This is a genomic window from Microbulbifer guangxiensis (assembly GCF_021729075.1).
GTDB classification, from domain to species: Bacteria; Pseudomonadota; Gammaproteobacteria; order Pseudomonadales; family Cellvibrionaceae; genus Microbulbifer; species Microbulbifer guangxiensis.
This window is the reverse complement of sequence record NZ_JAJSAQ010000007.1, coordinates 1-57,671: the sequence shown is the minus strand read 5'-3', so window position 1 is coordinate 57,671 and position 57,671 is coordinate 1. Positions and strand designations below refer to the sequence as shown.

47 protein-coding genes (1 of these 47 running past the window's edge) are annotated in these 57,671 nt (G+C 61.9%); 19 read left to right on the top strand and 28 right to left on the bottom strand.

The features are described 5' to 3' along the window. The 4 genes from mutL to LVD12_RS14690 form a co-directional block, all read right to left on the bottom strand. Positions 1-1,112: the 5' portion of a DNA mismatch repair endonuclease MutL gene (gene mutL / locus LVD12_RS14705; protein ID WP_237068483.1), read on the bottom strand. Its footprint begins 760 nt before the window's first position; the window shows 1,112 of its 1,872 coding nt (coding positions 1-1,112); it begins with the start codon at positions 1,110-1,112; its stop codon lies off the left edge, out of view. Positions 1,113-1,169: 57 nt separating this feature from the next. Next, a complete protein-coding gene (locus tag LVD12_RS14700) occupies positions 1,170-2,486 on the bottom strand; it encodes an N-acetylmuramoyl-L-alanine amidase (RefSeq protein WP_237068482.1) in 1,317 nt (438 codons plus the stop codon). A gap of 71 nt (positions 2,487-2,557) precedes the next feature. After that, positions 2,558-3,043, bottom strand: coding sequence for a tRNA (adenosine(37)-N6)-threonylcarbamoyltransferase complex ATPase subunit type 1 TsaE (gene tsaE, locus LVD12_RS14695; protein WP_237068481.1), 486 nt, complete (start codon positions 3,041-3,043; stop codon positions 2,558-2,560). 83 nt (positions 3,044-3,126) lie between these two features. After that, positions 3,127-4,608 (bottom strand): NAD(P)H-hydrate dehydratase, encoded by a 1,482-nt coding sequence (locus LVD12_RS14690; RefSeq protein WP_237068480.1) that lies wholly within the window; start codon positions 4,606-4,608, stop codon positions 3,127-3,129. 128 nt (positions 4,609-4,736) lie between these two features. Here LVD12_RS14690 and queG point away from each other — a divergent pair, with 128 nt between their 5' ends. Next, positions 4,737-5,849 (top strand): tRNA epoxyqueuosine(34) reductase QueG, encoded by a 1,113-nt coding sequence (gene queG, locus LVD12_RS14685; RefSeq protein ID WP_237068479.1) that lies wholly within the window; start codon positions 4,737-4,739, stop codon positions 5,847-5,849. A 4-nt stretch (positions 5,850-5,853) separates the two neighbouring features. On the opposite strand, the gene orn is transcribed toward queG, so the two are convergent. Continuing rightward, entirely contained in the window at positions 5,854-6,393 is a 540-nt protein-coding gene (gene orn / locus LVD12_RS14680) for an oligoribonuclease (protein WP_369413395.1), read from the bottom strand. Between the two features lie 178 nt (positions 6,394-6,571). On the opposite strand from orn, the gene rsgA reads away from it, so the two are divergent. The 3 genes from rsgA to asd are packed head-to-tail and all read left to right on the top strand — an operon-like array spanning position 6,572 to position 9,359. Then, positions 6,572-7,639: a small ribosomal subunit biogenesis GTPase RsgA gene (rsgA, locus tag LVD12_RS14675; protein WP_237068478.1), complete on the top strand. Its 1,068-nt coding sequence runs from the start codon at positions 6,572-6,574 to the stop codon at positions 7,637-7,639. Positions 7,640-7,672: 33 nt separating this feature from the next. Further along, the gene (locus LVD12_RS14670; RefSeq protein WP_439651349.1) at positions 7,673-8,479 is read left to right on the top strand and encodes a sulfurtransferase; all 807 of its coding nucleotides are present in this window, start codon (positions 7,673-7,675) and stop codon (positions 8,477-8,479) included. A 16-nt stretch (positions 8,480-8,495) separates the two neighbouring features. After that, complete coding sequence (gene asd, locus LVD12_RS14665) at positions 8,496-9,359, top strand: archaetidylserine decarboxylase (protein WP_237068477.1); 864 nt, start codon at positions 8,496-8,498, stop codon at positions 9,357-9,359. A 54-nt stretch (positions 9,360-9,413) separates the two neighbouring features. On the opposite strand, the gene LVD12_RS16305 is transcribed toward asd, so the two are convergent. Beyond that, positions 9,414-10,784 (bottom strand): HD-GYP domain-containing protein, encoded by a 1,371-nt coding sequence (locus LVD12_RS16305; RefSeq protein ID WP_237068476.1) that lies wholly within the window; start codon positions 10,782-10,784, stop codon positions 9,414-9,416. Between the two features lie 192 nt (positions 10,785-10,976). Further along, complete coding sequence (hemE, locus tag LVD12_RS14655; RefSeq protein ID WP_237068475.1) at positions 10,977-12,056, bottom strand: uroporphyrinogen decarboxylase; 1,080 nt, start codon at positions 12,054-12,056, stop codon at positions 10,977-10,979. 108 nt (positions 12,057-12,164) lie between these two features. Here hemE and LVD12_RS14650 point away from each other — a divergent pair, with 108 nt between their 5' ends. The 3 genes from LVD12_RS14650 to LVD12_RS14640 all read left to right on the top strand — a co-directional run bounded on the left by LVD12_RS14650 (position 12,165) and on the right by LVD12_RS14640 (position 14,175). After that, positions 12,165-12,458: a hypothetical protein gene (locus LVD12_RS14650; RefSeq protein WP_237068474.1), complete on the top strand. Its 294-nt coding sequence runs from the start codon at positions 12,165-12,167 to the stop codon at positions 12,456-12,458. A gap of 60 nt (positions 12,459-12,518) precedes the next feature. Continuing rightward, complete coding sequence (locus LVD12_RS14645) at positions 12,519-12,665, top strand: hypothetical protein (RefSeq protein WP_237068473.1); 147 nt, start codon at positions 12,519-12,521, stop codon at positions 12,663-12,665. A 154-nt stretch (positions 12,666-12,819) separates the two neighbouring features. Further along, positions 12,820-14,175 (top strand): Na+/H+ antiporter NhaC family protein, encoded by a 1,356-nt coding sequence (locus tag LVD12_RS14640; RefSeq protein ID WP_237068472.1) that lies wholly within the window; start codon positions 12,820-12,822, stop codon positions 14,173-14,175. Positions 14,176-14,451: 276 nt separating this feature from the next. Here LVD12_RS14640 and LVD12_RS14635 read toward each other — a convergent pair whose 3' ends face one another. The 9 genes from LVD12_RS14635 to LVD12_RS14595 form a co-directional block, all read right to left on the bottom strand. Next, positions 14,452-15,870 (bottom strand): FAD-dependent oxidoreductase, encoded by a 1,419-nt coding sequence (locus tag LVD12_RS14635; protein WP_237068471.1) that lies wholly within the window; start codon positions 15,868-15,870, stop codon positions 14,452-14,454. 12 nt (positions 15,871-15,882) lie between these two features. Continuing rightward, positions 15,883-20,331, bottom strand: a complete 4,449-nt coding sequence (gene gltB / locus LVD12_RS14630; protein WP_237068470.1) for a glutamate synthase large subunit — start codon at positions 20,329-20,331, stop codon at positions 15,883-15,885. A 370-nt stretch (positions 20,332-20,701) separates the two neighbouring features. After that, complete coding sequence (gene aroB / locus LVD12_RS14625; protein WP_237068469.1) at positions 20,702-21,793, bottom strand: 3-dehydroquinate synthase; 1,092 nt, start codon at positions 21,791-21,793, stop codon at positions 20,702-20,704. Positions 21,794-21,883: 90 nt separating this feature from the next. Further along, entirely contained in the window at positions 21,884-22,408 is a 525-nt protein-coding gene (aroK, locus tag LVD12_RS14620) for a shikimate kinase AroK (RefSeq protein ID WP_237068624.1), read from the bottom strand. Further along, the gene (locus LVD12_RS14615) at positions 22,408-24,621 is read right to left on the bottom strand and encodes a type IV pilus secretin PilQ (protein ID WP_305080547.1); all 2,214 of its coding nucleotides are present in this window, start codon (positions 24,619-24,621) and stop codon (positions 22,408-22,410) included. The genes aroK and LVD12_RS14615 overlap by 1 nt, the downstream gene beginning before the upstream one ends. Further along, complete coding sequence (locus LVD12_RS14610; RefSeq protein WP_237068468.1) at positions 24,621-25,151, bottom strand: pilus assembly protein PilP; 531 nt, start codon at positions 25,149-25,151, stop codon at positions 24,621-24,623. The genes LVD12_RS14615 and LVD12_RS14610 overlap by 1 nt, the downstream gene beginning before the upstream one ends. After that, positions 25,148-25,768 (bottom strand): type IV pilus inner membrane component PilO, encoded by a 621-nt coding sequence (locus LVD12_RS14605; protein WP_237068467.1) that lies wholly within the window; start codon positions 25,766-25,768, stop codon positions 25,148-25,150. Before LVD12_RS14605 ends, LVD12_RS14610 begins: the two co-directional genes overlap by 4 nt. Positions 25,769-25,780: 12 nt before the next feature. After that, complete coding sequence (locus LVD12_RS14600) at positions 25,781-26,371, bottom strand: PilN domain-containing protein (protein ID WP_237068466.1); 591 nt, start codon at positions 26,369-26,371, stop codon at positions 25,781-25,783. Between the two features lie 3 nt (positions 26,372-26,374). Beyond that, on the bottom strand, positions 26,375-27,451 hold the full coding sequence (locus LVD12_RS14595; protein ID WP_237068465.1) for a pilus assembly protein PilM: 1,077 nt from the start codon (positions 27,449-27,451) through the stop codon (positions 26,375-26,377). 149 nt (positions 27,452-27,600) lie between these two features. On the opposite strand from LVD12_RS14595, the gene LVD12_RS14590 reads away from it, so the two are divergent. Next, the gene (locus tag LVD12_RS14590) at positions 27,601-30,258 is read left to right on the top strand and encodes a penicillin-binding protein 1A (protein WP_237068464.1); all 2,658 of its coding nucleotides are present in this window, start codon (positions 27,601-27,603) and stop codon (positions 30,256-30,258) included. A 134-nt stretch (positions 30,259-30,392) separates the two neighbouring features. Here the strand turns inward: LVD12_RS14590 and LVD12_RS14585 are convergent, their stop codons facing one another. From LVD12_RS14585 to pilG, 6 genes are all read right to left on the bottom strand, one after another. Beyond that, positions 30,393-30,875 (bottom strand): chemotaxis protein CheW, encoded by a 483-nt coding sequence (locus tag LVD12_RS14585; RefSeq protein WP_237068463.1) that lies wholly within the window; start codon positions 30,873-30,875, stop codon positions 30,393-30,395. A gap of 25 nt (positions 30,876-30,900) precedes the next feature. Continuing rightward, entirely contained in the window at positions 30,901-37,203 is a 6,303-nt protein-coding gene (locus tag LVD12_RS14580) for a hybrid sensor histidine kinase/response regulator (RefSeq protein WP_237068462.1), read from the bottom strand. Between the two features lie 125 nt (positions 37,204-37,328). Beyond that, positions 37,329-39,473 (bottom strand): methyl-accepting chemotaxis protein, encoded by a 2,145-nt coding sequence (locus LVD12_RS14575; RefSeq protein WP_237068461.1) that lies wholly within the window; start codon positions 39,471-39,473, stop codon positions 37,329-37,331. Positions 39,474-39,641: 168 nt separating this feature from the next. After that, a complete protein-coding gene (locus LVD12_RS14570) occupies positions 39,642-40,184 on the bottom strand; it encodes a chemotaxis protein CheW (RefSeq protein ID WP_237068460.1) in 543 nt (180 codons plus the stop codon). Positions 40,185-40,201: 17 nt separating this feature from the next. After that, positions 40,202-40,564, bottom strand: a complete 363-nt coding sequence (gene pilH / locus LVD12_RS14565; RefSeq protein WP_237068459.1) for a twitching motility response regulator PilH — start codon at positions 40,562-40,564, stop codon at positions 40,202-40,204. A gap of 254 nt (positions 40,565-40,818) precedes the next feature. Continuing rightward, on the bottom strand, positions 40,819-41,214 hold the full coding sequence (gene pilG, locus LVD12_RS14560; protein WP_067084389.1) for a twitching motility response regulator PilG: 396 nt from the start codon (positions 41,212-41,214) through the stop codon (positions 40,819-40,821). Between the two features lie 352 nt (positions 41,215-41,566). Between pilG and gshB the strand changes: the two genes are divergently transcribed. The 11 genes from gshB to LVD12_RS14505 all read left to right on the top strand — a co-directional run bounded on the left by gshB (position 41,567) and on the right by LVD12_RS14505 (position 54,381). Beyond that, positions 41,567-42,523 carry a glutathione synthase gene (gene gshB / locus LVD12_RS14555; RefSeq protein WP_237068458.1) on the top strand — a complete coding sequence of 319 codons (957 nt, stop codon included), beginning with the start codon at positions 41,567-41,569 and terminating at the stop codon, positions 42,521-42,523. 65 nt (positions 42,524-42,588) lie between these two features. Then, positions 42,589-43,497, top strand: a complete 909-nt coding sequence (locus tag LVD12_RS14550; RefSeq protein WP_237068457.1) for an energy transducer TonB — start codon at positions 42,589-42,591, stop codon at positions 43,495-43,497. 34 nt (positions 43,498-43,531) lie between these two features. Then, complete coding sequence (locus LVD12_RS14545; RefSeq protein ID WP_237068456.1) at positions 43,532-44,116, top strand: YqgE/AlgH family protein; 585 nt, start codon at positions 43,532-43,534, stop codon at positions 44,114-44,116. 72 nt (positions 44,117-44,188) lie between these two features. Then, positions 44,189-44,611 (top strand): Holliday junction resolvase RuvX, encoded by a 423-nt coding sequence (gene ruvX, locus LVD12_RS14540; RefSeq protein ID WP_237068455.1) that lies wholly within the window; start codon positions 44,189-44,191, stop codon positions 44,609-44,611. Positions 44,612-44,686: 75 nt separating this feature from the next. Beyond that, positions 44,687-45,604 (top strand): hydroxymethylbilane synthase, encoded by a 918-nt coding sequence (gene hemC / locus LVD12_RS14535; protein WP_237068454.1) that lies wholly within the window; start codon positions 44,687-44,689, stop codon positions 45,602-45,604. Positions 45,605-45,609: 5 nt separating this feature from the next. Further along, entirely contained in the window at positions 45,610-46,386 is a 777-nt protein-coding gene (locus tag LVD12_RS14530; RefSeq protein WP_237068453.1) for a uroporphyrinogen-III synthase, read from the top strand. A gap of 114 nt (positions 46,387-46,500) precedes the next feature. Then, positions 46,501-47,886, top strand: coding sequence for a uroporphyrinogen-III C-methyltransferase (locus tag LVD12_RS14525; protein WP_237068452.1), 1,386 nt, complete (start codon positions 46,501-46,503; stop codon positions 47,884-47,886). Beyond that, positions 47,883-49,124, top strand: coding sequence for a heme biosynthesis HemY N-terminal domain-containing protein (locus LVD12_RS14520; RefSeq protein ID WP_237068451.1), 1,242 nt, complete (start codon positions 47,883-47,885; stop codon positions 49,122-49,124). Before LVD12_RS14525 ends, LVD12_RS14520 begins: the two co-directional genes overlap by 4 nt. A 576-nt stretch (positions 49,125-49,700) precedes the next feature. Further along, complete coding sequence (locus LVD12_RS14515; RefSeq protein WP_237068450.1) at positions 49,701-51,953, top strand: TonB-dependent receptor; 2,253 nt, start codon at positions 49,701-49,703, stop codon at positions 51,951-51,953. Between the two features lie 120 nt (positions 51,954-52,073). After that, positions 52,074-53,654 carry a tetratricopeptide repeat-containing sulfotransferase family protein gene (locus LVD12_RS14510; protein ID WP_237068449.1) on the top strand — a complete coding sequence of 527 codons (1,581 nt, stop codon included), beginning with the start codon at positions 52,074-52,076 and terminating at the stop codon, positions 53,652-53,654. A 139-nt stretch (positions 53,655-53,793) separates the two neighbouring features. Then, a complete protein-coding gene (locus LVD12_RS14505) occupies positions 53,794-54,381 on the top strand; it encodes a DUF3833 domain-containing protein (RefSeq protein ID WP_237068448.1) in 588 nt (195 codons plus the stop codon). A gap of 46 nt (positions 54,382-54,427) precedes the next feature. On the opposite strand, the gene LVD12_RS14500 is transcribed toward LVD12_RS14505, so the two are convergent. The 6 genes from LVD12_RS14500 to LVD12_RS14475 all read right to left on the bottom strand — a co-directional run bounded on the left by LVD12_RS14500 (position 54,428) and on the right by LVD12_RS14475 (position 57,578). Then, a complete protein-coding gene (locus LVD12_RS14500) occupies positions 54,428-54,757 on the bottom strand; it encodes a hypothetical protein (protein ID WP_237068447.1) in 330 nt (109 codons plus the stop codon). Between the two features lie 79 nt (positions 54,758-54,836). Next, complete coding sequence (locus LVD12_RS14495; RefSeq protein WP_237068446.1) at positions 54,837-55,340, bottom strand: arsinothricin resistance N-acetyltransferase ArsN1 family B; 504 nt, start codon at positions 55,338-55,340, stop codon at positions 54,837-54,839. 180 nt (positions 55,341-55,520) lie between these two features. Continuing rightward, complete coding sequence (locus LVD12_RS14490; RefSeq protein WP_237068445.1) at positions 55,521-55,865, bottom strand: ribonuclease E inhibitor RraB; 345 nt, start codon at positions 55,863-55,865, stop codon at positions 55,521-55,523. Between the two features lie 86 nt (positions 55,866-55,951). Next, positions 55,952-56,482 (bottom strand): hypothetical protein, encoded by a 531-nt coding sequence (locus LVD12_RS14485; protein ID WP_237068444.1) that lies wholly within the window; start codon positions 56,480-56,482, stop codon positions 55,952-55,954. Positions 56,483-56,686: 204 nt separating this feature from the next. After that, a complete protein-coding gene (locus LVD12_RS14480) occupies positions 56,687-57,040 on the bottom strand; it encodes a HEAT repeat domain-containing protein (RefSeq protein WP_237068443.1) in 354 nt (117 codons plus the stop codon). 145 nt (positions 57,041-57,185) lie between these two features. Continuing rightward, positions 57,186-57,578, bottom strand: a complete 393-nt coding sequence (locus LVD12_RS14475) for an SMI1/KNR4 family protein (RefSeq protein WP_237068442.1) — start codon at positions 57,576-57,578, stop codon at positions 57,186-57,188. Between the last annotated feature and the right edge of the window lie 93 nt (positions 57,579-57,671).

Sequence of the window (57,671 nt, the reverse complement as noted above, 5' to 3'; positions counted from 1 at the left end):
GGCATGCGCTGCTGGCCGGCGAACTCCCCCGCCGCCAGCCCCGCCACCGGCGCCGGTCGCGATTGCTCGGGCTCGGCAGCGCTCTCCTCTGACCCGCGATCCCCGGGGCGCACGGACGCCAGCGCCCGGTGCAGGCTGCCGAAGAGGAAATCGTGCACCAGGCGACTGTCGCGGAAGCGGACCTCGTGCTTGGTGGGGTGCACATTGACGTCTACGGAGGCCGGATCCAGCTCCAGGTAGAGTACGAAGGCGGGATGACGGCCGTGGTAGAGCACATCGGCAAAGGCGCGGCGCACCGCGTGGCTGACCACCTTGTCGCGAATCGCGCGACCATTCACGTAGAAGAACTGCAGGTCCGCCTGGGAGCGGGAAAAGGCCGGCTCTGCCACCCAGCCCCAGAGCCGCAGGCCACTGCGCTCCACATCGATATGCAGCGCGTTCTGCATGAAGGCCGGGCCACAGACCTGGGAAACCCGCCGCTCCATCTCCACCCGGCCACTACCGGCGCGCAGGTTGTGCACGCCCTTGCCGTTGTGGCGCAGGGTAATGGACACGTCGAAGCGCGACAGCGCCAGGCGCTTGATGGTGTCATCGACGCGGTTGAACTCGGTCTTCTCGGTGCGCAGGAACTTGCGCCGCGCGGGCGTATTGAAAAAGAGATCCCGTACATCGACGGTGGTACCGCGCGGGTGGGCAGCCGGCACCAGTTGTGCCTGCATGTCCCGCCCCTCGGCGCTCACCTGCCAGCCCTTGCCTGAATCGTCGCGGCTGCTGGTCATGGTGAGACGGGCGACGGAGGAGATACTGGCCAGGGCTTCGCCGCGGAAACCGAGGGTGGCCACCGCCTCCAGATCTTCGAGCGCGTGGATCTTGGAGGTGGCGTGGCGAGCCAACGCCATCGGCAGATCCTCCTGGCCGATGCCGCGGCCGTTGTCGCGCACCTTGATGCGCTTCGTTCCGCCGTTGTCGATCTCGACATCGAGCCGGCTGGCGCCGGCGTCGAGACTGTTTTCCAGCAGCTCCTTGATCACCGACGCCGGGCGTTCAACCACTTCACCAGCGGCAATCTGGTTGGCGAGGCGCGGGGACAGCTGCGCTATTTTGTCATGCATAAAACAACATCGGCCCGCCACACGGGCTCCTGCAGAAATTTGGGGTCCGGGCGACGCTCAGCTGGACGGGATATTCAGGGTCTGACCGACCCGGATCACTGTCGAGTCGATCCCGTTGAGTTTTTTCAGCGAGGCCACCGAGACGTTGTAACGCGCGGCAATACCGGACAGGGTATCGCCGCGGGCGATGGTATGGCGCCGGTCCAGTCGGTCCCGGTTGACTGCCAGCCAGCTGCCCGCCGGTGGGCGCGTCGTAAAGTGGGCCACTATACCGTCGCTGAGTTTTTGTGCCAGCCGCCGCTGGAACGACGGGTCCCGCAGGCGCCTGGCCTCCTGCGGGTTGGTGATGAAGCCGGTCTCCACCAGGATCGAGGGCACGTCCGGGGAACGCAGCACGGCAAAGTTGGCCTGCTCGACCCGCTTCTTGTGCAGGTGCGTGACGCCACCCAGTTGCTGGAGAACGCTGGCGCCAATATCCAGGCTGGCATTCATGGTGGCCGTCATGGACAGGTCGAGCAGCACACCGGCGAGGGTGTCGTCCTTATCGCCCAGGTTCAGGCTACCGGCACCGCCGATCAGGTCCGACTCGTTTTCCCGCTGGGCGAGGAATCGAGCCGTCTCACTGGTCGCGCCACGTGAAGACACCGCGTACACACCGGCACCGCGGGCATCCTTGCGGGTAAAGGCATCGGCATGGATGGAGACGAACAGGTCGGCGCGTAACTCGCGCCCTTTGTTCACCCGCTCCCGCAGCGGAATGTAGTAGTCACCGGTACGCACGAGTTTCGCCTTGAAGCCCGGCCGGGCATCGATGGCCCTCTGCAACTGGCGGCTGATGGCGAGCACCACATCCTTCTCGCGCAACCCGCCGGGCCCCAGTGCGCCGGGATCCTCACCGCCGTGACCAGCGTCGATGGCGATCACCACGTCCCGCTCCCGGCTGACCTGCAGCAGCGTTTTCTCCTCCTGTACCACCTTGTCATGCAAGTCGATCACCAGCCGGTCCGGCAGGTCACCATGCCGGCGCAGGGCAAAGCTGCGGGGATTGGTCTGCTGCTTGAGATCGAGCACAACCCGCAGGTCACGCTGGTTCTGGCGCGCATGCCGCACGGCGGCGATGGGGGTATTCTCGAGTTCCAGACCGGCGAGCGCCGATGCCAGCTCGGCGTCGGCATCGCTGATATCGATAACGACCCGATGGGGGCCCGCCAGCGTAAATAACTTGTGCTCGGCCGGCTCACTGAGATCGAACACCAGACGAGTGTGATCGGGTGCGCGCCAGAGCCGCACACCTTCGATTTCTGCCGCCAGCACCGGCGCCGTCAGCACCAGGGCTACCACGAGGGCGAACATTCTCTGCAGGGTTCGCTTCATCCTTCCCGTCCCGTTGGTTATTGGCTGTTATCGGGCCAACCCATCAAAGTACATCTGTCTTTGTACTGTATTTACAGCAATTTTTCCGTGGCTGCGAGCACCCTTTCACCGCGCGGACTGTGGGCAGTCATGCGCAGTCGCCGGCCGGCGCCGGCAACCTCCAGGGCGACCTCCAGGTCGGGCTCCGGCAGGATGCCGTGACCGCGCTGGGGCCACTCCACCAGGCTCAGGCTGCCGGGGGCAAAGTAATCCCGCACCCCCATGAATTCGAGCTCTTCCGGATCTCCCAGGCGGTACAGGTCGAAGTGGTAGACCCGCCACTCGCCCATATCATAGGGCTCCACCAGGGTATAGGTCGGGCTCTTCACCGCACCCTCGTGACCAAACGCCCGCAACACCCCGCGGGAGAACGTGGTCTTGCCCGCGCCCAGCTCACCGAACAAATACAGCGTGATACCGGCGGACAGGCCGCTGGCGAGACAAGCCCGGCCCACAGCCATTCCCGCGGCCACGGTCGCCGTCTCGTCGGACAGGGTCCACTGCAACCTCGGCTCCATCGTCTTCACCTTACACTGCCATATCGCCCGCTTTTGACTATTACCCCCCCCCGGTCTTATCGACTACCGCGAGGCTGGGCCGTTCAATCCACCAGCTTCCGCACCCAGGGCAGCAGGTCCGTCGCCAACAATCCCCGCTGGCCATCGGCGGCGGCGCGGTCGCCGGCAGCACCGTGGAGCCAAACTGCCAGCCTCACCGCATCGACCAGCGGCATGTGCTGGCCGATCAGTGCCGCGATGATTCCCGTCAGCAGATCACCCATGCCACCGGATGCCATGCCGGGGTTGCCACTGTTGATCAGGTCGACGCCACCGTCGTGCGCGATCAGGGTGCCCGCCCCCTTGAGTACAACCACGCCACTGAATTTTTCCTGAACGGCACGCACGGCCGAGAACGGGTCCGCCAGTACCTCGGCAGTATTCCAGCCGATCAGGCGCGCGGCCTCACCCACATGGGGCGTCAGCACCCAGTCATCCCGGCGCACACCGGCGAGCACGCGCCCGCCGGCGAGGATGTTCAGGGCATCGGCGTCCACCACCAGCGGCACCTCGGCGCGACCCGCCCGCGCTAACAGCTGTTCGCTCCACGGTGACCGCCCCAGCCCGGGACCCACGGCGATGACATCGGGCAGCTCCAGCAGCGGTTCCAGTTCCTGGCCGGAAATCACCGGATGCACCATGACTTCGGGGCACCGGGTCAGCGCTGCCGGCAAGTGCTCCGGCCGGGTCGCCAGTGAAATCAGGCCAGCACCGGCGCGGGCGGTCGACTCCGCGGCCATCAGTGCCGCGCCGCCAAAACCGGTATCCCCCCCGACCACCAGCACATGACCGAACTGGTTCTTGTAGGCATCTGCACTGCGCGGGGCCAGGCGCGGCACACTCTCGCCGGTATAGCGCCTTGCCAGCGGTTCCAGCCCGCGGTAGACCTCCGGCGGCGCACCGAGATCCTCGAAGACCACCTCGCCGCACAGGGCCGGACCGCGGCCGCAGTAGAGTCCCGGCTTGCGCCCGATAAAGGTGACGGTGACATCGGCGTGCACAGCCCTGTCACCGAAGCCGGTATCGGCATGCAGGCCGGAGGGAAGGTCCACCGCCAGCACCGGGGCGACGCTGCGGTTAATGCGCTCCACCGCATGGCCGACGGGCTCGCGCAGCTCGCCGGTGAAGCCGGTGCCAAGGAGGGCGTCGACGATCACCGTGTCGCCATCCTCAGCGTTCAGCTCCGTCAGCGACCCGACTACATGTACACCTTCCCGCATCGCGTATTCATAGGCCGCCAGGGCATCGCCGGTGAGTTTTTCAGGCGGCACACAGGCGTAGGCAGTCACGGGAATCTGTTTCTGCGCAGCCAGGGCGGCAACCACATAGCCATCACCACCGTTATTACCTCCACCGCAGTACACCTGCAGGCGGTGCAGGTCCGGCCAGCGGCGCATCAGCTGGGCAAAAGCACGGCGTCCTGCCCGCTTCATCAGGGCGATGGAGGGGATCTCCAGTGCGGAGATCACTCGACGATCCAGTTCCCGGACCGTTTCAGCGCTGTACAGGGGTTGAGGCGTGTCCATGCGGCTCCCGCGGTGTGGTCAATTTTTAATCTGTGGCAAAATAGCCGACTGTGTCCGCTTCCGGGCCACAATGCGCGGCAAAGTATACCGTTACGGCGCGCGAATTGTTTCACACTGCGAGAGAGTCCATGAACCGGGCAGCCCTCGCCGAGCTGGCCGATCTCATCAGGCAGTGGGGTCGCGAGCTCGGCTTTCAACAGATCGGCATCACCGACTGCGAGCTGACGGAGGACGCCGCGCGCCTGCGCGCCTGGCTGGACGCCGGGCACCACGGGGACATGGACTGGATGGCGGCCCACGGTGACAAGCGCTGGCGACCGGAGAACCTCGAACCGGGCACCCTGAGGGTCATCAGCGCCCGCCTCGACTACCTGCCGCCGGATACCGAGCCGGTGCGCATCCTCAAGGATCCCGCCAAAGCCTACGTATCCCGCTATGCCACCGGTCGCGACTACCACAAGCTGATTCGCAAGCGGCTGGCGCAACTGGGTGAGCGGATCCAGGGCTTCTGCGCGGAGCGCGGCATCGAGGTCTCCGGGCGGGCATTCACCGACAGCGCTCCGGTCATGGAGCGTGCGCTGGCCCAGAAGGCCGGTCTCGGCTGGATCGGCAAGAACTGCATGGTGATCAACAGTGGTGCCGGCTCGTGGTTTTTCCTCGGCGAGCTGTTTACTTCCCTGCCCCTGCCTGTGGACGAAAGCGACGAACCCAACCAGTGCGGCGACTGCACGGCCTGCCTCAAGGTCTGCCCGACGGATGCCTTCGTCGGCCCCTATCAGCTCGATGCCCGGCGCTGCATCTCCTACCTCACCATCGAGAACCCGGGGCCAATACCGGAAGAGTTCCGCGAGCCCATGGGCAACCGGGTGTTCGGCTGTGACGACTGCCAGATCATCTGCCCGTGGAACCGTTTTGCACGGCCCACGGCAGAAAAGGACTTCCACCCGCGTCACGGCCTCGCCGACGGCGACCTGCTGGCGCTGTTCCGCTGGACTGAGGAGGAGTACCTCGAGCGCACAGCCGGGTCGGCGATCCGCCGTATCGGCTTCGAGCGCTGGCAGCGCAACCTGGCGGTGGCCATTGGCAATGGCGAGGCGACGGCGGCGGCGATCGAAACGCTGGAATCCGCCTTGCCGGGAGCCTCACCGCTGGTGGCGGAGCACATTCAATGGGCACTGGCGCGCCTGCGCAGCGGACGCCGGCGCCGGCGCAAGATCCGCAGGACGCAGGCAGAGCGCTGATCGCCTAAAGGCGAAAAAAGTATTCGCGGTAATGCTTGAGCTCTTCGATGCTGTCGCGGATATCATCCATGGCCAGATGGTTGCTGTGCTTCTTGACGCCCTCCAGCACATCCGGCCGCCAGCGGCGGGCCAGCTCCTTGACAGAGCTCACATCCAGGTTGCGGTAGTGGAAATAGCTTTCCAGCTGCGGCATGTACTTGACCAGGAAACGGCGATCCTGGCCGATGGAGTTACCACACATGGGGGAGGCCCCTTCAGGCACCCACTGGCGCAGGAACTCCAGCGTCTCCCGCTCCGCCTCGCGCTCGGTAACCCGGGACTCCCGTACCCGCTTCACCAGCCCCGAGCCACCGTGTTGCTCGGTGTTCCAGTCGTCCATGGCCGCCAGCAGCGCGTCACTCTGGTGAATCGCGATCGCGGGCCCCTCAGCGAGGAGATTGAGGCGGGAATCGGTAATGATGGTGGCGATCTCGATGATGCGCTCCCTCTCCGGGTCCAGCCCGGTCATCTCCAGATCGATCCAGATAAGGTTGTTCTGATCCACGCGCGGCCTCCTGTTTCCTGCGGGGAACGGTAGCGCAAAGCCCCGGCGAAGCAAAGCGCAGCCGACCGCACGGCGAACCGGAAGCGGCAAAGCGTGAAAAACGACGCCTGCGGCCGCCCCCCAAGCTATAATCCGCGCGAACTTAACCGGGAGCCGGCACGGTGCAACAGACCCGCCGATGAGCAAGCGCAAACTCAGCCGCCGCCAGCAGTGGCGAATCGCCAAGATCCAGGAAGAGCGAGAGGCCCGCGCGCGCAAACGGGCGGAGAGCGCGGAAGAGGCTCTGGATGAGACGGACCTTGGGCCCGAACAGACCGGGTTGGTGATCGCCAACTACGGCACCCAGGTGCTGGTGGAAAGCATTGCGGCAAGCTCTGGAGAGAGCAGCGGGGAAAGCACCGGGGACACAGCGCTGCGCCAGCGCTGCCACGTGCGGGCCAATATCGAGACCCTGGTGACCGGCGACCGCGTCGCCTGGCGCCCTGCGGTCAGCGAGCGCACCGGCGGCCTCGGCGTGGTGGGTGCGCGCCTGGCACGCCATTCGGAGTTACAGCGGCCGGACCGCTACGGCGACCTGAAAACTGTCGCAGCCAACATCGACCGCATCGTGATCGTCATCGCCCCCAGGCCTGAGCCCTTCGCCAACGCCATCGATCGCTACCTGGTCGCCGCCGAGACCACCGGTATCGCCCCCCTGCTCCTGCTCAACAAGATTGACCTGATCGATGATGGCAACCGGGAACACCTGGAGGACCTGCTTGCCCCCTACCCGGACCTCGGCTATCCGGTGCTGCGACTGTCGACCAAGACGGGTGAGGGTCTCGAGGGACTGCTGGCCACCCTCGCCGAAGGTACCAGCGTATTCGTCGGCCAGTCCGGCGTCGGCAAGTCCTCACTGGTCAATGCCCTCCTGCCCGAGGCCGGCGCTCGTACCGGCGCGCTGTCGGAGGCAACCCAGAAGGGCACCCACACCACTACCGCCGCGGAACTCTTCCACCTGCCCACCGGCGGCGATCTGATAGACTCGCCCGGCATCCGCGAGTTCGGGCTCTGGCATATGAGCGAGCAGGCACTGCTGGAGGGCTTCGTCGAGTTTCGCCCGTTTATTGGCCACTGCCGCTTCCGCGACTGCCGCCACCAGGGTGAGCCCGGCTGTGCCATCAACGAAGCGCTGGCCCGCGGCGACATCAGCGAGCGGCGCATGAACAGCTTCCTCCACCTGCGCAACAGCCTGCAGGAAGAGTGAGCAATTACCGACCACGGGAACAGGGAGAGCCTCTTGTCACCATCACTGCCCTTGATCGTTGAACCAGAACAACTGGCCACGCAACTCGAACGCGAGGACCTGCTGCTGGTGGATCTCAGCACGCCCGCCAACTACCAGAGCGGGCATATTCCCGGCGCGATCCACCTGCCCTTCCAGGCCCTGATGGCGGGCACGCCCCCGGCACCTGGCAAGCTGCCCAACAGGGACCGACTGACCGAGGTTTTCCGCAGCATCGGCCTGCGGCCGGAGCATCACGTAGTAGCCTTTGATGACGAGGGCGGCGGCTGGGCTGGGCGTTTTCTGTGGACACTTGAGGTCATCGGTCACCACAATTACAGCTACCTGAACGGCGGCATGCATGCCTGGCGCGCCGCCGCCCTGCCGCTGACCACTGAGCTGCCGGTCATACGCCCCAGCGAGATCGACATCGAGATTGATCAAGCCCCGCTGATGGAGGCGGAAGAAATCCAGCAACAGCTTGGCGACAGCCGGTTCCGGGTCTGGGATGCCCGCTCGCCACAGGAATACCGCGGCGAAAAAGTGCTGGCGATGAAGGGCGGCCATATACCGGGTGCCATCAATTGCGAGTGGACCCAATTGATGGACCCGCAGCGGGACCTGCGCATTCGTGAGGACGCAGGCGAATTCCTCGCGCGTCTCGGCCTCGAAAAGGGCCAGCGTATCGTCACCCATTGCCAGAGCCACCATCGGTCCGGCTTTACCTGGCTGGTGGGCAGGTCCCTGGGCTTCGATATCTGCGCCTACCCCGGCTCCTGGAGCGAATGGGGCAACCTGCCCGACACCCCTACCGAACAGTAATTTTTTTGAGCTTTTTATGAATCCAAAGTTATTTGCCACACTGCAGTACCTGACCCCGCAACACACGCTGTCCCGTGCGGCCGGGTGGCTGGCAGAGACCCGTGCCCCCTGGATCAAGGACCGCTTCACCGGATGGTTCGTGAACAAGTACGGCGTCGACATGAGCGAAGCGCAGGAATCGGACTACACCGCCTACGCCAACTTCAACGATTTCTTCACCCGCGCGCTGGTGGACGGTGCCCGCCCCATCACCGAGGGGACCACTGCGCTCGCATGCCCCGCGGACGGGCATGTCAGCCAGCTGGGAGAGATCCACAACGGCCGCATCTTCCAGGCCAAGGGCCAGGACTACAGCCTGCTGGAACTGGTGGGCGGGGACCCGCAACTGGCTGCCCAGTTCACCGGCGGTGAGTTTGCCACCGTGTACCTGTCGCCGAAGGATTACCACCGCGTCCACATGCCGGTGGACGGTGTATTGCGCAGCATGGTGCACGTCCCGGGCCAGCTGTTCTCGGTGAACCAGGTCACCACCGAGCAGGTCCCCCGCTTATTCGCCCGCAATGAGCGCGTGGTTTGCCTGTTCGACACCCCCGCCGGCCCCATGGCCATGGTCCTTGTAGGCGCAATGATTGTTGCCAGCATCGAGACGGTCTGGGCAGGCCTGGTAACGCCGCACAAGCGCCGCATCCGCACCACCCACTACGGTGACAGCAAGCCAATCACACTGAAAAAGGGTGAGGAAATGGGCCGCTTCAAGCTCGGCTCCACGGTGATCCTGCTGTTCGGCGCCGACCGGGTGAAATGGCTGGAGTCACTGGCTGCGGAGAGCCCGGTCAGGATGGGTGAACACTTCGGGGACATCGCCCAGGCGGACGCCTGACAGGGTGGAATGGCGGCTCTGCAGTAGAGCCGCCCATCGGAACCGGGCGATCGCCTAGCGGCCGATCACCCTGGAGAGGAAACTCGGCAGGCGCTTGCGGCTGAACAGATAGGCGTCGCGCACGGCAGCCACGTCCACCTCGGGGAACCGGCTCGGCTCGAGGTCCTTCACGATCGCAATCTTGTCGCCGCGCCCCAGCTTGCCGCGCTCGATCAACCGCTCCTTGCGGTCGTCGTCGGCAGCCAGATCCAGCAGGCGCGGCTCCGGCAGGCGCTTTTTGTCGCGATCCAGCACCACCATCACCTTTGGTTTGAGCCGGCGCTGATAGGTCTGCTCCAGCACCACTGCCACTTCACCGGTGGAGAGCTCCACCTGGGTTCCGGTGGGATAGAGACCGATGGCCTGGATAAACTCCACCACCAGCTGCTCCTGATAACAGATACCGCGAAGATCGTAGAGATCGGCCACCGCCCGGGATGGCGCCACCGGGAAACTGGCCCCACGGGGGTTAGTGGCTTCGTCATAGAAAGTGACAATGCCACATATCCGCGCCAGCACCGGGATCTTTTCTCCGCGCAAGCCGGCAGGATAGCCGCTGCCATCGTGTCGCTCACGATGACACTGCACGATCCTCACCACTTCCGGGTCCAGCTGCGGTTCCCTGGCCAGTAACTCGACGCTGTAACCGACAAACTTTCGGTACTCCAGCTCCTGCCGCGGGCTGCGATTGACGGCCTGCAGGACCTCATCTTCCAGTTGCAGCTTGCCCACATCTTTCAGCAGCGTTGCCAGGCCCAGGCGGATCAGGTCCAGGCGCCGCAGACCGATATGGCGACCGAACAGCACCGCCCAGATGCTCGCACGAATCGAATGCCGGTAGGTGTGCTCATCCTTCTCCTGGATGCGTGCCAGCCAGGCAGAGGCGTCGGGGCTGCGTAGCATGCTGTCCACCAGCTGCTCCATTGCCCCCTGCACCTTGCGCAGTGGGAGCTCCGCCTGCTCACCCACATGGGACATGACACCCGCCATGCCCTCGGCAATCTCGCGGTAGAGCTTTTCAGCTTTGGGGGACTCCCTGCGAACGGGCACCGGCTCGGGGTACGCATCGCGGCGTACCTGCACCGGGCGACAGGGAATCAGTGCCGGGGTAGCAGGACCACGGGAGACCCGCACAGTCCGGGGATTTTCCACAGCAGCAGCGGAGCGGGTCATGCGACGCAGTTTGACACCGACATCACCGACCGTCTTGATGACATCCACGTAGACGTAGCGGCAGTACTTCTGCAGCTGGCGGATCTCCTCGAGATCGCGGATGTAGAAGCCCTGCAAAGCAAAGGGCGTGCGCGTCCATGGGCGATCGAGACGCGACACAAACATGCCGCGCTGCAGGTCTTCTACATAGACTTTCGCTTGTTCAATCGCCACGCTGGAAACTGCTTTGTTGTTGATTATCGATCAGTGGGCACAGGCTGGCGGCGGGGAAGCCGCAAGCCAACGCGCATTTATACCACGGCTGGCAGGGCATTAGACACAAAGTCTAACGCCTGGCGCACACTGTATTTGTGACGAGCATCACATTGCTGTCAACTCAATCCTCGCGGAAGGATGGATAGTCTCTCAAAGGTGGTACTTCGGAGAGAGTTCGTGCACTGCCTCGATCATGGCGCCGGCATGCTCCGGGTCGACTTTTGGCGTGATGCCGTGCCCCAGGTTGAATACATGTCCGCTACCCTGGCCGAAGCCGGCCAGGATGGCAGCCACCTCCTCACGGATGCGCTCGGGAGTGGCATAGAGAATGGCGGGGTCCAGGTTGCCCTGCAGCGCCACCCGGTCGCCCACCCGCGCGCGGGCCGCGCCGATATCCGTGGTCCAGTCCAGCCCCAGCGCCGAGGCGCCACTCTCTGCCATGGCCTCCAGCCACTGGCCACCGCCTTTCGTGAAGAGAATGCTCGGCACCGGCCGCCCGTCCCGCTCCTTGATCAGCCCGGCCACGATGCGCTCCATATAGTGCAGGGAGAACTCGCGATAGGCACTGTGGCTCAGGGCACCGCCCCAGGTATCGAAGATCTGCACCGCCTGGGCACCGGCACGGATCTGCGCATTCAGGTAGTCCACGACCGAATCTGCCAGGACCGACAGCAGCTGGTGCATCAGTTCGGGGCGGCTGTAGAGCATCTCCTTACAGCGGGCGAAGTCGCGGCTCGAACCGCCTTCCACCATATAGGTCGCCAGCGTCCACGGACTGCCGGAGAAACCGATCAGCGGCACCCGCCCATTCAATTCACGGCGTATGGTACGAACCGCGTTCATGACGTAGTCCAGGTCGGACTCGCTGTTCACCACCTCAAGGCGACGGATATCCGCTTCGGTGCGCACGGGTTTGCGGAATTTCGGTCCCTCGCCCTCCTCGAAGTAGAGACCCAGCCCCATGGCGTCGGGGATGGTGAGGATGTCGGAAAACAGAATGGCAGCATCGAGGGGATAACGCTCCAGCGGCTGCAGGGTCACCTCGCAGGCCAGCTCGGTGTTGCGGCACAGGTCCATAAAGCTTCCGGCCTGGGATCTGGCCGCGCGATATTCCGGCAGATAGCGCCCGGCCTGGCGCATCATCCACACCGGGGTCCGGTCGACGGGCTGGCGCAGCAGGGCGCGCAGGAAACGATCATTCTTCAGTTCGGAGGGCTTGGCTTCGGACATGACTACCACGGGGCTGGTTAAAAAGGCGGCTATTGTAGCGGGGAGCTGCGGGGGAAAACAGGACTGGACAGGAGATCGCTGTAGCGCGGCAAAAGTGCGGCAAAATCGATGATTGACGCGCCGGCTGCCCGGCCTTACCGCTTGTCACCTAATGAAAAACAATCTCAAACGCAGTGGGTGCACCCCCGCGCTCGCCGCCTGGCATCGATCGATGGCGGTCATTATCTCCAATCTGGGCCGCAGCGATTTCTGCTGTTCTCACCAAAACTGAGCACTGCCTTCATTGCCAGCTATCGCCACCCGCTGCAGTCCGGTGAACTGCTGCTCAGCCTCGAGCAGATTGGCCAGGCGAAGCAGTACAGCGATATTGACAACATCGAGAAGGTGGCGCAAAAAGCCTGACAGGAAAGCTACCTCCGCCTGGGCTACCTCTCCAACTCGGACTGGACCGCCACCCTGTGGGTGGAAAACCTGCTCGACGAACAGCATTTCGAGCGAGGCTGGGCCAACGCTGACATCAACAACCAGTGGCGCTATAGCCTGGTGAATGCCCAGGTGTGGCCGGCGAAGCCCCGTACCGTCGGGCTGGACTTCACCATGCAGTTCTGACGGGTCGCGCCCGGCCTCAGGCCGGGCGCAGCAGTGCGAGGGAGGGCACCCACTCCGTGCCAAACGCGCAGCGGACCGATGCCACCCGGGGGCTCGGTTTCGTGTTGTCAATAAAACCTGGCGGTACTGTCCCGCCGAGAAACCGAGTATTCCGATGGAGACTTACGGATCCCTGAGCCTTTTTCCCACTGCCGTGGTCGTCGCCACCGCGGTCGTGACCCGACGCCCGATCATCGCACTCTTCACCGGGGTCATCGTGGCACTCGCCATGCTCAATCCCCGCAACATCATGGGGCCACTGGCCGATACGGCCCTGTCAGTGATGATGGACGAGACAATCGGCTGGATCATCTTGGTGTGCGGTCTGTTTGGCAGCCTGATCGCATTGTTGATCCGCGCCGGCGGCGCCACCGCCTTTGCCGAGGCACTCGCGGCGAAAGCGAACACCCGCTCGAAGGCCCTGCTCAGCACCTGGTTCCTGGGGCTGGTCATTTTCATCGATGACTACCTGAACGCGCTTGCCGTCAGTTCGTCGATGAAAAAGGTCACGGACAAGTTCAGGGTTTCGCGACAGATGCTCGCCTATGTGGCGGACTCCACTGCCGCACCGGCCTGTTTCCTGGTACCGATCTCCACCTGGGCAGTGTATTTCTCCGGCATCCTGGAGAGCTCTGACATTGCCGAGGCCGGCGCCGGCATGAGCCTCTATATCAGCGCCATTCCCTTCATGCTCTATTCCTGGCTGGCGCTGCTGCTGGTGCCGCTGGTCGCGACCGGACGGGTGCCGCTGATCGGCCCGATGAAAAAGGCCGAGGCCCAGGCCGCGACGGCGCCGCCACCGAAAGAGCCTGCGGAACTGGTGCCGGTGTCCGTGGGTGCGGCGGCGGTCAGACGCAAGCACCATGTATGGAACTTCGTCATTCCCATTGTCAGCTTGCTGGTGTTCAGCTGGATTTACGATATCGATGTGCTGAAAGGGGTGATCGCCGCCCTCGCCATCACCATCCCGCTGCTGGGCCTGCAAGGGGTCATTGCCTGGGGGGATATGTTCGACACCATCCTGGAGGGCTTCAAAACCATGATCGCGCCGCTGTCGATCGTGGTGGCGGCATTCATGTTCAAGGCAGTGAACGACAGCCTCGGCATGCCGCAATACGTGATTGCCACAGTCGAACCCCTGATGACAGCCCAGTGGCTGCCACTGGTGGCGTTCCTGTCGATGGCACTGGTTTCCTTTGCCACCGGCTCGTCCTGGGGCGTGTTCGCGATCACCATCCCGATCGTGATTCCGCTGGCAGAGGCAGTGGGCTGCCCGCTGCCGCTGGCCATCGGCGCTCTGCTTTCAGCCAGTGCCTTCGGCAGCCATGCCTGCTTCTATGGCGATGCGACTGTGCTCGCGGCCCAGGGCAGCGGTTGCTCGGTGATGAGCCATGCGTTGACCCAGTTGCCCTACGCACTGATCGCCGCGGCTCTGGCCAGCGCGGGCTTTATCCTGCTCGGATTTATGTAACCGGAATCGGCCGATCCACGAATATGCAAAAGGGGGCTATGCCCCCTCGGCTAGTGACAAAGTCCGGTAGGCGGGGATTTAGACAGAGTGTGAGACCCCGCATTGCGAAACCGTCGGGTACAGGACGTACCCGACGGAGCTACATGGATGTATTCATACGTTTTCGCAATGCGGGGCCTGGTGCTATGTCACCGCCAGACCTGCATGGAGGGATGGCGGGATTTATCAAGGCACCGAGGGGACAAAGCTCCCTTTTTTCATTCGGCTAAAGCCGATTCAGACGTCCAGATAGTCGAGGATCCCCTCGGCGGCCTGGCGCCCTTCCCAGATCGCCGTTACCACCAGGTCGGAGCCACGTACCATATCGCCGCCGGCAAAGACCTTCTCGTTGCTGGTCTGGAACTTGTAGCGTTGTTCCTCGGCGGCCACTACACCGCCCCAGTCGGCGATCTCGATGTCGTGGTCAGAGAACCAGTCCGCCGGATTCGGGCGGAAACCGAAGGCCACCAGCACCAGGTCCGCGGGGATGATTTCCTCGGAGCCAGCCACCACCTGCGGACGGCGGCGGCCATTTTCGTCCGGCTCCCCCAACTCGGTGGTCACTACCTTCACCCCGGTTACCTTGCCGTCACCGACGATTTCCACCGGCTGGCGGTTGAACAGGAAACGCACGCCCTCTTCCTTGGCGTTTGCCACTTCGCGGCGGGAACCCGGCATGTTTTCCTCATCGCGCCGGTAGGCGCAGGTCACGCTGCGTGCCCCCTGACGAATAGAGGTGCGGTTGCAGTCCATGGCGGTATCACCCCCACCCAGAACCACGACGCGCTTGCCTTCCACGGAGATGAATTCCTCCGGGTTGTTTTCCCAGCCCATGTTGCGGTTCACGTTGGCCACCAGGAACGGTAACGCATCGTGCACGCCGGGCAGGTCTTCCCCGGGGAAGCCACCCTTCATGTAGCTGTAGGTGCCCATTCCCATGAACACCGCGTCGTAATCCCGCACCAGCTCCTCGAAACTGATGTCCTTGCCCACCTCCGTATTGAGGCAGAACTCGATACCCATGTCCGTGAAAATCTCACGGCGCTGTTGCATCACGCGTTTTTCGAGCTTGAACTCGGGAATGCCAAAGGTGAGCAGTCCACCGATCTCGGGGTACTTGTCGAACACCACCGGCTGTACGCCATTGCGGATCAGCACGTCGGCACAGCCGAGCCCCGCAGGGCCGGCACCGATCACCGCCACGCGCTTGTCAGTCTTCACGACATGGCTCAGGTCGGGACGCCAGCCGAGGGCAAAGGCGGTATCGGTGATGTACTTTTCCGCGCTGCCGATGGTCACCGCACCAAAGCCGTCATTCAGGGTACAGGCTCCCTCACACAGGCGATCCTGCGGGCAAACGCGCCCGCAGACTTCCGGCAAGGTGTTGGTCTGGTGGCAGAGTTCCGCTGCCTCCATGATATTGCCGTCTGAGATCAGGCGAAGCCAGTTGGGAATGTAGTTGTGTACCGGGCACTTCCACTCGCAGTAGGGATTGCCGCAGTCCAGGCAGCGGTGGGCCTGGCTGGCTACCTGCCGCTCACTGAACGGATGGTAGATCTCCTCGAACTCGTTGGTGCGCGTAATGATGTCTTTCTTGGCGGGATCGATCCGGCCCACATCGACAAACTGGAAGTCATTGTTCAGTCGCTGAGTCATTGTCGTACCCCCTTACTCGCCACGCTTGCGCACATCGGATAGCAGGCCGGCGAGGCTCGCCGCCTTGGGTTTCACCAGCCAGAAACGGCTGAGGTAATCGTCGAAGTTGTCCAGCAACTCCTCGCCCCATTCACTGCCTGTCTCGGCAACATACTCCTCGATCACCTCGCGCAGATGGCTCTGGTGCGGCTCGAGGGTCTCACTGCTGATGCGGCGCAGTTCGATCAGCTCGTGGTTGCACTTGTCGAAGAAGTCCCGTTCCAGGTCCAGCACATAGGCGAAGCCACCGGTCATACCGGCGCCGAAGTTGAAACCGGTCTTGCCGAGCACCGCCACCATACCGCCGGTCATGTATTCACAGCAGTGGTCGCCGGCCCCCTCAACCACGGCGAAGGCACCGGAGTTGCGCACGGCGAAGCGCTCACCGGCGCGACCGGCGGCGAAGAGCTTGCCGCCGGTAGCGCCGTACAGGCAGGTATTACCGACGATGCTGGTTTCCTGGGAGGCAAAACTGCTGCCCGCCGGCGGGCGGATGACCAGCTTGCCGCCGGCCATGCCCTTGCCCACATAGTCGTTGGCATCACCATCCAGGTACATTTCCAGGCCACCGGCATTCCAGACCCCGAAAGACTGGCCAGCGACCCCGGTCAGGCGCAGCTTCAGCGGCGCGTCCACCATGCCCTGGTTGCCATGGCGCTTTGCGATCTCACCGGACAGCCGGGCCCCGATGGAGCGGTCACAGTTGGTGACGGTGTACTGGTATTCACCACCAGCGCGATTTTCGATCGCTGGCAGCATGTCCGCCACCATGCGCTCCGCCAATTCGCCTTTATCCCAGGGGGTATTTTTCGGCTGCTGACAGGTCTGCGGTTTCGCAGCCAGCAATTCATCGGTGTGCAGCAGCGGCGACAGGTCGAGTTTTTTCTGCTTGTCGGTCTGGCCTTCCAGTACCTGCAGCAGGTCCACACGCCCCACCAGTTCCTCAAGGCTGCGTACACCGAGCCGCGCCATCCACTCGCGGGTCTCCTCAGCGACGAAGCGGAAGAAGTTCATCGCCATCTCGGCAGTGCCGATGTAATGGTCATCACGCAGGTCCCGGTTCTGGGTGGCGACACCGGTGGCACAGTTGTTCAGGTGGCAGATGCGCAGGTATTTACAACCCAGCGCCACCATGGGCGCGGTGCCGAAGCCAAAGCTCTCGGCACCGAGGATCGCGGCCTTGACCACGTCGAGGCCGGACTTGAGCCCGCCATCAGTCTGCACCCGCACCTTGTCGCGGAGGTCGTTGGCACGCAGGGTCTGGTGTGTTTCCGCCAGGCCCAGCTCCCAGGGGGAACCGGCATAGCGGATGGAGGTAATCGGGCTCGCCGCGGTGCCGCCATCGTAACCGGAGATGGTGATCAGGTCCGCGTAGGCCTTGGCCACACCGGCAGCGATGGTGCCGACACCAGGGCGGGAAACCAGCTTCACCGAAACCAGTGCATCAGGGTTGACCTGCTTCAGGTCGAAGATCAGCTGGGCAAGGTCCTCGATGGAATAGATATCGTGGTGCGGCGGTGGTGAGATCAGGGTGACGCCGGGCACCGAATAGCGCAGCCGCGCGATCAGTTCATTGACCTTGCCGCCGGGCAGCTGGCCACCCTCACCGGGCTTGGCGCCCTGGGCGACCTTGATCTGCAGCACTTCGGCATTCACCAGGTAATGGGGGGTCACGCCAAAGCGACCGGAGGCCACCTGCTTGATTTTGGATACCTTGTCGGTACCGAAGCGCGCCGGGTCCTCACCGCCCTCACCGCTGTTTGAGCGGCCGCCGAGGCGGTTCATGGCCTGCGCCAGGGATTCGTGGGCCTCCGGTGACAGGGCACCGAGGGACATGGCAGCGGAGTCGAAGCGGCGCAGGATGTTTTCCGCCAGCTCCACCTCATCGATGGCAATCGGCTGCAGGTCCTCGCGGAAACCGAGCAGGTCCCGCAGGGTGGCCACCGGGCGCTGGTTGACCAGCTCAGCGTAATCGCGCCATGTGGCGTAGTCCCCCGTGCGTACCGCCTGCTGCAGGGTCATGACCACGTCCGGGTTGAACGCGTGGTACTCCTGGCCGTGCACATACTTGTGCAGGCCGCCCGGGGAGACCGGTTTGCGCGGCTTCCAGGCGATCTCTGCGCGCCTGGCGGTATCCACCTGCAGGTCGGCGAAGCCAGCGCCCTGGATACGGGTCGGGGCCCCGGGGAAACACAGGTCGACCACTTCGCGGGACAGGCCGACGAGTTCGAACAGCAACGCGCCCCGGTAGGAAGCCACCGTGGAGATACCCATCTTCGACAGGATCTTCAGCAACCCCTTGATGATGCCATTGCGATAATTCTTCTGCGCCTCCGCGGCATCCAGCAGCAACTCACCGGTATCGATCAGGTGGTTGATGATGCTGTAGGAGAAATAGGGGTGTACCGCCGTCGCGCCAACACCCACCAGGCACGCAAGCTGGTGCGCATCGCGGGCGCTGGCGGTATCGACGATCACATTGGAGTCGCAGCGCAGGCCGGCATGGACCAGGTGGTGGTGCACGGCACCGGTGGCCAGCAGCGCATCGATGGGCAGCTTGTCCGGCTGAATGTCGCGATCGGACAGCACCACCAGCACTGTGCCGGCACGGACCGCCGCTTCCACATCCGCACAGAGCTTGCGGATCGCCGCCTCCAGGTCCAGCTGGGCGGGATCGTAATTGAGGTCGAAGATCTTCGACTCGAAGCCGGGGCGATCCAGCTCCAGCAGCGCCGTGTACTTCATATGGGACAACACCGGCGACGACAGGATCACCCGGTCGGCGTGTTCCGGCGTTTCCTCGAACACCGATTTCTCACGCCCCAGGCAGGTCTCGAGGGACATGACCACGGTTTCCCGCAGCGGGTCGATGGGTGGGTTCGTCACCTGGGCAAACTGCTGGCGGAAATAATCGTAGATCGAACGGTTGTGTCGCGACAGTACCGCCATCGGGGTGTCGTCGCCCATGGAACCGACGGCTTCCTGGCCGGCTTCAGCCATCGGCCGCACCACGGAATCCCGCTCCTCCAGGGAGGAACTGAACAGTTTCTGGTAGACCTTGAACTGCTCATAGGAAAAATTGTTGTCCACTGGTGCGGTGACCAGGGTGGAACGGATGCGGCGGGCCTTGTCCTTCAGCCAGCGCTTGTAGGGCTGGCGCGCCTTGAGCATGTTATCGATGTCGGCGGTGTGGTAGAGCTTGCCCTCGCGCGTGTCCACCGACAGCATCTGCCCCGGGCCGAGACGGCCCTTCGCCACCACGTCCTCAGGCTTGTAATCGTAAACGCCGATCTCGGAGGCAACAGTGATGATGTCGTCCTTCGTAATCACCCAGCGGGATGGACGCAGGCCATTGCGGTCCAGGGTACAGACGGCGTAGCGGCCGTCGGTCATCACCAGGCCTGCGGGGCCGTCCCAGGGTTCCATGTGCATGGAGATGTACTCGTAGAAACCGCGCAGGTCCGGATCCATGCTCTCTACGTTCTGCCAGGCCGGCGGCACCAGCATGCGCACTGCCCGGTGCAGTTCCATCCCGCCGGCGATCAGCATCTCCAGCATGTTGTCGAGGCTCGAAGAATCGGAGCCCTCGCGGTTGACCAGCGGGGCCAGCTCCGCCAGCTCCGGCAGCAGCGCACTGGAAAATTTCGGCGTGCGCGCCACGGACCAGTTGCGGTTACCGGTGATGGTGTTGATCTCGCCGTTGTGGGCCAACAGGCGGAATGGCTGCGCCAGAGGCCAGCGGGGCATGGTGTTGGTGGAAAAGCGCTGGTGGAATACACAGATGGCCGTTTCCAGGCGCGGGTCGGCCAGCTCCGGGAAAAATTTCGGCAGGTCCGCGGGCATCATCAGGCCCTTGTATGACACCACCTGGGTGGACAGGCTGGCGATGTAGACCCCTTCGGCCAGCTGCTGCTCAGCCTTGCGTCGTGCGACGAACAGACGCGCATTGAACCTGGCCTCGCCCAGCGGTTGCTCGGCATCGTTGACCAGGAGGTGTTCGAACCGGGGCAGGGACTCGCGGGCAATGGGCCCCAGGCAGTCAGGGTTGGTCGGCACCGTGCGCCAGCCGGCCACACGCATGCCTTGGGTCTCGAGTTCGCGGGTGAGGACATCGCGGGCGGCCTGGGCCTGCGCTTCGTCCAGGGGCAACATGATGACGCCCACTGCGTATTGATCTGTGAGTTCGACACCGCACTGCTCGCGGGCCTCGGCGCGCAGGAAGGTATCCGGCTTCTGCAGCAACAGGCCGCAGCCGTCACCGGTCTTGCCGTCCGCGGCAATACCACCGCGGTGTGTCATGCAGGTCAGCGATTCGATCGCGGTTTGCACCAGCTTGTGGCTCACCTGTCCCTTCAAATGTGCGATCAGGCCAAAACCACAGTTGTCCTTGAACTCATCCAACCGATACAGACCGCTACCCATAGAATTCCTCATCGTTGTTTTATCGGGCCCCGGCGCTGAGAAGGAGAGGGAGAGCCCGCTGGCTGCGTCCCCGGGCCACCAATTGCAGCGGCCGGCATTCCCGTCTCCCGTCACGGGGCCGGTCACGCAGCGCGCGACCATGCCTCACTGACAAAAAAAGCCCGCAGAGGGGCTTTTTTTATTCTGGTTTTATTCTGACTCCGCACCCGCGCTTTTTCGCGGGGGGCGCGCAATATTACTGGCGCCGGCCTGGAATTGCAAGAAACGGCAGTCTATTCTTCTGGATTGAGACCGAAAAACCGACTTATCTTCTTTTCTCGACCCCCTTTGTCAAATAGTCCTCAGCCACGATCAAATTGCAGTGCAGTGATCACTCTGCGCCGCAGAGCCTGAGGGCCTTTTCAATATCCCCTGCACTGCAGTCCGCCACGATTGCGGCGCGGCCGAGCTCCGCCAGCAATATCAGCCGCAGGCGACCGTCGATCACTTTCTTATCCACAGCCATGGCTTCGAGGAACTGCGTCGTAGTCATGCCTTCAGGCGCCCGTACCGGCAGCCGCGCCCGCCCGAGCAATGCCCGGATTCGGCCAACCACATCGCCTGAAATATCCCCGCGCAAGTGGGAGAGCTCAGCGGCCATCACCATGCCGGCAGCTACCGCCTCGCCGTGCAGCCATTGTCCATACCCCTGCACTGCTTCGATCGCATGACCGAAGGTGTGGCCAAAGTTCAGAATCGCCCGCTGCCCACCTTCCCGCTCATCGGCAGCCACCACTCTCGCCTTATCGCGGCAGGAACGCTCAACGGCATACGCCAACGCATCCTCGTCCCGCGCCATCAGCTGGTCGATATTGTCCTCGAGCCAGGGAAAGAACGGTTCGTCGCAGATCAGACCGTACTTGATCACCTCCGCCACGCCGGCACTGAACTCCCGCTCCGGCAGAGTCGACAGGATACCCATGTCGGCCAGCACCAGACGCGGCTGGTAAAAAGCACCGATCATGTTCTTGCCCAGCGGGTGGTTGACCCCGGTCTTGCCGCCGACGGAGGAGTCTACCTGTGACAGCAAAGTAGTGGGAATCTGGATAAAGTCGACACCGCGCTGGTAACTGGCTGCCGCAAAGCCGGTCATATCCCCCACTACGCCGCCACCCAGTGCGATCAGCGTTGTGCTGCGGTTGTGACGCTTCTCGAGCAAGGCGTCGAAAATCCGGTTGAGGGTATCCAGGTTCTTGAACGCCTCACCATCGGGGAGTTCGATGTGATCCACCCGCTCCAGGCCACAACCCTCTAGTCCCTTCATCAGTGCGGACAGATATAGGGGGGCGACCGTCTCATTGCTCACCACCATCACCTGCTTGCCGCGGATATGGGGGGCCAGATTACCCGAATCAGAGAGGAGCCCCTGCCCGATCAGGATCGGGTAACTACGCTCCCCAAGTTCTACCGTGAGGCGATGCATGACATTCTCCATTGCTAATGCGTTCGGCGGGATGCAGTGTGCTGGGCACTGAGGGGCTAATCCGGGTATCGCCTCGGGGCAGGGGACCGCTCAGTGGGCCGCATCTGCCTCTGTCAGGCGCTCGGCGACACGCACGGCAGCCTGCTTGGGGGTACAGTGGTCCGTCTCACAGACGAGATCCGCCACCTCCCGGTAGAGGGGATCGCGCTCCTCAACCAGCTCCACGATCCGCGCGCGGGGATTTGGGACCTGCAACAGTGGGCGATTGCTGTTTTTGGCAGTGCGCTCCACTAGCTGGTCAATACTGGCCTGCAGGTAGACAACGAGTCCGTGCTTGCGCAGCAGGCGCCGGTTTTCTTCCCGCAACACGATGCCACCACCGGTGGCAACAACCTGGACCGGCCCTTCGCAGAGCTGGCGTAACACGTCACTCTCGCGGCGCCGGAACCCGGCCTCACCCTCCACATCGAATATCCACGGGATATCCGCACCGGTCTTGTCTTCCAGCACCTTGTCTGAATCGGCAAAAGGCAGCCTCAATTGGGCTGCCAGCAGTTTGCCGATGGTGGACTTGCCGGCCCCCATGGGGCCGACCAGAAAGATTGAACGACTGATCACTTTGCGTAGATGTAGTCGTCTTCCATGATCCGCGGAGTGATGAAGATCAGCAGTTCACGGCGGTCGTCACTGCGTATTGTCTGCTTGAACAGGTTACCCAGGTAAGGGATGTCACCCAGCAGCGGCACCTTGGTCTCACCCTCGATGGCCTGGCTCTCAAAGATACCGCCCAGCACAATGGTTTCACCATTGGCGACCAGCACCTTGGTCTGCAGTGAGTTGATGTTGATAGCAGGAATCTGCGAACCAGTGACCAGGTCGGTAAACAACTCGCCGACACTGTCCTGATTGATATCCAGGTCCATGATGATGTTGTTGTCCGGCGTGATCTGCGGCGTAACATTCAGCTGCAGAACCGCCTCGCGGAAAGTCACGGATGCGGCACCGGAAGAGGTCGCCTCCAGGTACGGTATCTCGACACCGGATTCGATGTTGGCTTCCTGCTTGTCCCCGGTCACCACCTTGGGCTGGGAGACGATTTCGGCCTTGCCAACATTTTCCAGGGCAGAGAGCTCCAGGCCGAGGAAGAAATTGTCCTTCAGGATGGCATAGGCGATGCTGCCAGCCGGATTAGTAACCCCCAGATCCACCAGCAGAGGGTCATGAATGGACTGGGGCGCACTGACATCGGGGATGGCACCATCCCCATCGCGGAAATCTACAGCCTGCCGGCCGCCGCCAATACCAATCTTGTCGTCATCGATATTGTGACTTTCAGTGTAGTCCCAGCGCACACCCAGCTCGCGCATGAAGTCGGTGTTCGCGTTGACGATTCGGGCCTCGATCATCACCTGACGCACGGGGATATCGATCGCCGCAATCAGGCTGCGGAACTGGGCAATCTTCTCTTCCGTATCGGTGAGGATAATGGTGTTGGTGCGCTCATCGACGATCGCACTACCACGAGGTGAGAGAATACTGCGCTGGTCAGCATCGTCCCGCCCGCCGGCAAAATTGCCCTGGTTAAATCCGCCAGCACCCTGGCCTCGCATCTCACCCTGGAAAAGAGTGAACAGTTCGCGAGCATCCGCGTACCGCACCTGAATGAACTCAGTTCTTAATGGTGATAGCTCTTCTAGCTGTTTGCGCGCTTCCAGCTCCTGGCGCTCGCGCTCGGCGATCTCAGCCGCCGGAGCCACCATGATGACATTGCCTTGCTGGCGCTTGTCCAGGCCCTTGGCCTTGAGGATCAGTTCCAGCGCCTGATCCCACGGCACACCGTCGAGACGCAAAGTGATCCGCCCCTGCACGGTGTCACTGGCTACCAGGTTCAGGTCGGTAAAGTCGGCAATCAGCTGCAGTACAGAGCGCACTTCGATGTCCTGGAAGTTCAGGGACAGCTTTTCACCACTGAACTGGAACTCCTGGCGCTTCTCGCGCACTTCGGCCACAGACAATGGTTTGACGCTCAGTACATACTGGTTGTCGGCCTGATAGGCGAGGTAGTCGTAATCACCAGTGGCTGGATCGACGGAAATGACGGTGTTGCGACCATCGTAGTCGACGGTGATGGACTTCACCGGAGTCGCAAAGTCGGTTACATCCAGGCGCTGGCGCAGGGATTCCGGCAGGTTGGCACCAAGGAATGTGAGCAGGATGCGGCCCTTGGTGCGCTCCACATCGATATTGACCGCAGGATCGCTCAGGCTGACGATCACCTTGCCTTCACCGGCCTCACCGCGGCGGAAATCGATATTGCTGATGGCAACGTTGTCAGCCGGCTGGAAGCGGCTCTGGCCACCGAGGCTCAACGCTTCATCCGCGGGCCGCTGTGCCGGGGCTGCGGCCACGGAGGCTGTGGTCGCGGAGTCGGCACCAATTTCCATCACCACCTGGTTGCCCTGGCGCTCGCTGGTGTAAACCGGCAGCTGGTCCAGGTTGACGATCAGGCGGGTGCGATCTTCGCTGGAGACCACCACGGCGCTGCGGGCGCCACCGATGCCGAGTGAGTATTTCTTCTGCGGCAGCGAACTCTCCACCCCGGCAAAGTCCATCACGATCCGAGCCGGCTGTTCGATGGTGTAACCGGTGGGTTCCGGCGGCACATCACTGAAGCTCAGGCGCAGCTGGACGCGATTGCCCGGCAGTTCAGAAAACTGAATATCGTTGAGCTGATTGACCTGAGCCTGAGATACAGCGGGCGTCAATGCCAGAGCCAGCAACAACACCTTCCCGGCGGCCAATACTTTGGCGAGTTGCTTGTTCATCATTATTGGTTGTCCTTCTCTTCCAAAGTCAGCGCCCGCGGCCGCTCAATCCAGCCGCCGGTGCCATCCGGTACAATTTCCAGTACATCTACCTGCCCAGGAGAGGCGCTCACCACGCGACCGTGGTTCTTGCCCAGATAATTGCCGACAGTGATCCGGTGAATTCCCCCCTCACCATCGTCAACCAGCGCCCAGATCTGGCCGCTGCGTGACAGCGTGCCCACCATGGAGAGCGCATCGAAATTGAAACGTTCCAGCAGTTCCTTGCGACGGTCGGTGTCCGGTGCCACATCGAGACGCCGCCCCACCAATCGCTGCTCAGAGTCCAGCACCGGACGGGTGAACGGGCTGCGCTCGGCAGCCGCGCCGTATACGTAAGGGCTGTAAGGCGTAAACGTGGGAATCGGCTCGATCTGCCCCTTCGGCTTGGCCTTGACGGCCGCCATTTTCTGGCGCAGATCGCTGTGGCTGGCGTCGAGACTGCATCCGGTCACGGCCAGTGCAGTGAGCGCGAGAGCAAAATGTTTGATCATCCCTCTTCTCCCTGCTCTTTATAGCGGTAGGTCTTGGCATTGATGACCATATTGAGCAGTGCACCGCCGTTCTTGCTGGTATCGATGGTGAAATCGTGCAGGGTGACGATACGGGGCATACCGGCGATGCCGCTGACGAAAGCACCAAACTCGTGGTAGCCACCCTGAACCTCGATACGGATCGGCAACTCCACGTAAAACTCTCCGACCTGCTCCTCTTCCAGGGCGATCTTCTGGATCGTCAGGCCACTGCCGCGACCGTACTCGTCGATATCCTCCAGCAGGCCGGGCACTTCCGTATCCTTCGGCAGCTGTTTCAGCAGGGCACCAAAGGTTTCCTCCATCTCGGCCAGCTGGTCGCGGTAGGCATCCAGGTTCGCGGCCTCAAAGGATTTCTTTTCAAACTTGGTGAAAAGCTCCCTTTCCTTGTTGGCTGCAAATTCCAGTTGCTGATAGCGGTCGCTGATCAGGAAGTAGTAGCCTCCGCCGACCAGCACCAGGGAAATGATCAACAGTAATGCAATACGCCCGGCCAGCGGCCAGACACCCACGCGTGAAAAGTCGATATCGTTGATATCGAGCTGATTCAGCTTCTTGAGCGTATCCTCCAACGCCATGGCACGGACCCTTTAATTAGCGGTAGTCGCTAGTTCTTGTTGTTCTTCGTCTTCTTGTTTCTTTCGACCGCTGACTGTCACGGTCATCTGAAAGGCACTGGCCTGCTCGCCAAACTCGGGCTTGGCAGTGACCCCGGTCAGGTTCGGGGATTCATACCACTCTGACTGGTCCAGGTTACGCATGAAGGAAGAGACCCGGTTGTTCGACTCGGCCACACCCGTGATTTCCACTGTCTTGCCGGCACGCTTGAGGCCGGTCAGCCAGAGACCCTCGGGGGCAGCATGCACCATTTCGTCGAAGTAGCGGACTGCCAGCGGGCGGTTGCCCTGCAGCTCCTGAATCACGCGCATGCGATCAATCAGCTGCTGGCGACGCTTTTTCAGGTCCTGAATTTCCCGCACCTGCTTTTCGAGGGCGGTAATCTCGGTCTGCAGCAACCGGTTGCGCTCATTCTGGTTGGCAATCTGGCCGTCGACGGTCTTCATCCACAGAAACACGGCAACGCCGGTGGCAATCACCACCAGCGCTGCAACCTGCTGGAACTCTTTCTGCTTCTGCGCGCGATATTCCTGGCGCCAAGGTAATAGGTTGATCTTGGCCATTGGTCAGTACTCCTTCTCGCGCATGGCGAGGCCCGCGGCGATCATCAGCGAGGGGGCCTCATTGGCAAGCGCCTGGCGATTGACCCGCGAGGCCACTGTCATGTCCTGGAACGGGTTGGCCACCATGGTCGGCTTGCCCAGTTTCTCACCCACGAGATCTGCCAGTCCCTCCATGGCAGCCACACCGCCACCGAGCAGGATGTAGTCCACATCGCTATAGGAAGTCGAGGAGTAGAAGAACTGCAGGGAGCGGGTCACCTGCTGGACCACGGCATCGCGAAATGGCTCCAGCACCTCGGGATAGTAATCGTCCGGGAGGCCGCTGCCGCCCTGGCGCTTGGCCAGGCCCGCCTCCTCAGCAGAGAGGCCGTAGCGACGCTGGATCTCATCAGTCAACTGGCGCCCACCAAACAGCTGCTCGCGGGTGTACACGGTCTTGCCATCCACCAGCACCGAGAGTGCGGTCATGGTGGCGCCGATATCAATCACCGCCACGACCAGCTGTTCCTGGGGCGGGAACTGCCGCTCCATCAGGGTGTAGGAGCGCTCGATGGCGTACGCCTCAACATCCACAACGGCTGCCTGAAGCTCGGCCTCGGCCAGCGAGGAAACCCGCTGCTCGATGTTCTCGCTGCGGCAGGCGGCCAGCAGCACCTCAACCTGGCCCTCCCCCTTGTCCGACGGCCCCTGGACCTCAAAGTCCAGATTGACCTCGTCCAGCGGGTAGGGAATGTACTGGTCGGCTTCGAGGGCGATCTGCGCTTCGAGCGCATCCTCGTTGAGGTCTGCCGCCATCTCGAGGGTCTTGGTGATCACCGCGGAACCGGAAACCGCGACCGCGGCCTGGCGCAGACGGGTCTTCGAGCGGCGCACAACCTTGCGGATGGCCTCCGCGGTCGCACCCACGTCATTGATGTTCTTGTCGACCACCGCATTGGGGGGCAAGGGCTCGACGGCGTAGCATTCGACCCGGTATTTGTCACCGTTGCGACTTAGCTCCAGTAACTTGACCGCTGTGGAGCTAATATCTAGCCCCAACATGGCTTTCGGGCCCTTGTTGAGAAAAGGGAGCATCCCCATTTTTCTTATCTTTTCCGTGGGTTATGAAGATTTGATGTTATAGCACTTTAAATTACAGCTGCAACCGGCAATTGCATAGGTATCAGCGCACAATATTCGTATAATTATTCACCCGATCTGATTCAGACGTAAACCAGAAGCACGATTACATGTCCGAAAAAGCCCGCAATCGCCTGCTATCGCTGTTATGGCTCGCCCTGGCAGGGGCGTCCGGCGCAGCCATGGCCTTTGCCAGCATCTACCTGTACCTCAAACCCGGCCTGCCCTCTGTGGAGAGCCTGCGTGATATCCGCCTGCAGACCCCGCTGCGCGTGTATTCACGGGATCTCAAGCTGATCGGTGAGTTCGGCGAGAAGCGCCGCAACCCCATCGGTATCGAACAGACTCCGGAGCTGTTCGTCAAGGCCATTCTGGCGGCAGAGGATGACGGCTTTTACTCCCATCGCGGCGTATCCATCAAGGGCCTGATGCGGGCCGTGACCCAGCTGGCCCAGACGGGCTCTATCCAGTCCGGCGGCAGTACCCTGACCATGCAGGTGGCCCGGAACTTCTTCCTCAGCCGCGAACAGCGCTTCGTGCGCAAGTTCAATGAGATCCTCCTGTCCCTGCAGATCGAACAGGAGCTGAGCAAGGACGAAATTCTCGAGCTCTACATCAACAAGATTTTCCTCGGCAACCGTGCCTACGGCTTCCAGGCCGCGGCACACGTGTATTACGGCCGTGATATCAATGAGCTCAACCTGGCCCAATGGGCCATGATGGCAGGCCTGCCGAAAGCGCCCTCCACCTACAACCCGGTCGCAAACCCGTCCCGGGCGCTGGTACGGCGCAACTGGATCCTGCGCCGCATGCTGGATCTGGGCTATATCAGCCAGGCGGACCACCAAAACGCCATCACCGCCCCGGTGACTGCCCGCCTCCACCCACGCGACCTGGACATGGAAGCCCCTTACATTGCCGAGATGGCCCGCAAGGAAGCGGTGGAACTGTTCGGGGACAGTGCTTACACCGACGGCTATCAGGTCATTACCACCGTCGACAGCCGCCTCCAGCAGGCCGCCCAGGAAGCCCTGCAGCGCGGGCTCGAGACCTACGATGGCCGGCACGGATACCGGGGCCCTGAGCAACGCCTGGATCCCGAGCTGCTGCATGACAGCGACCAGCTGGTCGACCTCCTGCATGAAATCCCCATCCTCGGCGGCCTCGAGCCGGCTGTGGTCACCGCGGTAGAACCCAAGCGGTTGCTGGTCCAGCTCCGCGATCGACGCGTAGTCGAGGTGCTGTGGGAAAACGGGCTCGACAGCATCCGTCCGTTCCTGTCAGAGAACGCCCGCGGCCCGCGCCTGCAGTCCGCCGAGGAGATGTTTGCCCCCGGGGACGTCATCCGCGTGCGCAAAGTGCAGGTGGATACCGCGTCTGCGACCGAGGTCGCCGACAACACGGACGGGGAGCAAAACCGGCAGGGATCTGACCCGTTTGCCGATCCCGGCGACCCCGCCAGCCCACTCGACGAGCCCGAGGTTCGCGAGGAATGGCACCTGGCACAGGTACCGGCTGCCCAGGGCACACTGGTCTCTCTGGCACCCGAAGATGGCGCCATCCGCGCCCTTGTGGGCGGCTATGACTTCCACCAGAGCCACTTCAATCGCGCCACCCAGGCCGCGCGCCAGCCCGGCTCCAGCTTCAAGCCGTTTATCTATGCCGCCGCCATCGAGCGCGGCTATACCGCAGCCAGCATGATCAATGACGCGCCAATCATTTTTGAGCAGGCCAACCTGCAGGATGTATGGCGGCCGGAAAATGACGGCGGCGACTTCCTCGGCCCGACACGCCTGCGCAAGGCGCTGTACCGCTCCCGCAACATGGTCTCTATCCGACTGCTCCAGGCGCTCGGCATCGATAACGCCCTCGGCTTCGTGGAGCGTTTCGGTTTCGAGCGCAGCAAGCTGGCCCGCAACCTGACCATCGCCCTCGGCAGCTCCGCGCTCACACCGGTCGAAATGGCGCGCGGCTATGCCGCCTTTGCCAACGGCGGATACCGGGTAGAGCCCTACCTCGTGGATCGGGTGCTCGACGTCAATGGCGACGCGGTCTATCAGGCCCTGCCGCTCACAGTCTGCCGGGATTGCCCCGAACCAGGCAGTGAGGAGCTGCAGCGGGAGCCGCTTGACCTCGAGGAACTGCAGATGGAGGCCGCGGCCATCGAGCCCAGCGAGGAGCCGATCGACCTGCGCACCCTGCAAGTGAACCCGGTATACAGCGAGTCCAGCGAGCAGGCACGCCCCCGCGCCCCACGGGTCATGTCCCCGGAGACGAGCTACATCATGGACTCCATGCTGAAAGACGTGATCAAGAAGGGTACCGGCAAGAAGGCGCTGGTGATGAAGCGTGGCGACATCGCCGGCAAGACCGGTACTACCAACGGCCCGCGGGATGCCTGGTTCTCCGGGTACAGCCCCCATCTTGCCACCAGCACCTGGGTAGGCTTTGACTCCAACAGCGAACTCGGCAAAAACGAATACGGTGGCTCAGCAGCCCTGCCAATCTGGATCGATTTCATGAGCGCGGCACTGGAAGGCCTGCCGGAACGCCACCTGCCCCAGCCGGATAACATCGTCACCGTGCGCATCAATCCGAATACCGGCATGCGCACCTCCGGCGGCGGCATGTTCGAGATATTCCGTGCGGATCGGGTGCCAGGTCGCGAGAGTTACCGCTCCATTGCGCCGGTGTACTCCAACGACGGCAACCCGGGCGATGAAGCGCCCGGCCAGGAGCGGGAATCTCTTCCCGAAGAGCTGTTCTGACAGGCGGTCCACAAACCTTCTGAACAAAAAAACGGGGCCTCTGGCCCCGTTTTCATTTCAAGCCAGTTCCCTGGCCGCCGTTTCTTCATGGGCCGCAACCCTGCGACCCGCATGGCCTTTTCCCGGCTGCCGTACTAACGGCTCTTGCGGTACTCGAGGCAGGCGCTTTCCAGCGCCTCAAGGTCGGGAATCACCGCTTCCTCGCCGGAAATCGCCACATGCATCAGCTCGCCACCCTGGCAAGGCTTGTCGCGGCCGGCCAGCTCCTGAGGTGTCACCCGCACCAGTCGCGGTGTCCCCTGCAATACCAGCGCCAGGAACGGAAGGTCGCCGTCGGCGTTGCCGCTGTTGAGCACCGCGATGCGCCCGTTACTCCCCGATGCCGCCAGGGCGCCACCACGTAACACCTCGAACGAAATCAACGGTAGCCGCTGTTCACGCCAGTTCAGTTCGCCGAGATACCAGTCGGGCGCGTCGTACGCAGCGACCGGAGTCTGCATGGCAATCACCTCAGACAGGGTGTCCACAGGCACCAGTAACTGGCCGTCGGCCAGCGGCAGGAACAGGCTACTGACCTCCTGGGGCATATCCACTGGCAGCGCTTGTACTCCACTCATCGCCACTCTCCCTCTCTGTTCACCATTAGTGCTCCACCGGTTCGGGCAGGTGCTCGTGGATGGCTGCCAGCAGGACTTCCTCCTGGTAGGGCTTACCCAGATACTGGTTTACCCCGAGCGACAGGGCGTGGTCCCTGTGCTTTTTACCCGTTCGCGAGGTAATCATCACGATCGGGATATCCCGCAGGCTGCTGCTGGAGCGAATGTGCCGCGCCACCTCAAAGCCATCCATGCGCGGCATCTCGATATCCAGCAGGATCAGGTCGGGCTTCACATCCTGCAGCTGGATGACCGCATCCTGGCCATCCTTGGCGGTAATGGCAATATAACCCTCCCGCTCCAGGAAACGTGTCGTCACCTTGCGCACCGTCACCGAGTCATCCACGACCATGATGGTCTGCTGGCGCTCTTCCGGCGGCACCACCTTGGGCGCCGGCGGTTCTGGCTCCAGCGTCAGCGCCGGTACTTCCGGCCGCGCCAGTTGTGCGGCCTGGCGGCGCAACAGGGCGTGGGCATCCAGAATCACCACGACCGTACCGTCACCGGTGACCGTGGCCCCGGAAACACCCTGCACACTGGCGAACTGCGGGCCCAGGCTCTTCACCACGATTTCGCGGCTGCCCAAGATCGCATCCACCTGCAGGGCCATGGCATGCCCCTCAGAGCGCACCAGCAGGACCGGTAGCTGCGTATCTTCGACACTCAGCTTGGGCTGCGCCTCTGACTGCAGCAGCGCACCAAAGTAACTCACCTGGTAGGGTTCGCCGGCATATTCGAAGCGGGCTTCCGCAGACCGGTAGTAGTGCTCCAGCTCGAAGGGACTGAGGCGCACGATACCCTCGATGGTGTTCAGGGGCATGGCGAACAGGTCCTCGCCGATGCGCACCATCAACGCTCGGTTCACCGACACGGTAAACGGCAGGCGTACGACGAATTCAGTTCCGCTACCGAGTTGCGAATTGATATGAACGGAACCGCCGATCTGCTTGATCTCGGCACTGACCACATCCAGCCCCACGCCGCGCCCGGAAATCTGTGTCACTTTCTCCGCGGTACTGAAGCCCGCCTGCAGGATGAACTGTAGGATCTCATTGTTGGATAGTTCGGCATCCGGTCGCATCAGGCCGGAATCGACCGCCCGCTGGCGCACTTTCATCAGGTTGATGCCGCCACCATCATCACTGATAGTGAGCACCACCTCACTGCCCTCGCGCTCCAGCGCCACGGTGATACGCCCCTTCTCGGGCTTGCCGCTGGCAGTCCGCTCCGCGGGCATCTCGATACCATGGTCCACCGCGTTGCGGAGCATGTGCTCCAGCGGTGCCACCATCCGCTCCAGCATGGAGCGGTCCAGCTCGCCCTCTACGTTGGAGAACACTAGCTCCACCTGTTTGCCCAGCTCGGCACTGACCTGCCGCACGATACGGCGCAGGCGGGGCACCAGCCGCGAGAAGGGCACCATGCGGCTGCGCATCAGCCCTTCCTGCAGCTCCGTGTTCACCCGCGACTGCTGCAGCAACAGTGTCTCCGTGTCCCGGGTCTTGTTGCCCAGGGTTGCGCGCAACTCCAGCAGGTCAGAGGTGGACTCCATCAGGGAGCGGGACAACTGCTGGATGGACGAGTAGCGATCCATTTCCAGCGGGTCGAAGTCATCGTCTTTCTCAGCCAACTGTTCCTGGCGGAAGAGGATCTGCGCCTCGGTCTCCAGGTCGAGGCGGCGCAGCTGCTCGTTGAGCCGCTGCAGGGTCATATCCATTTCGTCCAGTGCCAGGCCGAACTCACTCACCTGCTCTTCCAGGCGACCGCGAGAGATGGAGGTCTCACCGGCCAGGTTAACCAGCTCTTCCAGCAGCTCCGCAGCTACCCGGACCATTTCCTGCGGCTGACCGCGGTTCGGTGTATTGGCCTCGCGCTGCTGCACGCGGCCATCCTTGCGCACGAAAGGCAGGATGTTGTTGCCGCGGCTGGATGGCAGCAGCTCACCGGAGGCAGGAGCAGGTTGATCGCTGCCGCGGGATTCCGGCTCCAGCGGGTTCCGGTCCCCGGAACTTTCCGCCTCGGCCTCCTCTGCCACAGGCGTCCGCGACGCGGAACCGGCCCGCTCGGACTCGGTTTCCGGCACATCGATGCCGTAATCCACCGGATCGGCATGCTCGGACAGCTGTCCGTCGGCCCAGGACGCGGACAGCAACAGCCCAAACGCCTCCTGCTCCTCGCCCTTCATCCAGGCCCGCACGGTTTCCACGCCACCAGCGAGGCGGTCGTAGATCGCATGGGCATCGGCAAAGAATTCAGCCGAGGGCTCAGCCCTGCCCTGCATGCCCTCAATGACGGTTTCGAAGCGGTGCGCCACTTCACCCAGGCCCATCAGGCCGGCCATGCGCGCACCGCCCTTGAAGGTGTGCAACACCCGCTTCAGCGCCTCCGCAAGGCTGCTGTCTGAGGGTGCCTGCTCCCAGCCCTGGATGAGCTCTTCCAGCTCATCCACGAGGTCGCTGGCCTCCTCCATGAAGACATCCACCACATCGGGGTCGATCTCGGCCAGCAGGGCGCCAAGCTCCGACTCGGTGCCGGAGTCCCGGGTCACTGACGGGGTATCACCGGAGCGATCAGCAGTTGCCCCCTCGCTTTCTACAAGCAGGTCATCCCAGTCATCCAGTTCGTCCAAGGCTTGGCGAGATGCTTCGCCGGACACCTCGGTTTCCGCCGCGGGAGGCGGCGCACACTGATCATCGGATCCCGGGCTGGCAGGGGCTCCGATGTCCGTTAGCGGCGGCAGCTCCGACCTGTCATCCTCGCTGGCCGCCTCGGCAGACAGAAGATCATCAAAGCTGAGATCATCAAACGGGGTTTCCTCAAGACCGGCTAGATCACCCTCGGTGTTGACGCCACTGTCGTCGGCAGGGGCAACGCTGTTGCCCATATCCCCGAGTATCGACAGCCCGTCGAGCAGGTCGTCATCCCGGCCCGCGGCCTCCGGATGTTCCTGTTGCTCGGGGTCGCCGGCTTCCGACCAGCGACCGGAGTCGCCCGTTGTCGGGAGGTCCGCGCTGTCGATGCCCAGCTCGGCCAGGTCGAAATCGTCATCATCGACGGCTGTGCCTTCGCCCTGAACCAGGTAGCGCAGCGCTTCCTCCACCGCTTCGCTCACTTCTGGCAGATCCTGGGCAGCCGCCACAGCATCCACCAGGTCCAGCAATTCGTTGTGCCCCTGCTCGAGAGATGCCCAAAGCGCAGGCTCCGCCTCCAGGCTGCCCTCGATCACCTTGCGGTAAACCGCCAGCAACAGCTGGGACAGCTCTGCCAGGGTCGGCAGCTGGGCCCGATTGGCCGCTTCCTGCAGCACCTGCAGCTCCTCAGCCACCGGGTGCAGTAGTGCTGTGTCCTCGGGATTGGCACGCCACTGGCCCAGCATCTGATCGGCGTCCAGCAGTACCTTCATACCGTCGGCCATGATCACAGCCAGCAGCTGGGGGTCCACCGCGCGTGGCTCATTCGCCTCGCGTTCTCGGATCAGGTGGCCAACTGCGCGTTCCTGCAACTCGGCTACACGGGCGAGGTACTGCTCGGTTCTATCGATCTGCAGTTCCTGGCCGCTGCGGATCTGTTCCAGGGCCGTGCGGACATAGTCGGCGCCGTCACTGATCAGCTCGAAAACATCTTCGTCGATCGCCACCTGATAGGTACGCAGCTCCTTGGCAAACCGTTCCAGGGGTGCAATCAACTGGGCAACCGGCTTCACCTCTGCCATATGGGCGGAGCCTTTCAGGGTGTGCAGTGCCCGGTGCAGCGGGTCGGACGGGACCCCGTATATGGGAGCGCACTGGCGCATCTCGTCGAGGAACTCCGCCACCACGGCCAGATGGGTCTCCGCCTCCTGGGCGAAAATTTCCCACAGCTGATCATGCTCATCGGCTGCTTCCCGCTCCGAGGCCGCCTCTTGCGCAGACACGGTGCTCTCACCGTCGAGCTCGGAGGGGATTTCACCGCGCGAAAGCTGCTGCGCCCAACCCTCCAGGCGGGACGTCAACGTGGGATCCGGATCGGCTTCGCGCTTGCGGAAAGCCTCGATCATCGAGGGCAGCTTCTGGCGCACCTGATCGACCAGGCTGGCATGGGCCTGCTGGGGCTTCACCGTTTCATCGATGATGCGGTTGAGCATGTTCTCGACCGCCCAGGCCAGCTCGCCGATATCCGCGGCCTCAACCATGCGCCCGGAGCCTTTCAGGGTGTGGAAGCCTCGGCGGAATTCAACCAGGGCTTCCTCATCGGAGAAATTTGCTGCCCAGCGCGGGAAATATTCGGCGATGGTCTCCAGTACTTCTGTCGCTTCCTCGAGGAAGATCTCGATGATTTCATCGTCGATCAGGCTCTCATCGGCGTCTTCGCTGGAGGTGTCTGCCAAAACGCCAGTCGCCGGAGCCGATTCGCTGGGCGCCGCGCCCCCGGGAGCGGCCGGCTGACCCTGATTGCCCTGCTGAGCCTGCTCCGGTTCCCCGGATTCTGACGGGCTCCCGGCGGCAAACCAGCTGCTCTCCTCGCCGGAATCAGAGTCGGTGTCGGCCGCTGTTTCCAACTCCAGCTCGAAGCCGTCGAGCGCGTCGTCTTCCTCGGCCTGGTCCGTGTTCTTTTCGAATGCTGCATCGGTGCTCGTCAGGACCGGATCTTCAACGCCGGAAACCGCAAAGCCGAGCGTGGCCACGCTGTCCTCTGCCAGCGCCAGCAGCATATCGGCATCTTCAATGCCCTCCGCACGGCGTTCCAGGTAGTACTCAACGCTGGTAATGGCATCGGCGAGAGTATCGAGCAGCTTCCAGTCTGGCTGGGCAGCGGCACTGATCAGCTGTTCACTGATATAGCGGCGACAGGCACTGACGATCTCCCCGGCACGGCGGTAACCCACCATATCCAGGCCGCCGCAGACTTCCTGCAGACGTTCCGGTACCTGCTGCAGGTAGCCGGCATCCCAGTGGCTGGCGATATATTCGACCACCGCCTCTTTGACCTGCTCGAGACCGGCACGCGCTTCCCGCAATACCGACTCGGTCGCATCCCCCATCAGGGGCTGGGCGTTGTCATCGGCCTTGTTGCGGCTGAATGCGGACTGCAGCGCGGAATCCAGCTGCACCAATTCACCGGCAGCCTCCATCAGCAGCTCTTCCGGGTCCTCCGTGCGGGACGCATCCCGGAGCGACTCGTAGACAGACCGGGCGCGGGTCCGCTGCGCCTCCAGGCCCAGCACACCCAGGGTATCCGCGATGCGCTTCGCGACGGCCGCGCTCTCGGATAGTGGTGAGCGCTCACTGCCGGCCATCTCGGGTTCCAGACCCTCACGCAGAGTTCGTAGCTCCTCTCTCAGGGCTACGATCGCTGTGCCGAGCGCCTCCGGCCCCATGGCCAGCGCATCCCCGGTATCCGGCCGCGGCGTACCCGGTACAGCCCGATCCAGTGCGAAAGCGCGGTAAAGCGACTCCCGCTGGGGGCCATTGGGACCACTCAGGTAGACATAGAAAAGCAGGTTGCGGACGAGGTCCGGATCCAGGCGCGCATCCAGGACAGTGGCCCCGCGGCCCTGCAGCAGTCGAAATTCCACATCGACCCGCCGCAACAACTGACGCAGGGCGGGCATGACACTGAGATGGTGGGATTCGATACCCTCGAATATCCCGCCCAGGATCTGCCACAGGGGCTGGCGCACGCTGCCGCTGTAGAGCAGCGCCATTTTTTCGCTGACCTTCTTCAGGTAGGCGAGGTTATCGCCACTGTTCACATCCCGAATCAATCCGGCCGCCGCCACGTGGTACATCTTGCGCAACTTGCCCAGCAGTTCCTGCAACCGGCTGCTGTCAGCGATGATCGGCTGGCGCTTGCCGCTGGCGAGATCCAGGGGGGAGAGATCCGGGGCGAAGAGCGCCCCCTCAGTAATCAGACGCTCGCGCCTGACCGCGCGCAGGTCATTTAACAGGGGGAGCAACAGCACCGGATTGTCCCGGCGCTGGAAAGAGACTTTTTCCAGGTAGAGCGGCAATTCCAGCAATGCCCGCATGAGGAATTCACGGGTCTCTTCGCTGTTTTCCACACCACCGGAAGCCAGGGCCTGGACCAGCTGCTCCATCTCCTCGGCGAGCATGGCAGCACCGGTCAGCTCGGCCATATGGAGGCTGCCGTGGACCTGATGAATCAGCGTGAGGCAGCTTTGCAGCAGGCCGGTGTCGGCATCCGCATCCGCGGCAAAATGCTCCAGATGCTGGCGCGCCTGCGCCAGCGTCTCGTTAATTTCACCGGTCAGCCAATCCAGGGCCTGGAAATTGGGATTGTCGTGACTCACGCCAAGTCCTCAGTAAATCTGTCTGTACGCGGGTTTGCGGCTCGACGCGCAAGGTGCGCTGGCCGGCACCATGCGCCCGTCCGGTGGCCACACAGGCGGGGCAGTGCCGCGCCTGCGCCGTCCGATCAGGCCAGAGCCCGCTCTTCGCGGCCGTGCTCTGCCTCCGCGCTCTCACCCTCGAGCATCGGGAACTCGTCCTCGCCCATGTCGGGCAGCTCTACATCGTACAGGTCACCGCTCTCAACGCCGGAGTTCTCGCTCGGCAGTTTGAAGCCGGCAACGGATTCACGCAGTGCGTTGGCGGTTTCGGCAAGGTTACCAATGGACTGGGCGGTAGCCTGGGTACCAGCGGATGTCTGCGAGGTAATTTCCTGAATCACGTTCATCGTGTTGGAAATATGGCCCGCGGAAGAGGCCTGCTGGCGTGCCGCGTTGGAAATGTTCTGGATCAGTGCGGCCAGGTTGGTGGATACACCCTCAATCTCTTCCAGCGCAACACCCGCGTCCTGGGCCAGTCGGGCACCACGTACCACCTCAGTGGTGGTCTGCTCCATGGAGACCACCGCTTCGTTGGTGTCGGACTGAATCGCTTTTACCAGGCCCTCGATCTGCTTGGTCGCAGCGGCGGAGCGCTCCGCAAGTCGCTGTACCTCGTCCGCAACCACCGCGAAGCCGCGGCCGGCATCACCGGCCATGCTCGCCTGGATGGCGGCGTTCAGGGCGAGGATGTTGGTCTGGTCGGCAATGTCGTTAATCAGGCTCACGATATCGCCAATCTCCTGGGAAGACTCACCCAGGCGCTTGATCCGCTTGGAGGTATCCTGAATCTGCTCGCGGATGGTATCCATGCCCTTGATGGTGTTCTGTACCACCTTGGCGCCGTTGCTCGCGATCTGTACCGAGCGCTCGGCCACCTGGGCCGACTCCGCGGCGTTCGCGGATACCTGGTCGATGGTCACCGCCATTTCGTTCACCGCAGCGGATGCGCCGGCAATTTCCTGGGCCTGGTGCTCGGAGGCCTCGGCCAGGTGCAGTGCGGTCTGCTGGGTTTCCTGGGACAGGGTGGATACTTCCTGGGCCGCATTGTTGATTCGCGACACCAGCACACGGAGCTGGTCGATGGTGTAGTTGATGGAGTCGGCAATCGCGCCGGTAAAGGCCTCGGTTACCGTGGCCGTCGTGGTCAAGTCACCGTCAGCGAGGTCAGCCAGCTCATCCAGCAGCTGCATAATGGCCTGCTGGTTGCGCTCGTTGGTTTCCGACTCCTCGCGCAGGCTGCGGCGGGTACCGGAGAAGGCCGCGATCATCATGCCGAAGATCAGCAGCACGAATACCGCTGCGATGATCGCAATCGTCTGGTTGTTCGGCTGGCGCTCACTGGACAGGTTGACGATGCGGTCGTTCAGGGTACTCAGCGCTTCCAGCAGCTCCGGCGAGGAAGTGATGATGCCGTCTGCAGCCTGGCGGGTCGCGAACAGTGCCGGGGTGGCTTCGAAGATTTCCCGAACGGAAGAGCTTACGAACTCGAACAGCTCGGTAATCTCTTCGAGCGACTGGCGAGCCTCGGCGTCGGTCACACGGGAAATACCCATGACCACGTCACCACTCTTCATGCCCTCAACCACCTTACCGAACAGGCTGGCATCGGTATTGAACTGGTCCGCTGCGTCCTCTGCGTCATCGCCGCCCTGCAGCATCTTGTCGATGTTCCGGCCGATACGCTCTGCACGCCATACCTGCAGCTGCGCCTGCTCGACCTGGTTGGCCGGGGCGTTGTTGGCCAGGAGGATTTCCACGATGTTGTTGTGCTCGGCCTGCAGCTCGGGCAGCGAGTCGTTCAGGGTACTCGCCACATCATTCAGGAAGATGATCGAGTCCTTGTTACCGATGATAGTATCGGCCTGCTCCCGCACCTGGCGCCAGATCTGGTTGTAGCTTGCCAGTTCCGACTGCAGTGCCTCACGGGTGCCCTCATCGGCCTGCTGCAATTCACTCCAGGTGGAGTTCATCTGCTGCACTACCTGCTCCAGCTCGGCGAAGGCCTGCTCATCCCCGGCAGTCGCCGCAGGGGCGTAGGACACCACCTGATAGGAAAGGGCGCGGAGTTCCGCCACCTGCTGCAGGTATTCCTTGTCCCGGTCACCCCGGGTCTGGACCAGATACATACTGACAATCAGTCCCGCCAGCGTGGCGAGTACCAGCAGACCCATAAACAACGCGGCGGGATTACTGCGCAGCGCGGAGAAGGAACTCTGGGAGCCTGTTTTCATAGTTTACTCCTGGCGGACCTGTTGCTCAGGCCAATTCTTTTTGTCACCACTGTGTGTTTAACGCATTACAGGCAGAGGCCCTCAGAAGCCGCCTTCATTGTTGCGGCTGACTGTCGGCACCTGCTCTCCCTTGATCGAAACCCGGCGGGAGCAGCCGGGCTGATGCCGTCAGTGAACCGCGACATCCATAAACTGAGAGTCGTTGAGCAGTGCGGGAATATCAAAAACGAGCCAGCGACCCTGCTGCAGTTTGAATTGACCATTGACCATCGGTGCGAACGACTCCATCAGGTCACCCGGGGCATGGTCCGCATATTCCAGGGCCAGATGCTGCATACCGTGCAGCTCATCCACAATCAGGCCCGCGTATGTCTTGCCCCGCTCGATCACCAGTACACGGCGCTGCTGGCGCGCACCCTGCAGGTGGCCACCAAAGAAAGCCGCCAGGTCAAACAGCGGCAGCAGGCGACCACGCACATTGGCGACCCCGCGCACCCACGACTGCACCCCGGGAATGAACGTATGCTGCGGCACTTCCAGCAATTCCGCCACGTCTTCCATCGGCGCAACGAACTTGTGACCCAGCAGGGAAAAGCCGATACCGCTCCAGTAGGGCTTGACCTCCTGGCGGCCGGGCAGGCCAGCGGCCTGGGACTTGGCGCGGCTGGCCATTTCGACCAGCGCGAGATAGGGAGTCTTCTTTGACTGCACAGGTTATTGCGGCTGGCCTAGGCCAACACCTCCTCGATGGTGCCCAGCAGCTTGCCCTCGTCCACCGGCTTGGTCAGGTAGGCACGCGCACCCTGGCGCATTCCCCACACCCGGTCGGTATCCTGGTCTTTGGTGGTCACGATGATGATCGGAATCCCGCTGGTATTTCCGTCCTTGCTCAACTGGCGCGTGGCCTGAAAGCCGTTGAGGCCCGGCATGACGATATCCATGAGGATGACGTCCGGGCGCTGCTGCCGCGCCACGTCCACACCATTCTCGCCATTGGTCGCCGCAATGACGGCATGGCCATTTTTTTCCAGAATGGTGGTGAGCTTGTGAGTTTCGGTAGGAGAGTCGTCGACGATGAGTACTCGTGCCATTGGTTCCCCGCAACATTGATGGCCCGCTGTACCCGGCAGGGCACAGCAGTTTTGTGTTGTCGTTATTTACAGGCCTGCATCCCTCGACCGGGACCAGCTGCCCGCACTTCCTTTTTCTTTCTTGTTATCAAACCACCGATGCCCAATCGTGCACCGGTAGCGCGACCCGACGCACCCACTCGCGCCCGGATCCGGGGACCTATTCTACGCAGAGATAGCGCACAGGTCCTGCCAGCCGCATGGCCGCAGTAAAATCAGGCGGCGTGATGCGGCTTGGCGTGGGCGGAAATCGCCCCCAACAGCTCGCTCTTGCTGAACGGCTTGGTCAGATATTGATCACAGCCAACGACCCGCCCCTTGGCCTTGTCGAAGAGGCCGTCCTTACTCGACAGCATGACCACCGGCGTGGACCGGAACTCACTGTTGTTCTTGATCAGGGCACAGGTCTGATAACCGTCGAGGCGCGGCATCATGATGTCCACAAAGATGATATCGGGGCGCGAGTCTGCAATTTTTGCCAGCGCATCGAAACCATCTGTTGCAGTGACGACGGTACATCCGGCTTTTTGCAGCAGGGTTTCAGCGGTACGGCGGATCGTCTTGCTGTCGTCGATCACCATGACCGTCAGGCTTTCCCAGTTGAGCTCCATAATATTCTTGAATCCCCTGATTACTTATTTTCGGGCCCCGCGTCCGCAATTGCCGCGGACCCTTATATTGTTTACCGCGTTTCGGGGTCTGGGCGCCTTGTCGACAGGTTTTTGCCAGCGACTGCCCACCTACCGTGCAGGGGACACCTTCGCCAAGGTCGCACAACAGTGGCAACTTTTATCACAGAAGCACCGGTGAATCTACCTGACACGCGACTGAACTGCCTGCGTCTCGATCCCGCTGCGCCCCGACGCCAGCGCCGCAAACGGTTGCGCCGGTAGCGGGCAACTCTTACCTTATCTTCACCCGGCGCCGTCGCCTGTCGATTTTTTAGCCTGCACGGAACACATTATGAGCCAGACCCTAGGCGTGGTGATGGACCCCATCGCCAATATCAGCTTCAAGAAAGATACAACGCTCGCCCTGCTCCAGGCCGCCCAACGCAGTAACTTCACCCTGTATTACTTCGAGCAATCTGACCTCTACCTGGACGGCGGTCGCGCGATGGGTGTCGGTCGGCCCCTGCAGGTATTCGACGATGCACAACGCTGGTTTGCACTGGGCGAACCGGCACCGATGCCCCTGGGCGAGCTCGACACCATCCTGATGCGGGTGGATCCGCCCTTCGACAACGAGTACGTATACTCCACTTACATCCTCGAGGCCGCTGAACTCGAGGGCACCCTCGTCGTGAACAAGCCCCAGTCACTGCGGGACTGCAACGAGAAGATCTACGCCACCCGTTTCCCCCAGTGCTGCCCACCCCTGATCGTCAGCCGCGACATGGCGAGGCTGCGCGCCTTCCATGCCAGCCACAAGGACGTCATCTTCAAACCCCTCGACGGCATGGGCGGCAGTGGCGTCTTCCACTGCAAGCCGGATGGTGCCAATCTGGGCGCGATTCTGGAAATGCTGACGGCACATGGCCGCCGGCAGATCATGGGCCAGCGTTACATCCCCGAGATCAAGCAGGGTGACAAGCGCATCCTGGTCGTGGATGGCGAGGCCGTGCCTTACTGCCTGGCCCGCATCCCCGAGGCCGGCGAAACCCGCGGCAACCTGGCCGCCGGCGGACGGGGCGAAGCCCGGCCGCTGACCGATCGGGACCGCTGGATCGTGGAACAGGTGGCACCCACCCTGAAAGAAAAGGGCCTGCTGTTCGTCGGCCTCGACGTGATTGGCGACTACCTGACCGAAATCAATGTCACCAGCCCCACCTGCGTGCGGGAAATCGACAGCGCCTACGGCACGGATATCGGTGGCCTGCTGATGCGCGCCATCACAGACCGGCTGGCACAAAAAGGGTAAACTCGTATGCTGACTGGCCAGTAGGGCCGATCGCGGTAACCCGAGCAGTAATCAAAACACCAATAATGACTTCCACCGCCAAACCGAACCAGCTTCAGGCTGCCCAGCACGATCGCTTCGTGTTTGCGCTTTTTCTCGCCGGTGCGTTCCACGCGCTGGTGATATTCGGCGTGGCATTCAGTGCGCCAGAGGGCCGTCAGGCACCGCCCACACTGGAGGTTACCCTGGCCCAGCACCACACCGTCGCCGCTCCGAAGGATGCCGACTACCTGGCCCAGCACAACCAGGAAGCCAGCGGCACGGCGGAGGATCCGCGCGAGCTTTCGAGCAACCGGCGCGCTGAGATGGCCGACACTGCTGTCCGCGAGGTCAACCCACTACCCCAACAGCGCGCCTCACGCCCGGCGGAACAGCGTCGCCAGCTGGTCACCACCATCGGCGAGAGCCCCCAACAGGCCCCGGAACTCCCCGCCGAGGACCAACCGTCGGAGGAGCAACAGGGCAATGCGCCCAACGACCTGCCACTCTCCAACCCGGAGATCGCCAGCCTGCAGGCGCGGCTGGACAAGATCCGCCAGACCATCGCCCAGCGCCCGCGCGTGCGACGGCTCACTTCCGTGGCCACCCGCGCCTCCGAGGATGCCGAATACCTGCACGCATGGCGCCAGCGGGTCGAGGCCGTCGGCAATGACAACTTCCCCGAGGAGGCGCTGCAGCGGCAGATCACCGGCAGCCTGCGCATGATGGTGCGCCTTCTGCCCAGCGGCGCCGTGGAGGAAGTCCGCATCCTCGAGTCCTCCGGCGAAACGATCCTGGACGACGCCGCCCAGCAGATCGTGCGCCTGTCGGCCCCGTTTGCGCCATTCCCGGCCGAGATCCGCAAAGAGGCCGATCGCCTGGAAATTATCCGCACCTGGCGCTTTGAGATGACCGGCTTTTCCACCGCCGCGGGCGCTGGCAAGCCGCGCGGTTGAGCACCACTGTCCCGGTCCGCACTAGACTGAATCTATGCACCACCACAATATCGACAGCGACCTCACCCACAACAGCCTGCGCGGCCAGTTCCTGCTTGCCATGCCCGGCATGGAAGACTCGCGCTTCAAGCAGACCATTGCCTTCGTCTGTGAGCACAGCCCCGAAGGCGCCATGGCGATCGTGGTCAATGTGCCCAGCAAAGTGCAGTGGCACGAGGTCTTCCGCCAGCTGTCCCTCGACGACCACAGCCAGCGCGGCGAGGAACCGGTGCTGCTGGGCGGCCCGCTGTCCCCGGAGCAGGGCTTTGTGCTGCATGGCACCGGCATGCGCTTTGACTCCACCGTCGAGGTCAACGAGGACATCAGCCTGACGGCTTCCAAGGATATCCTTGAATCCCTCGCCGCCGGGCGCGGCCCCGACGACGTGCTCGTGGCCCTGGGTTATGCCGGCTGGGAAGGCGGGCAGCTGGAACAGGAGCTGCTGGAGAATGCCTGGCTGACCCTGCCGGCAGAGCCGGAGATCCTGTTTGCCACCCCCACGGAGAAACGCTGGCAGGCGGCCGCCGCCCGCCATGGCATCGACCTCAGCGGCATCGGCTCCCAGGCCGGGCACGCCTGACCGGCCAGGCGCACCGGCAGTCCGACACCCGACGGTGCAGCCACCCACGCCATAAACATCGCAGCAGTCACTATGAAACCCCTCACCGCCCTCGCCTTCGACTTCGGCACCCGCTCCATCGGCACTGCTTACGGCCAGACCCTGACCGCCAGCGCCCGCGAGCTGCCACCGCTGCCGGCAAAGGAGGGACAGCCGGACTGGAACCAGGTGCAGCGCCTGATCGACGAGTGGCAGCCCAAGTTGCTGCTGGTCGGCCTGCCTCTGAACATGGATGGCAGCGAAAGCGAACTCAGCCAGCGGGCGCGCAAATTTGGCAACCGCCTGCATGGCCGCACCGGGCTGCCGGTGGAATTCGCTGACGAGCGGCTCAGCACCCGCGCCGCCAAGGAAGAGGCCTTCGAACGCGGGCACCGGGGCAACTACGCCCGGGACCCGGTGGACTCCATCGCCGCGCGCATCATCCTCGAAGACTGGCTGCGGGCACACGGCAGCTGATTCTCCGACCGGGCACAACGTGCCTTTGTCTCTGCTAGAATTGCCGGCCATTTCTCAAGCGAACGATAGCCGAGCATGTCCATCTCCCGAATCCGTATCGCCACCCGTGAGAGCGCCCTGGCACTCTGGCAGGCCGAGTTTGTCCGCGCCGAACTGGAGAGGCACCATCCCGATCTCACCGTGGAGCTCCTTCCCCTGACGAGTCGCGGCGACCAGCTGCTCGATATCCCGCTGGCCAAGGTCGGCGGCAAGGGGCTGTTCGTGAAGGAGCTGGAAAAGGCCATGCTGGACGGGCGTGCCGACATCGCCGTGCACTCCATGAAGGATGTGCCGATGGAATTTCCCGAGGGGCTGCACTTGCCGGTGATCTGCGAGCGCGAAGATCCCCGCGACGCCTTTGTGAGCAATCACTTCGCCGGTATCGACGCGCTGCCAAAGGGTGCCGTGGTTGGCACTTCAAGCCTTCGGCGCCAGTGCCAGCTGCTGGCGCGTCGCCCGGACCTGCAGGTGAAATTCCTGCGCGGCAATGTGAATACCCGGCTCGCCAAACTGGATGCCGGAGACTTTGACGCCATTATTCTCGCGGCCGCCGGCCTGTTGCGGCTGGAAATGCACGACCGCATCCGTGATTTCCTCGCCCCCGAGATCCTGCTGCCCGCCGGTGGCCAGGGCGCCGTCGGTATCGAGTGCCGCCAGGATCCCGAGCTGGAAGCTCTCCTGCGCCCGCTGCACCATGCCGACACCAGTGCCCGGCTGGTGGCCGAACGCGCCCTCGTGCGCCGGCTCAATGGCAGCTGCCAGGTACCGATTGGCGGCTTTGCCGTACTGGAGGGCGACGAACTCTGGTTACGGGGCCTGGTTGGCAGTCCGGACGGCGACCAGATGGTGCGCGCCGAACGCCGTGGGCCGGTCACCGATGGCGAGGCGATGGGCATCGCCGTGGCCGAAGAGCTGCTCGCCAACGGTGCTGACAAGATCCTCCAGGCGGTCTGATCGCCATGGGGCAGCCCCTGCTGGGCCGGCGCATCCTCGTCATCCGGCCGACCGCACAGGCCGCCGGCTGGTGCCGCCGACTGCAGGAGGCTGGAGCGGACTCAGACTGCATCCCCATGCTGGCCATCGAACCGGTCAGCGACGCGGAGGGCTGCCTGGCCATCAAACAGCGGGTGCTGGATTTCGACCAGACGGATCACGCCATCTTCGTCTCCCGCAACGCGGTGCACTACGGCTTTGAGTGGCTCGACAGCTACTGGCCACAGCTGCCGGTGGGCCCCCGTTACTATGCCATCGGCGCGGCAACCGCAGCGGCACTGGCGCAGGCAGGTGTCCACTGCCAGAGCGCCGGAGACAGCATGGACTCGGAAGCCCTGCTGGCGTTGCCGGCGCTGCGCAAACCCCGCGACGAGAAGGTGCTGATATTCCGCGGACGCGGCGGCCGGCCATTGATCGGCGAGACGCTGCGCAATCGGGGCGCCCGGGTCGACTACTGCGAGCTTTATCACCGCAAGCTGCCCGCCGAAGCTGCGGCCATGCTGGCCGGCTATCAGGAGCAGCCCGATGCCATCGCCGTGCACAGCGGCGAGACACTGCAGAACCTGGCCCGCTGTATCGAAACTACCGGCCGCACCGACCTTCGCCACGCCCTGCTGGTCTGCCCCAGTGGGCGGGTGGCGGCCATGGGCGCAGAACTGGGTTTCGACCGCACTATCGCAGCCACCAATGCCGGTGACGATGCCATGCTGGAAGCTCTCAGCCGTACCCTGCGGGGCCAGTGAGCCGTTTCCCCCGCCCCGATTCAGTACATTTTTTTAATTGCACGCCACCCTTTGACTATGGTGTGTCGCAAGTCGCTATAATTTGACGACATTTTCCACCTCTTTGCGGCCGCCATGACTGATAAAAAATCCGCCAAACCCGAAACCAATCCGGCTTCCGGCAAGGATGTGCCAACAGTGACGGAAAAGGCCGAACCCAAGAGCAATTTTGCCAAGGCCAAGCAGGATCGGGGCAGCAAGCCGTCAGCAAAGAAGAGCGCACCGCCCAAAAAAGGGGGGCTCGGCTGGCTGTGGCTGCTGCTCACCGTGCTGATCCTCGGCGGGGGCGGCGCCTGGGCCTGGTACAACGTGCCACAGGTACAGCAGGGGTTCGCGGAGTTGCGTGCACGCCTGCCCGGCGGCGACCAGCCCGACCGCAACGACCAGGCAGCGAATGGAACGGGCAGCCAGGCGTCCGCTGCGCCGGAGCAAGCGCCCACTGTCACGCCAGCGGAGCGAGGCGACACCGCAGCGCCCACTACCCCACCCCCGGACCCCGCGCCCGCTGCTCCCGGCACCCGGGAACCGTTAACCACCACGCAACCGTCCACCCCGACAGGCAATGCCCGCCAGGAGCGAGTAGAGCAGGCAGCCGCTGCGCTTGCCCAGGAAGTGGAGCGCCAGGATCAGGTGATCGCCGAGCTGCAGCAGCAATTGGCACGCATGCAACGGGCCCTGAATGCCCAGGCCGGCAGACTCAGTGAACTGGGCAATGTCAGCCGCCAGGACTGGCAACTGGCAGAGGCCGACTACCTGCTGCGCCTCGCCAACCAGCGATTGCTGCTCGAGCGGGACAGTCGTGCCGCACTGGGCCTGCTCGAAGAGGTGGACACCATCCTGCGCCGTGTTGACCTCCCGGACCTCTATGCCGTGCGCCAGCAACTGGCCCGGGATCTCACTGCCCTCAAACTGGTGGACAATATCGACCGCGAGGGAATTTTCCTGCGCCTGCGGGCCCTGGAGGAGCAGTTGCTGCGCACTGACATCCAGCCGGAGTTCGACCTGGCGACCCGGGACACCTCGGAACTGGTTGCCGGTGAGGCCAGTGGCGAACAGGGCCCGGTCGAGCGCAGCTGGGACAATTTCCTGCGATTCATGCAGGAGTCGGTGCGCATACGCGACGGCGATATCGACCCGGTACTGCTGTCGCCCCAGAGTGAGGCCCGCTTCCGCCAGAGCCTGCGCCTGAATATGGAACAGGCCGAGCTGGCGCTGCTGCGGGAAAACGGCACGGTGTTCCGCGATTCCCTGCTGCGGGCCAGAAAGCTGCTGCTCGATTACGGCATTCCCAGCCATCAGCGTGAGGTGCTGGCAGGCGAGCTGCAGAAACTTTCCCAACTCGATATCGAGGTAGAACTCCCGAGCCTCGCCGCCTCCCAGAGTGCCCTGCACAACTACATCGAGCAGCTGCACAAGACAGAGAGCGTGGAGCCGGTCGAGCGCGAGGGGGAGACACCATGAAACGCTTCCTGTTTTCGGGCCTCGCCTTCCTCTTGTTCGGGGCCTTTCTCGCGGAAATGATCCGCAGCTATCCCGGTTACCTGCTGCTGGCTGTCGGCGGCAAGCGCATCGAGATGAACCTGTGGGTCGCCGTCGGTGCGCTTGCACTGGCCCTGCTGTTGATTTTTCTCGCCTTCTGGCTGCTGCGCAGCCTGCTGCGTGGAGTCGAGGGCAGTGTCAGCCGTATCCGCTTCGGTCGCACCCGCGTCGCCCGCCGCCGCCTGACCAACGGGCTGGTGGAATTTATGGAGGGCAACTGGGCCCGCGCCCGGCGCCAGCTGCTCAAAAGTGCCCCGCGCTCTGACGCACCGCTGATCAACTACCTTGCCGCCGCGCGCAGCGCCTATGAACTCGGCTACCGGGACGAGGCCAATGAACTGCTGGCCAAGGCCGAGGCCAGCGGTGACGACACCCGCCTGGCAGTCGCCCTCAGCCAGGCGCGCATGCAGCTGCTCGACAAGCACTACGAGCAATGCATTGCTTCCCTCGAGCGGGCCAAGCAGGTGGAACCCAAACATCCGGCCGTGCTGCAGCTGCTGAAAGAAGCCTACTACCGGCTCGGCGACTGGAAGCACCTGCGCGACCTGCTACCGGAGCTGGAAAAACACGCGAACATGCCCGACGACCAGATGGAACAACTGGAGCTGGAAATTTACCAGCACCAGCTGCGCGATGCCGCCAGCCGCCGCGACCCGGAAAAGCTCAGTGAAATCTGGCAGGGACTCAGCGGTCGCTGGCAGCGTCACATGGCCCTGCGCAGCCTCTACGGGGAGCTGCTGCATGAAATCGGCCGCGATGAAGAAGCGGAAAAGCACCTGCGCTGGGTACTGAACCGTGAGTGGCGACCGGAACTGGCCCGTCTGTATGGCTGTCTCACCGGTGCCGATGCCACCGAACAGCTGACCGTCGCCGAGGGCTGGATGAAGGAATACGGCGAGAATGGCGACCTGCTCACCTGTATCGGGCGCCTTTGCCTGCGCAACGAACTCTGGGGCAAGGCCAGGCAGATCTTCGAGAAGAGCCTGCTGTTGCGCTCAGACCCCGCCACCTCTGCCGAGCTTGCGCGCCTGCTGTATGCACTGGGGGAAAAAGAGGCCGCAGCGGAACTGTACAAGGAGGGCCTCATGCAGGCGGTGGCAGACCTGCCCCAGTTACCGCTGCCCGGGGATGGCAAGCCGGCGCTCGAAGCTTACGGTTGAGCGGAGCATCATCCCCCCACTCTCGGCCGGGCGACTTCTATCCCCGGCCGGCCACCTGCCTAAACTGTCTTTTCCCGGAAAAACTTGCCTATCTTTGCCCCAGAGCTTCGGAGCGGCATCGCTCGGTTGCGCGCTGATCTGGATTGCAGTAAAACCCAGTTTAAGACTCATATAAGAATACCGGCATGCACCACAACACCATCGCAACAGGCGATCCGCTCTGCCGGCGCTGCTGCGATTACCACCTGAGTGAATGGTTCAACAATTGACTTCCGCTACCACCGTTGGGTAGCGGGCGGCCGATCGATTTCATCTCAGCCTGCCTGATCTCTCCGTAGTTCATCCACTTATGGCAGGTTTCCGTGTTTCAGTTTTATCTCTCTTTTTTTGGCTCTTTCACGCCCAGCCGCCGCATCCCGTGGCACAAGTTTTGCTATGCAATATCAGTGCAGCAGCATGAAACAGCCGGTGCCGGCCATACCCCGCGGGCAACAGAGCTGTCTTAACCGGACACAACTTTCCGGACATAAACACAACAACGATTAAAGAAAGCAACGAGAAGTCAAAGGTACCCTTATGACCAAGTACAACAAAAAGCTCATCGCCCTGGCGATCGCTGCCAGTAACGCCGTTCCGCTGGCTGTGCAGGCCCAGGAAAGCGGGCAGCAGTTTCAGGCCCTGGAGGAAGTCGTTGTAACGGCCAGCCGCCGCTCCGAATCTATTCAGGATATTCCCTACAACATCACAGCGGTCACCGGTGAAGCGCTGGAAAATGTTGGCGCCAATGACCTGACCAAGATGGTGCAGTTCATACCTGGTATGCAGATGATCGACGCTGGCCCCCGCAGTACCGGTCTTGTGACCCTGCGCGGTATGAATGTCGGCGGCCTGGAAGCGTCCGAAAACCAGGGCGGTAAGGACATCATTTCCCGCTACGTCAACGACACTCCCCTGCTGATCGACTTCAAACTGGTAGACATCGAGCGTGTTGAAGTCCTGCGCGGCCCCCAGGGCACCCTTTATGGGCGCGGCGCCATGGCAGGCACCTTGCGCTACATCCTCAACAAGCCGACCACGGAGCTGACCGAGGGCTCCATCAGCACCGAGATCTATCAGAACAGCGAGAGCGACGGTATTTCCAGCGAGGTGAGCGGCGTCTTCAACCTGCCCCTGTCCGACACGCTGGCCCTGCGCTTCTCCGGCACCCGGGTCGATGATGCCGGCTTCGTGGACTACAAGAACGTGCTGGTAGAGCCCGGCGTGAGCAATGCCGAGCGCACCATCGATGATGCCAATACCGAAGAGACCAACTCCGCCCGCGTTTCCCTGCGCTGGGAACCCACCGAGGAGTTTTTCGCGCAGGGTAACTACTACGTGCAGGACTCCAAGGCCGGTGGTCGCCAGGCTGTGAACCCGGCATTCACCGGTGAGGACTTCGCCTCCGCGCTGCGCTATGAAGAAGTGCGCGAGAACAAGGACACCCTGTTCAACGTGGAATTCGGCTGGAACAGCGACGCCATCGAGATCTTCTCCACCACCTCGCTGGCTGAGTACGAAGGCATTGGCAACCGCGACCAGACCGACCTGCTGTGCGTTGACATCTGGCCGGGATACTGTGACTTCCCGGAGTTCTCTGGCTTTACTGTGGATGACAACCAGTCAGAGTCACTGGTTCACGAGACCCGCTTCCTATCCACCGACGCCAACTCCCCGGACTGGCTCGACTGGATCGCCGGTGTCTACTATGAGGAAACCGAGACACTGCTGGATGCGCGCGAGTACACACCCGGCTACCAGGACTGGGCCGGTATCGATACCGGTTACGGCGAGCTGGAATACTGGCATTACAGCGATAGCACCTTTGAAGAGCGCGCGGTTTACGGTGAAGCCACCTTCCACGCCAATGATCAGCTGCAGGTGACGCTGGGCGCCCGTTACTTCCAACAGGAAGAGTCCTTCGCTTACGACTGCACACTGCTGCCAGTCTGGTGGTACTGGTCACGCGATACCGTTGAAGCCGAGTGTGACGCCGGTTCCGGGGACATCGATGACACCGTATTCAAGTTCAATACGGCCTATAACTTCAGCGATGACGTAATGCTTTACGCGACTGTTGCAGAAGGCTTCCGCCGCGGCGGCACCAATATCGGGCCCCAGCTGCTCGACAGCGAGAAGGCATTTAAATCAGATACCGCCGTCAACTACGAGCTGGGCTGGCATACCACCCTCGCGCAGGGCGCTGTGATCTTTAACGGTGCCGTGTTCATGATCGACTGGAAGGATCTTCAGGTACCAACCAAGTCAGAAGCTCAGGCTATTAACATCACCGGCAACGCCAACCAGGGTGAGATCACCGGTCTGGAACTCTCCACCCAGGCAGCCGTGTCTGACAACCTGACCCTGAGCGGCTGGATCACCTACTACGATCATGCACTGAAAGGCGACGCGCCCGAGATCGATGGTTTCGATGGTGACAGCTTCCCGGGTGTACCCAACCTGCAGGCGAACGTGGCGTTCGACTATGCCATCGATGTCCCCACCGGTGAGCTCACCCTGCGTGGTAACGCCTACTACAAGGATGAGGTGCAGACCCGCCTGAACAGCCTTGGTGACAACTTCGACAACGAGACCCTGGACTCCTACGTCGTGGCGAACCTGTCTGCCGACTATCGCCTTGACCAGTGGCGCGCCTCGCTGTTCGCCGATAACGTCACCAATGAGTATTACTTCTCCGGTGTACGTAGTGAGAAGCGCTATGGAGAGCGCGGCCAGTTCTACTATGTAGGTCAGCCCCGCACTCTCGGCGTGAACGTTTCCTACGAGTTCTGATCCGACTCCTCTCACAGGATCGTTAGGCGGGGCCCGGCCCCGCCTTTTTTGTTTCCGCGCTCTATAATGCAGCTTCGGCGAAGCGCGGCAGACGCCATGGCCAGTATTACGGAGGTACCCATGAGCCAGACAGACATCAGCGGAAAACTCGGGCGGGTACGCGACGCAGTGTCCGCCAGGGACTGGCGAACGGCGACCGCACTCTGTATCGAGATCCTGAAGCAGGATCCCCGACAGGCTGACGCGCACCTGGTTCTGGGCCTCGCCGCCGCCGAGGGCGGCAAGATCGATATGGCCCTGCGAGCATTCGATACCGTGCTGAAAATCGATCCAGCCCGCTTCGATGCCCGCATTCAGAAAGCACGGTGCCTGGTTCAGGCCGGACGACCCGCAGCAGCCGAGCAGGAGGCACTGCAATGCATCGAGCCTGCCGAACACAACCCCAAGCTACTGGACCTGCTCGCCACCGTTTTCAGCCATATCGGTAAACAGGAAAGGGCCGGTCCTCTCATTCAGCGTGCCGCCGAACTGGCACCGCAGGACATCAGCATTCTCTCTAACGCCGCCGCCATACAGCTTTTTCTGGGCTCCAACCGTGAGGCAGCCGCAACACTGGAACATGCACTGCAGCTCGATCCCGCCCATGCCCGCAGCCACTGGCAGCTGTCCAAGGCACGCAAGGCCCGGGATAGCGATCACTGCCAGGAAATGGAAGCACTGCTGGCACAACAGCATGCGAGCGGCGAAGCCCCGGTGTACCTCCATTACGCGCTGGGTAAGGAATATGAGGATCTGGAGCGCTGGGACCAGGCCTGGAAACATTACCAGCAGGGCGCGGACAAACAGCGACAGCGCCTGCAGTACCAGGCCAGCGAGGATCAGGCCCTGTTTGATACATTGCTTGCCCGCCTGGATGAGCGCTGGCTCACAGCCACACCGCCAACACCCAGGGCCCATACATCCGAGCCCATTTTCATCCTCGGCCTGCCGCGATCGGGCAGCACACTGGTAGAGCGCATCATAGCCAGTCACAGCCAGGTTCAGTCCCTCGGCGAGCTTGCACAATGGCCTCTGGCAGTGAAGAGGCTCAGCAACATCCGTCAGCCCGGATTATTCCAGCCGGCAATTGCCGCGCGGGCCGATACCGTGGATTTGCAGCGCGCCGCTACCCAGTACCGCGAGGAAATCGCCTACTTGCAGGACGGCAGCGCGCTATTTACCGACAAGCTGCCGGCCAACTTCCTGTATCTCCCACTACTTGCCAGGGCCTTTCCACAGGGGCGACTGGTGCATGTCTACCGCAACCCGCTGGACAGCTGCTTCGCCATGTACAAGCAACTGTTTGCAGACGCCTACCCTTTCTCCTACACCCTCGGGGAGCTGGCGGACTACTACATCGGTTATCACCGGCTGATGGCGCACTGGCGCCGACTACTCGGCGATCGCCTTATCGAGGTCAATTACGATCAGCTGGTCCGGGAGCAGGAGCCACAGACCCGGCTACTGCTGGAGAGCCTGGGCCTGCCGTTCGAGACTGACTGCCTGGAGTTTCACCGCACTTCGAGTGCGACAGCCACTGCCAGTGCCGCCCAGGTACGCCAGCCCATGCACAGCCTCTCCGTCGGTCGCTGGCAGATGTTTGCCGAGCAACTCAGCCCCCTCAAACAGCGTCTGGAGGCGGCGGGGATCGCTCTCGAATAATGTGACGCCAATCCGGCGTGATATCAGCTACCGTCGAAGCAGAATGGATTAGGCTGAGCACAGATGGAGATGACTGGTGGTCTGCACGCATATTGGCTGCGTAGACTCCCCGGAAAACCAGACAAGGAGCCCCGCGCCCATGCCCCCCATCACCAGAGGCCTGCTGTTGGTAGCCATGTCCCTGTTACTGGCTGCCTGCAGCTCAGTTGGCATCGAGGAGTACCAGGGCAATCAGCCCCAATTGGTCCCCGAACAGTTCTTTAACGGCCCCCTCAGTGCCCACGGCGTGCTCAAAAACCGCAGTGGCAAGGTGACCCGCCGCTTCAATGCCGAATTGCAGGGTAGCTGGGACGGCGGCGTGGGGTTGTTGGCTGAGCGCTTTGTGTTTGATGACGGCGAAGTGCAGTTTCGCAACTGGCAACTGATACCTACTGAGCGCGTATCAGCACCCTCAGTGCGTACCTTTATCGGCCGCGCCGAAGATGTGATTGGCGATGCCGAGGTGCGGGTCAGCGGTAACGCGATGTTTATCCGCTACGTGCTCGAAGTGCCCTACAACGGTGATACGATCGAGGTTAATGTGGATGACCGCATGTACCTGGTATCTGACCGGGTCTTGATTAACGAATCCAAGCTAACCAAGTTTGGCATCCCTGTAGGCGAAATCGTCCTGACCATCATTCGTGGTACCGCTCCACTTGACGTCAAACAAGCGGCCACCAAATAAAATCTGACTGCTAGGGCACTTGCAGGCAAAGCCCCAACCGGACTCGTTAAATCGCTGCCAATGTCGAGCCCAGCAGCAGCACAGCGGCAACCGTGATCAACCCCTGCACCAAGGCAATTGCAATCCCCTTCAGGAAGCCGGTGCCCAGTACCAGCATATAAGCGAGGGCCGCCAGGGGAATACTGATCAGGAAACCAAGTTCCTGAGTCACCCCGGGGATCATGCCGCCGGCAACCCGCTGAATGACCACAGCCAACAGCAAGGCAAACAGACAATAGAACGTGCCTGTATTACGCGCCCCGATCATTGCTGCTGCCATTTTCAGCGGTAGTACCAGGACAGCGACGATGATGATAAGGAGAATGATCAATTCCATAAAGACATCCCACCAGTAACTTTCAAGTATTGCTCGGCAGGCATACTACACCTTGTGGAAGCCAACACTTGCCTCCAGATCACCGTTCGCACTTGTCAGGAAGCAGATACTGCCAGTATCCGACATCGATCCACGTATCAAACTTTCGCCCGACTTCCTTGAAGTGCGCGACTTTGACCATGCCAAGTTTTTCATGCAGTGCCACGCTGCCTTCATTGGGCAATGTAATGCCGCACATGACCGCATGCACTTCCAGGCGCCTGAGCTCGGAGAGTAGCTGCCTGTAGAGCCGGGTTCCCCAGCCCTTGCCCATCGACGCTGGCTCCACGTAGACCGAAGCCTCAACCGAATGCTGATAAGCCGCGCGCTCTTTCCACTTCGTAGCGTAGCAATAGCCCAAAACGCCTTCCGAATCCTCTGCCACTAGCCAGGGCAGGCTGTTCGCCAGGCAATGGTCTATACGCGATGCCATATCCCCAATGGAAACTGGCATGACTTCAAATGTCACTGTGGTGTTTTCTACATAATGGTTGTAGATTTTGGCAATAGCGACAGCATCAGCCTTGTTAGCAGTTCGGATCATTTAAAAATCAAGTAGTCTCTACTAAACGTGGGTAAGTCTTGCATTTAACGCCGCCGGCAGGGGCTGCTTACCTTGTGCGCATTTTGCGCAAAAATGGGAGCAGAGCGACCTGCGCAAAAGGTGCACAAGGTAGGCTGTCCCGCGGAGGGACGCAGGCCCGGAGCAAATTGCCCGGCTTTGTTAGGTACCATTTTGTGCAATGCAGCCCCAGCCATCAATTTCGATACCGTATAACTCTGCGATACAGGTCATAAAACCGGAAACGCAAAGCAAAATATTTTGTGTTACCGGCATGTCGATCAGAACTTGCACCATGTACTGATCCTCTTCAAGGATCACGCTCGCTCTTCCATACTGGAAATCTTGCAGAAAGCCAGCGACCGTATCGGCTTTTTCCTTACTAGGACACTTGAATGTGAAATCGACTTCTCTAAATTTGCTGAAGTCATCCCCATTACTATCCAAGCTCCGAAGCACATCGGTATCAGCTTCCGTAGCTTCCATTAGTTTTGATATTACTGACATGCTCTTGTACCTAACGCCCGGGCTCAGCGGCCGATTTGGAGGCGCACCGCGCCGGAAAAGCGGTCCGCTGCAGCCCCTGGTTATGTTTAGTTCTGGTCCACGGATAGAGAAGACATTATTTCTCTGCCAACTGGTAACCATTCTTCTGCTTGTTGCACTGTGGTATTAAAAGCAGCAAGCAAAAAGCGTCCATCAACAGACGTCCCGTATATAATGTTGTGGATTTTCGTATCCCTCGCCGGCGTTACTAGCTCCATAACCATGAAAGTGCTCCCGTTTTGCTCAATCACTTCATCTCTTATCCATTTTGCAGAAGGATACATATTGTGAAACATGTCAGAAATGGTGCTATGCGCTTCCCGGACCTGCGATGGATTCATAGCATTATTAGTATGATTAAAAGCCAAAGTCACACCACCCGTTTCATCACTTAGAACTTCGGTTGGCCTTCTTGAAGAACGGTATTTCATTGCCAAAAGATCTTTGGGCATTGGCTCAAAGCCTGCAGGTGTGAGAATAGAGGCCTTCCCATCAAGTACATTCACCTTTGAGAGATCTCCCGACCAAGCAAGCGTGCTGAACAGGAATACCAATACAACTAAAAAATACTTCTTCATTTTTACTTCGTCCTCTATTTAACATGAGTTTTGCTTGGTCCTATGCTGGAAAGGAGCATAACGCCCACAGCAGGGGCGGATTACCTTATGCGCGTTTTGCGCAAAAATGGGAGCGGAGCGACCGCGCAAAACGTGCATAAGGTAAGCCGTCACGCGGAAGCCCGAAGGGCCGTAGCCTCGCTGCCTGTGATTGTTATGTGTGTACTAGCCAACCAAGAAATCTTCGTTTGGATGCTCTAATTCAAAGCTGGCTACGATTGCTTTAGCCTCAACGAACTCTTTATCGTGAAGCATCACATATGCCCAAGCTCTAACGTCTCTGTGCGTACTTTTCAGTTCATCCGCAAGTAAAGGTATGTATTTTTTACCTGATGCGTAGCCAATTAGCTCAATATACTTAGCCCGCATATCAGGGCTTTCTTCTTTTAGCATTAAGGGCACGATGAATTCAACATGCTGATCAATCGATTGCATGAGGCATTGAAACCCATCCTCAAAGGTTCTCCAGTTAGAGCTATTGAGCCAATCTATCCAAGTGTCAAATTGCGGATCTTTCACGCTGCTCACATAACGCCGCCGGCAGGGGCAGCTTACCTTGTGCGCTTTTTGCGCGAAAATGGGAGCGCAGCGACCCGCGCAAAACGTGCACAAGGTAAGCTGTCCCGCGGAGGGCCACAGGCCCGGAGCAAATTGCCCGGCCTTGTTATTGTTTTTCGATAGCACTGAAGTCCGGGGCAACCTCAGAAACCGAACCATCTTCATGCGACCAAACGCTGACTTTATCGAGAATTACACCTGCCTCTCTAAGGAGAATTAATTGATCTCCGCAGCCATTACCAGCTATAGCAATTGCCCCCTCTGGAAAGTAGCCAAACTCTCTACATGATTCTGTTTCGCTAAGTATGTGGTTACACGTGCGAGAGATTCGCTTTTTATCCGACACATCTTTTATAGGATAGAAATCCCAATCATCTTCACCAAGATATGCATGGCCGCCATTCGACTTCAGCATAGAAGATCGATAAGCCGCAGGAAGCCTTGCCCCAAGCTCATTCTCAGTAATTTCAAGTTGATCTTCAGGTAACTCAAATGGCATTTACTTCTCCAGAACAATAACGCCTGGCTCAGCGCGACATAGCGGAGCAGAGCTTTTGTGTAAAAATGTGAGCGCAGCGAACATCACAAAAGC

What these genes read in the sequence shown, in the direction of transcription:
- LVD12_RS14700 (WP_237068482.1), bottom strand. Translation starts at nt 2,486, where the DNA reads ATGAAGCGAACCCTGCAGAGAATGTTCGCCCTCGTGGTAGCCCTGGTG.
- tsaE (WP_237068481.1), bottom strand. Translation starts at nt 3,043, where the DNA reads ATGGAGCCGAGGTTGCAGTGGACCCTGTCCGACGAGACGGCGACCGTG.
- LVD12_RS14690 (WP_237068480.1), bottom strand. Translation starts at nt 4,608, where the DNA reads ATGGACACGCCTCAACCCCTGTACAGCGCTGAAACGGTCCGGGAACTG.
- queG (WP_237068479.1), top strand. Translation starts at nt 4,737, where the DNA reads ATGAACCGGGCAGCCCTCGCCGAGCTGGCCGATCTCATCAGGCAGTGG.
- rsgA (WP_237068478.1), top strand. Translation starts at nt 6,572, where the DNA reads ATGAGCAAGCGCAAACTCAGCCGCCGCCAGCAGTGGCGAATCGCCAAG.
- asd (WP_237068477.1), top strand. Translation starts at nt 8,496, where the DNA reads ATGAATCCAAAGTTATTTGCCACACTGCAGTACCTGACCCCGCAACAC.
- hemE (WP_237068475.1), bottom strand. Translation starts at nt 12,056, where the DNA reads ATGTCCGAAGCCAAGCCCTCCGAACTGAAGAATGATCGTTTCCTGCGC.
- LVD12_RS14650 (WP_237068474.1), top strand. Translation starts at nt 12,165, where the DNA reads ATGATTGACGCGCCGGCTGCCCGGCCTTACCGCTTGTCACCTAATGAA.
- LVD12_RS14640 (WP_237068472.1), top strand. Translation starts at nt 12,820, where the DNA reads ATGGAGACTTACGGATCCCTGAGCCTTTTTCCCACTGCCGTGGTCGTC.
- LVD12_RS14635 (WP_237068471.1), bottom strand. Translation starts at nt 15,870, where the DNA reads ATGACTCAGCGACTGAACAATGACTTCCAGTTTGTCGATGTGGGCCGG.
- gltB (WP_237068470.1), bottom strand. Translation starts at nt 20,331, where the DNA reads ATGGGTAGCGGTCTGTATCGGTTGGATGAGTTCAAGGACAACTGTGGT.
- aroB (WP_237068469.1), bottom strand. Translation starts at nt 21,793, where the DNA reads ATGCATCGCCTCACGGTAGAACTTGGGGAGCGTAGTTACCCGATCCTG.
- LVD12_RS14615 (WP_305080547.1), bottom strand. Translation starts at nt 24,621, where the DNA reads ATGATGAACAAGCAACTCGCCAAAGTATTGGCCGCCGGGAAGGTGTTG.
- LVD12_RS14610 (WP_237068468.1), bottom strand. Translation starts at nt 25,151, where the DNA reads ATGATCAAACATTTTGCTCTCGCGCTCACTGCACTGGCCGTGACCGGA.
- LVD12_RS14605 (WP_237068467.1), bottom strand. Translation starts at nt 25,768, where the DNA reads ATGGCGTTGGAGGATACGCTCAAGAAGCTGAATCAGCTCGATATCAAC.
- LVD12_RS14600 (WP_237068466.1), bottom strand. Translation starts at nt 26,371, where the DNA reads ATGGCCAAGATCAACCTATTACCTTGGCGCCAGGAATATCGCGCGCAG.
- LVD12_RS14595 (WP_237068465.1), bottom strand. Translation starts at nt 27,451, where the DNA reads ATGGGGATGCTCCCTTTTCTCAACAAGGGCCCGAAAGCCATGTTGGGG.
- LVD12_RS14590 (WP_237068464.1), top strand. Translation starts at nt 27,601, where the DNA reads ATGTCCGAAAAAGCCCGCAATCGCCTGCTATCGCTGTTATGGCTCGCC.
- LVD12_RS14585 (WP_237068463.1), bottom strand. Translation starts at nt 30,875, where the DNA reads ATGAGTGGAGTACAAGCGCTGCCAGTGGATATGCCCCAGGAGGTCAGT.
- LVD12_RS14575 (WP_237068461.1), bottom strand. Translation starts at nt 39,473, where the DNA reads ATGAAAACAGGCTCCCAGAGTTCCTTCTCCGCGCTGCGCAGTAATCCC.
- pilH (WP_237068459.1), bottom strand. Translation starts at nt 40,564, where the DNA reads ATGGCACGAGTACTCATCGTCGACGACTCTCCTACCGAAACTCACAAG.
- pilG (WP_067084389.1), bottom strand. Translation starts at nt 41,214, where the DNA reads ATGGAGCTCAACTGGGAAAGCCTGACGGTCATGGTGATCGACGACAGC.
- gshB (WP_237068458.1), top strand. Translation starts at nt 41,567, where the DNA reads ATGAGCCAGACCCTAGGCGTGGTGATGGACCCCATCGCCAATATCAGC.
- LVD12_RS14550 (WP_237068457.1), top strand. Translation starts at nt 42,589, where the DNA reads ATGACTTCCACCGCCAAACCGAACCAGCTTCAGGCTGCCCAGCACGAT.
- LVD12_RS14545 (WP_237068456.1), top strand. Translation starts at nt 43,532, where the DNA reads ATGCACCACCACAATATCGACAGCGACCTCACCCACAACAGCCTGCGC.
- ruvX (WP_237068455.1), top strand. Translation starts at nt 44,189, where the DNA reads ATGAAACCCCTCACCGCCCTCGCCTTCGACTTCGGCACCCGCTCCATC.
- hemC (WP_237068454.1), top strand. Translation starts at nt 44,687, where the DNA reads ATGTCCATCTCCCGAATCCGTATCGCCACCCGTGAGAGCGCCCTGGCA.
- LVD12_RS14530 (WP_237068453.1), top strand. Translation starts at nt 45,610, where the DNA reads ATGGGGCAGCCCCTGCTGGGCCGGCGCATCCTCGTCATCCGGCCGACC.
- LVD12_RS14525 (WP_237068452.1), top strand. Translation starts at nt 46,501, where the DNA reads ATGACTGATAAAAAATCCGCCAAACCCGAAACCAATCCGGCTTCCGGC.
- LVD12_RS14520 (WP_237068451.1), top strand. Translation starts at nt 47,883, where the DNA reads ATGAAACGCTTCCTGTTTTCGGGCCTCGCCTTCCTCTTGTTCGGGGCC.
- LVD12_RS14515 (WP_237068450.1), top strand. Translation starts at nt 49,701, where the DNA reads ATGACCAAGTACAACAAAAAGCTCATCGCCCTGGCGATCGCTGCCAGT.
- LVD12_RS14510 (WP_237068449.1), top strand. Translation starts at nt 52,074, where the DNA reads ATGAGCCAGACAGACATCAGCGGAAAACTCGGGCGGGTACGCGACGCA.
- LVD12_RS14505 (WP_237068448.1), top strand. Translation starts at nt 53,794, where the DNA reads ATGCCCCCCATCACCAGAGGCCTGCTGTTGGTAGCCATGTCCCTGTTA.
- LVD12_RS14500 (WP_237068447.1), bottom strand. Translation starts at nt 54,757, where the DNA reads ATGGAATTGATCATTCTCCTTATCATCATCGTCGCTGTCCTGGTACTA.
- LVD12_RS14495 (WP_237068446.1), bottom strand. Translation starts at nt 55,340, where the DNA reads ATGATCCGAACTGCTAACAAGGCTGATGCTGTCGCTATTGCCAAAATC.
- LVD12_RS14490 (WP_237068445.1), bottom strand. Translation starts at nt 55,865, where the DNA reads ATGTCAGTAATATCAAAACTAATGGAAGCTACGGAAGCTGATACCGAT.
- LVD12_RS14485 (WP_237068444.1), bottom strand. Translation starts at nt 56,482, where the DNA reads ATGAAGAAGTATTTTTTAGTTGTATTGGTATTCCTGTTCAGCACGCTT.
- LVD12_RS14475 (WP_237068442.1), bottom strand. Translation starts at nt 57,578, where the DNA reads ATGCCATTTGAGTTACCTGAAGATCAACTTGAAATTACTGAGAATGAG.